Origin of the sequence: Amycolatopsis rubida (assembly GCF_900115345.1) — a bacterium.
In the GTDB taxonomy this organism is placed as follows: Bacteria; Actinomycetota; Actinomycetes; order Mycobacteriales; family Pseudonocardiaceae; genus Amycolatopsis; species Amycolatopsis rubida.
This window is the reverse complement of record NZ_FOWC01000001.1, coordinates 847,771-902,617: the sequence shown is the minus strand read 5'-3', so window position 1 is coordinate 902,617 and position 54,847 is coordinate 847,771. Positions and strand designations below refer to the sequence as shown.

Below are 54,847 nucleotides of genomic sequence, written 5' to 3'. Positions count from 1 at the left end.
CGGCGGCGGGCGGAGGAGAAGTCCGCGGCATCGGCCCGGACGGAATCTGTCCAGGGAACCCGCCGGGACCCGATTGCGGGGGCTGCCCGTAGGCGGCCTGTTGCTGCTGCCACTGCACCTGCTGGAGAGCCTCGCCCGGCTGCGGGAAACAGAACGTCAGCTTCGCGTTGATCGCGCCGTGCATCGCCGCGCCCCAGAGCTTCCCGCCGGTGAACGCGTAGGTCATGCCCGCGTGCGGATCCACCGCGACCATCCGGGTTTCGCCGCCGAACTGGTTGCTCGTCTTCGCGCTCGCCAGCTGCGCGGCGTCCGGGTGCACGCGGCCGACGAGCCCGCAGATCACCACCGACGCGGCGGTCCAGCCGATCGTGCCCTGCACGTTGGCGCGGGCGTGCTGGGTGGCCATGCCGGTGAACTGCCGCAGGGTCGCCGCGTCGACGTCGGAACAGGCGCCCGCGACCACGCAGTAGTTCATCGTGGACAGCATGATCGACTCGGCGAACAGGCCGACCGCGCACGTCACCGGTCCGATCTGGACGGTGTTGAGCCTGCCGCCACTGCGCACCACGCGTTCGGCGACCACCTGCAGGTACTGCTCGGGCGTGAGCACGTCCGCGACCTCCCCGGGCTGAGCGGAATCCGACGTCATCGTCGCACGCGCCGCCTTCGCACGGACTTCACCGGGCATGGTTGACTGTGCCCGCCATGCGCCGACTTCTCGCTCTCGCCCCAGCCCTGGTCCTGCTCGCCGGCTGCGCTCCGTCGAGCCCGGCGAAGGAGACTCCGTCTTCGGCACCGGCGAGTTCCGCGCCGACGTCGGCGGGGCTGCCGCCCGATCCGCAGCCCGTGCGCACCGCGGAGTGCCCGTACCTGTCGAACGAGACGGTGCAGGACGCGAACGGACAGCACGTCACCAAGGTGAGCGTGTCCGACGACGAGCCGCATCCGACGTGCTTTTTCTACCGTCCGGACGGCAGCCTTCAGCTGACCGTGCGGGTGTACGTGGGCAAGAGCGACGTCGCTACCGCGCTGGTCAACAAGGCCGCGCCGGTCGACACGTCGAATCCGGCCACGGAACCGGCGGGATGGAAGGGCGGCTATCAGCCTGTCGGTGACGGGGTGGTTTACGCCGTCGCCAAGGGCGAGGCCGCCGTCGTCGTGACGAGCAACCAGAAGCAGAGCATCAAAGCACGCACAGTGGCGAAAAAGGCTATCGCTGCCCTGAAGCTCTGAGTAACGGGCTCCGCACGGGTGAGTGAAGTTGATCTTGTATTACTCTAAGCAGCACGCGCGGTCCCCCCAACACTCGCGCGGCGGGTGCCCGTCCGGCACCGAATACTTGGTTACCCCTTTTGACGACAAGGACAGATTCGTGGCTGACACCCTCAAGGAAATCCTGCTCGACTCGAGCCGTCGCCCCAACGTGGTCACCGACCTCGGAGAGCTCGTGGACGCCGAGGTCTCCGACAAGGGCGGAGTCTCGGGCGCGGTCGTGAAGACCGGCTTCGCCGCCGTCAAGAAGATCAAGCCGGGCATCATCCCCTCCGCGGTCGACAGCCTGCTGGACGACTTCGCCGGTGCGCTTGAGCCGTTCTACGGCGACTACCGCGCCCAGGGCGGCAACGACTTCGGCGCCTACCTGACCAGCCGCTCGGACGAGGCCTCGGACGCGCTGCTCGGGGTCACCGACAGCCGCGCCGAGCGCAGCAGCCGCGACAGCATCAAGAAGGTCTACTCGAAGCTGCGCCCGAACGGCAAGAAGAACGTCGAGGAGGCGCTGCCGCGTCTCGGCCAGCTGATCGACAAGCACGCCGCCGCGGTCTGAACGGACTGAGCGACATACGAAAAAGGGCCCCGGGAAGCACTTCCCGGGGCCCTTTTCGCGCGTTCAGTTCTTCTTCTCGGCGGCCGACGTGCTCGGCGCCTTGCCGTTCGTCTTCGGTTCGCCCGGCTTGGCGTCCTTCGCGTCCTTGGCTTCCGGAGCCGGCTTCGCGGGAGGGGAGGGGGGAGCGGGCGGGGTGGCCTTCGGCGGAGCCGGCGCGACCGGCGGCTCCTGCTGCCGCGACTTCAGCGCGACGGCGGTGCCGACCGCGACCGCGCCGAGGCCGAGGATCCACGGCCAGCGGCGACGCTTGCGAGTGCCCTTGGCGGCGCTCTTCGCCTCCTCCAGCGCGGCGCGGAACTCCTTCTTCGCCGCCTTGAAGTCCTTCTTGCCGCGGCGCTTCGACTCGCCTGCCGACGCAGCGGCCTTGATCGCGGCCTTCTTGGCCTTGCGGCCCGGCTTCTTCATCTCGGCGATACGGGCGAGTGCTTCCTTGCGCGCCGCGGCGGAGCTCTTCTTCAGCTCCTTGCGGGTCAGCTCCGTCTTCTTCGCCAGCTTGCGCCGGGCCCGGCGGCTGCGCTTCCCCAGCTCCTCCGCGCCGGCCTCGGCGGCCTTCGCGCCCGCCTTGCCCGCCTCGACGACCAGCTTCCGCAGGTCCGCCGAGCCGGACTTGGCCGACTCACCGACCGATTCCACGGCCCGGGTCATGGTCTTCACCTCATCAATCGTTGTGAAACAGATCTGTTGCTTGACATCTATCCTGCCCTTTTTCCGCCCGTACCGCTGCGGCTTCCCGCTGCGGGCCTCGCGGAAACCTCGGGAAAGTGCCTTCTTCCTGGGCCGGTGTCCAGCGCGACGGGCCGGGGACGCCCCCTGAACCCCCCATTTGTGCGAAGGGGTGGCACGATGGCGGCGTGACTGAAAGCGCCCGCAAGGCCACCCTGCACACCAACCAGGGTGACATCCACGTGAACCTGCTGCCCGACCACGCGCCGAAGACCGTGGCGAACTTCGTGGGGCTGGCCACCGGCTCCAAGGAGTACACCCAGCCGAACGCGAAGGGCGGCAACTCCGGTCCGTTCTACGACGGCTCGATCTTCCACCGGGTCATCGACGGCTTCATGATCCAGGGCGGTGACCCGACGGGCACCGGCCGCGGCGGCCCCGGCTACAAGTTCGGCGACGAGTTCCACCCCGAGCTGCAGTTCTCCAAGCCGTACCTGCTGGCCATGGCGAACGCCGGGCCGGGCACCAACGGCTCGCAGTTCTTCATCACCGTCGCGCCGACCTCGCACCTGAACTTCCGGCACACGATCTTCGGCGAGGTCGCCGACCAGGAGTCCCGCGGCGTCGTCGACGCCATCGCGACGACCGCGACCGGACCGGCGGACCGCCCGCTGTCGGACGTGGTCATCGAGAAGATCACCGTCGAAGACTGACGCGCCGCAGGCAGGGATGGGGTTTCGGTAGGTTGGAGTCATCGTGAGCCAACCGCCGAACCCGTCCGCGCCGTCTCTCCCCGGTTGCTGGTGGCATCCGAACCGCCCGACCGGCCTCAGCTGTGCCCGCTGCGGGCGTCCGGCCTGCCCGGACTGCCTGCGCGAAGCCCCCGTGGGGTTTCAGTGCACGGACTGCGTCCAGACCGGGGCGCAACAGCAGAAACATCAGCACCGGCAGTACCGCGACGCCGGAATGGGCTCCCGCACGATCGCCGGGGCCCGGCTTTCGAACTCCTACACCGTCACCGCGACGCTGATCGCGGTGAACGTGGTGATCTTCCTGATCACCGTCATCCAGGCGAAGAGCCTGTTCGACAACAATCTGGCCCTCCTCCAGGTCCGGCTCTACCTGCAGCCGGTGCTCACCCTCGGCGCGGGTGAGTGGTGGCGGGTCTTCACGTCGGGCTTCCTGCACTACGGGCCCATCCACATCGCGGCGAACGCGTTCTCGCTCTGGATGATCGGCCGTGCGCTGGAGCAGGTCTTCGGAAAGATCCGGTACCTGGCGCTCTACTTCGTGTCGATGCTCGGCGCCTCCACCGCGGTGCTGCTTTTCGGCGACGGCACGCCGACCGTGGGCGCGTCCGGCGCGATCTTCGGGCTGCTCGGCAGCTACGCGGTGATCACCCTCAAACTGCGGCTGAACCCGACCGCGCTGCTCATCAACCTGGTGATCAACGCCTACATCACTTTCTCCATCCCCGGCATTTCGATCTGGGCGCACGTCGGCGGCCTTGTCACCGGGGCACTGGTGACGGCTGCGATGCTCTACGCCCCGGCCCGCAATCTGGTCCGGTGGCAGGCGATCGGCACCGCCGTCGTCGCGATCGCGCTCGTCGGGCTGATCGGGTGGCGAGCCACCGAGTTCCCCTCGCTGGATTGCTCTCCGCAGCTGGTCCAGGGGGACTACAAGTACTTCTGCAAGTCCTCAGGCTCCAGCTGAGCGAGCCCGCAGTTCGGCGAGCACGTCCAGCACGTCGCGAGGATCCTCGCCGAGGTCGGTCTGCCCGAAGATGAACAGCTGCTCGTCACGCTCCAGTTCGAGCGTCACACCGTCGCGGCCGAGGCGGCGGGTGCTGCGCAGCCGGACCGTCGTGCCGGTCCAGGGGAGCCGGTGCGTGCCGGTGAGCGTGCGGGCCCGCAGCCCCGCTGAGTCGGCGGACAGGCGGGGCCGCACGAGCGTCCAGTGGACCGCGAACGCGCCGACGGCCAGCGTCGCGAGGCCGGTGAGCACCGCGCCCTTGCCGTCGCCGAAGAGCGCGTCCAGGACGGTTCCGGCCAGCAGCAACGTGGCCAGGCCCCACGCCACTACCACGAGGTTCCGGCGCGGGGCCCATGAGGCCGAGTGGTTATCCACAGGGGTTATCCACACTGGGGATGAGTCACACCGGTGTGATTCGGTGTCAATCGGCCGACCGGAGCAAAGCTGATCCGGCGGATGGTCAGCGCCACCGCATCGTCATCAGCAGGCCGGCGATCATCGCGGCGAATCCGATCGCGAAATTCCAGTTTCCGAGCTCGCTGAGGAACGAAACTTTGTCGCCTGCGATGTAGTTCACGACCAGCCACACCAGCCCGAGGAGCATGAGGCCGAACATGACGATCTTGTAGAACAGGTTCGACGGTCCCGCGGCCTGGACCTTCACCGGGGTGCGGCGGTCGACAGGCGGGGTGTACGCGGTCTTCTTGCGGACCTTCGACTTCGGCATCGTTTCCTCGCGTGCTCTCGGGCATTCCTGGTGGCGGCATCCTGGACGAGGTCCCGCTGTCGGGGTGCGCAACCAGCGCCACGTGCACACGTTAACGTAAAGGACGGCTCCGCAGCACCGGGCGGGAGCGGTCGGGTTTCTCAGACTGTGACAACAGCGCCACCTGGAGTGCCGGGCAGGACTCCGGCCGGGCGCGGGAGGAGCTTGCGTGACGCCGCAAGATTGGCCGGGCGAGGACGACCGCGGCCCCGGCACGGGACCTGACCGCCCGGTCCGCCGCCAGGCGCCGCCGCCGAGAAGGCAGTCCGGGGAGACCCCGCCGCGGCGAAGAGTGGCCGGCGACCCGGGTCGGAGATCACCCGAACAGCGCACGCCGATCGACCGGGGCGGACCGCGCCGGGACGGCGGCGAAAACCGGCCCGGGCAGGGCCGGACGGGCGAAGGCAGGCCCCGCGAGGGTGACCCCCGCGGCGGTGATTTCGGCGGCCCGCGCGAGGCCGGACCTCGCCGTCCCGCCGAGTTCCGGGCCGAAGGAACCCCGCCGCGACGCCCCGCCGAATCGCGCCGTACCGCGGAATTCCGCGCCCAGTCCGGGGATCTCGGCGAACGTCCCCGCCGTCAGCCGGAAGAAGGACGGCAGATGCCTCGCCGGGTGGGGGCCGCGGCCCCGGATCCGTCCCGGCGGCGGATGACCGGCCCGGACTTCGCCGAGCAGCCGACCGAGGTGTTCTCCGCGGTCGCGGTTGAAGACAAGGACGACAAGAAGGCGAAAAAGACCCCGCCGCCGCTGGGCAAGGGCGGGCTCGCGATCCGCACCGCGGGCGAAATCTTCATCACGCTCGGCGTGGTCGTGCTGCTGTTCATGGTGTACGAGGTGTGGGTCACCGACCTGTTCTCCGCCGAGAAACAGCACACCGCGAGCGACCAGCTCGACGGCGACTGGGCGAAGGACCGCACGCTGCACCCCGAGCTGATCGACGGCAAGGCGTTCGCGCGCATCCACATCCCCTCGTTCGGGGCGGACTTCAACTTCACCATCCAGGAAGGCACCGGAGAGGATTCGCTGGCGGTCGGCCCCGGCCACTACAAGGGCACCGCGCTACCGGGCGAACCGGGCAACTTCGGCATCGCCGGGCACCGCGTCGGCAAGGGCGCGCCGTTCAACGACCTGGACAACCTGAGCTCCTGCGACCAGATCGTGATCGAAACGCACACCGATTTCTTCATCTACCAGGTGCTGCCCTACGACGACGAGATCAAGGGCTGGAGCAGCGGCAAGGGCGCGCAGCCGGAGTGCAAGGGCGTGTCGACGCTGCGCAACTCGAGCATCCCCGGCGGCGGCCCGTACGACGAGACGTTCGGCCGCAAGGTCGTCCAGCCGAGCCAGGGCGAAGCGGTGAACCCGGTGCCGTACAAGCCGGCCGGGGCGTTGCCGAAGGCGCAGCAGGCTTCGCTGCTCACGCTCACCACATGTCACCCGCAGTTCTCGGCGAAGGAACGGCTGATCATCACCTCGGTGCTGACCCGCCAGGTGCCGAAGACGCAGGTGCCGGATTACACGACGTTGCTGAAGAAGATCGGAGTCGCGTCCTGATGTACGGCTGGCTCTGGCGGCATCTGCCCGGTCCGTTCGCGGTGAAATTCGCGATCGCGCTCGTGCTGGTGCTCGGAATCGTGGCGCTGCTGATGTTCGTGGTGTTCCCGTGGCTGGACCCGCTGCTGTGGTTCAACAACGTGTCGGTGAACAACTGAGGTTCGGGGTCTTCCTGGTCTCGGGCCGCTTCCCGGGACAGGACGACGCCGCCGTACTGCGGCGCACCGTCCGCGCGGCCGGTGCGGCCGAAGCCGCCGGTTTCGACGACGTGTGGCTGGCTGAGCACCACTTCATGCCGTATGGCGTGTGCCCGTCGGCCATCACGCTCGCCGCGCACGTGCTCGGTCAGACGTCGCGAATCGGCGTCGGTACGGCGGTGAGCGTGCTGTCCACGACGCATCCGGTCGCGTTGGCCGAGCAGTGGTCCATGCTCGACGCCATCTCCGACGGCCGCCTGCGGTTGGGCATCGGCCGAGGTGGGCCATGGCAGGACCTGGAGGTCTTCGGCACCGGATTGCCGCGCTACGAAACGGGTTTCGCGGAGTCGCTGGATCTTCTGCTGACCGCCGCCGGTGGTCGAGTCTCGGCCCGGGGTTCGCATTTCTCCTTCCGCGAGGTACAGCTGCGCCCGGCTCCGCAGCGCGCTCCCCAAGTCGTGGTGGCCTGCGGCGGGCCGACTTCTTCCGCGGTCCGGCTGGCTGCGGAACGTGAGCTGCCGTTGTTGCTGGGCCTGCACGCGGATGATGCGGAGAAGGCGGCCACCGTTGCTGCTTACGGTGCGCCTGCGGACCATGTGTCGACAGTGCTGTGCCAGGTCGGCGACAATGCTTCGGCGGTGGTGCGCCGCGCTTTGCCGGGATGGCTGGCGGACGGCTTAGCCGCTCACGTGCCGGTGGACGACCGGCCTGGGCCGGCTCGGGATCCTTGGGAGTACACGGAAAAGCTGTGCGCGATCCATCCGGTTGGCCCGGTCGGCCACTGCGTCGAAACTGTGCGGACGAGTCTTGAGCGCACTGGGGTGTCCCACGTGATCATGTTCGTGGAAGCGTCCGGCACGGCGGAGGGGACGATGGCGAACATCGCGCGGATCGGTGCCGAGGTGTTGCCCGCGCTGCGGGGGCACGAGCCTTCTGGCCTCTAGGTCGCAGGTTCGAGTCCTGGGCGTCGAGTGCGCTGGCGTTGATCAATGCGAACCGGCACGAGGACATAGCCGACAATCCGGAGCCGCCATGAAGCCCTGAACATTCGTGATCGTTGGCACTCTGACTAACGCGATGATGGCCGACAAGGGATGCCCGAACGAGCTTGCGCCGATGCGTTATCGACGCGACGTACATGGGGTTCGGCTCGCTGGCAATCGGCGCATTCGCCCTCGTCGGCCATGCCGTTGCCGGTACGACGCCGCGGTCAGCGGCTGAATCCAGCTGAGGCTGGCGTGATTGCTGCTGAGATCAGCGCAGCCGAAGGACTGGCCTGCTCAGAGCAATCCCCTGAGCAGGCCAGTCCTCAAGCCTGAACCGGACTCAGCAGTCCCGCAGTTCGGGGCTCTGGTTCAGCAACTGCCCCCGGGGCGAAACGAACGCCTGGTACCGATCCCCGTCCGTGTCCCGGAAAACAGCCACCCGGTGGCAGTTCTGGAACGCCAGCTTCACCCCGAAATGCCGTTCCAGCCCGCCCCGGATCGCGTCCGAGGCCAGTGCCCGCAGCAGTTGCCCGCGGGCGGTCTCGTCCGGCGGCGGGGTTTCGTTGTCCGCGAATCCGTCCGCGGCGGTGTCTGCTTCCGCGATCACTCCGGTGATGACCTCCCACGCGTACGGCAGCGATTCCCGCACGCAGGCCACGAACTCGGCGTCGGAGACCTCCCCGCGTTCGGCCTTTTCCAGCAGCGCGGGCGATACGTCCAAGGACAAGACAACCTCCATGGTCAGCGGTACCCCTCAGAGCTACCGGCCCGCCGGACCCGGCCACAAGAGAAAACGAGTTTCATCACCACTTTGGTGGATCACTCCCACCGGAACAGCCGCACGGCGAGCACCGTTCCGCCGAGCGCGAAGGCGGCCAACGCGGCGAACTGCAGCGGCTGTCCGCCATCGCCGACCCAGGCGTCTTGCAACGGCTGGGTGCCGGGCGGCACGTAGGCACCGATTTTCTGGATCACCGCGGGCAACAGCGGTCGTGGCAGATAGACGCCGCCCAGGAACATGATGGGGAAGAAGGCGATCATCGCCAGTCCGCCGGCGGCTTTGCCGGTGCGGGCGAGGGAAGCGGCGATCAGGCCTAGCGCGAAGACCGAGACCAGGCCGAGCAGCAGGGCCAGCAGGAAGAGCCCGGGATGTTTCGGGATCGGCACGGCGAACGCGATTTTCGCGGTGCCGAGCATCAGCAGCACCCCGGCCAGTGCGACGGCGGCGTGGATCAGCACTTGCGCGAGCAGGAGGTGCGCTGGCGGCACGGGCGTCGTGGCGAGGCGGCGGAGGACGCCGTGCTCGCGGTAGGTCGCGACGGCCGCCGGGATCACTTGGAGGCCCAGCATCGCCAGCGCGATCACGACCAGCGACGGCACCCACAGGTCGACAAATCGGTAGCCGCCGGTGGCGGGGCTGGGTTCCCGCATTCCGGGGATCGAGCCGACGCCCAGCAGGACCCCGGTCGGCAGGAAGACGCCCAGGATCGCCCACAGCGGCGTGCGCAGGAACAGTTTCGCTTCGGTAATCAGCAAAGTACGCATCGGAAGATCTCCTTCAGCCGCGAGTGAGAGCGACGAACGCTTCGTGCAGGTTCGGCCGTCCGGTGTCGGCGAGCAGTTCGGCGGGGGTGCCGGTGGCGACGACCCGGCCTCGGTCCAGCAGCACTAGGCGGTCGCACAGCCGTTGCGCCTCGTCCATGAAGTGCGTGACCAGCACGACCGTCACCCCGGAAGCACGCACGTTCTCGACCAGTTGCCAGGTTTCCTGCCGGGCGTGCGGGTCGAGGCCGGTGGTCAGTTCGTCGAGAATGGCCAGTTCGGGGTTGCCGACCAGGGCGAGTGCGATGGACAACCGCTGCCGCAGACCGCCGGAGAGCTTGCCGAAGGCGATGTCGCGGTGGGCGTCGAGGCCGAGCCGGGTCAGCAGAGCGTCGATGTCGGCCGGGTCGGGATAAAACGACGCGAACAGTGACAGCGCCTCGCGGACCCGCAGTTTCTCCGGCAGGCGTGCGTCCTGCAGTTGGGTGCCGACGCGGCGGCGCAGTTCGGCGGTGTCGCGCGCGGGATCCAGGCCCAGTACGGAAATGGTGCCGGAGTCTGGCGCACGCAGGCCCTGGAGACATTCGACCGCGGTGGTCTTCCCGGCGCCGTTCGTGCCGAGAACGCCGAAGATCTCGCCGCGGTCGACGGAGAACGAGACGCCGTCGACCACGACCCGGCCCCCGTAGGCCTTGCGGAGTTCGGAAACTTCGATGAGTCGCATGCGAACGACGCTAGAAGCGCGCGCGGTCCGGCAGAATGAGCCGGAAACCCCGGTTGAGGTGGGGTTTTGCGGGCATCGGGGTGGGGCTGGGGCCACCCCGTACCGGGAGCTGGAGCCAGGGCCGGCGAAGGCCGCAGCGGCGAGACTGAGGAGCGAAAGGGGGTGCCATGACGTCGGTGCGGCGCGCGTGGGCACTCGCCGGTCTCGCGGTGGTGAGCTGGGTTGACGTCCTGCTCGAACTGATCGCGTTCGCGCTGTTGTGCGTCGGCCTCGTGCTCTTCTTCTCGCCGGTGGTCGAGCTCGCGCGCGTCCGGTCGCGGCACGCGCGGGAGCTGGTCGGCCGATGGACCGGACAGGAGATCCGGAGTCCGTACCGGCCTGCTCCGCCGGAGCCGGAACGCGAGCGCGACGGCTGGTATCGCGACGGCACCCAGCTCTACCGGCGGGCGTGGTGGATCCGCTGGAATCGACGTTTCACGTGGATCATGGAGGATCCGGCGACCGGCCGGGAGTTCGGCTGGCAGTTGCTGAACCCGCCGGTCGCGCTGGTTTTCGCGGTGTTTTCGCTGGTCGCCGGGCCCGTCGCGCTGCGCGGGTATGCCCGGTGGACCGGGTTCTGGCTCGGTCCGCACGCACCGCGTGGGAAGAGCTGGCTCAGCCGCCGGTTCGACGCGTTCGGATATCAGCTCGGGCTGTGGGCGATTTCCCTGGCGCAGCTGGGCATGACGGTCGCCCAGGTTGTCGTGCTGTCCGGCGCGGTGGTGGTGTTTCCGACTGTCACGCTGGCCAGCCGCGCGGTCGCCGACACCTTCCGCCGCGAAGCGGAGCGCTGGACCGGGGTGCGGATCGCCCAGCCGTACCTGCCGCCGCCCGCGTTGCCGGTGCCGCGCGGCGACGGGCTGTACCAGTTCGGCAAGCAGTTGCACGAGGAACCGTGGTGGCCGATGCTGCGCGCCCGGATCCATTGGGTGCTCCACGACCGCGCGACCTGGCGGGACATGGCAGCCGCGGTGGTGTTGCCGGTGGCGACTCCGGTGTTGTGGGTGCCGTCGGCGGCGCTGGTTTTCTGGGGGAGCTACGGCCTGGTCGCGCTGTGGATCACCGGTACGCACGGCTGGTTCGGGATGGTCGGGCTGCCCGAGGTGACGAGCACCGGCGGAGCGTTCGCGATGACGCCGGTGGCGTTGGCGGCGGTGTTCGCCGGACTGCTGCCGACGCCATGGCTCGCCAGGTACCAGGCGAAACTCGGCCGATGGCTGCTCGGTCCGACCGAGGCGTCCCGGCTCGCGCAGCGCGTGCGCCGGCTGGACCAGACCCGGGTCGAGGTCAACGTCGCGCAGGCCGCTGAACTGCGCAGGATCGAACGCGACCTGCATGACGGCATCCAATCGCGGCTGGTCGCGATGGGGATGAAGCTCGGCGCGGTGGAAGCGTTGATCGAGCACGACCCGGACAAGGCGAAACAGCTGGCTGCCGAGCTGCGGGAAGCGTCGTCGGAGGCGCTCACCGAGTTGCGGTCGCTGGTGCGCGGCATCCATCCGCCGGTGTTGTCAGAGCGCGGACTGGTGGACGCGGTGCGGGCGGCGGCGCTGGACAGTCCGCTGAAAGTCGAGGTCACGGCGTCGGTGCCGGGTCGGCTCGAACAGCCGGCGGAGGCTTGTGCGTACTTCGCGGTGTGCGAATTGCTTGGCAACGCGGCAAAACATGGCGGGGCCCGGCGCGCGTCGGTGGTGCTGGAGTACTTCGAGGGGCTCCTGCGCGCGACTGTGACCGACGACGGCAAAGGCGGCGCGGACGCCGCGCGCGGCACGGGTTTGCGCGGGATCGAGCGGAGGCTGTCCGGATTCGCCGGTAGGTTAGCGCTGACCAGCCCGCCGGGCGGCCCGACGGCGGCGATTGTGGAGGTGCCGTGCCAGCTCGACCCCGGACCGTCGTCGCCGAGGACCAGTACCTCCTCCGAGACGGCCTGACCCACCTTCTCGTCGCGCACGGCTTCGACGTCGTCGCGGCGGTCGGTTCCGGGCCGGAACTGGCTGCCGCGCTTCGCGAACACCAGCCGGACGTGTCCATTGTGGACGTCCGGATGCCGCCGACCAACACCGACGAGGGCCTGCAGGTCGCGCTTGCTGCTCGCCGGGAGACACCCGGGCTGCCGATTCTCGTGCTGTCGCAACACGTCGAGCAGCTGTACGCGCGCGAGCTTCTGGCGGACGGCACCGGCGCGGTCGGTTATCTGCTGAAGGATCGCGTATTCAACGCGGAGCAGTTCATCGACGCGGTTCGCCGGGTCGCCGCGGGCGGTACGGCGATGGATCCGGAAGTGATCGCGAAACTGGTGGCTGGCAACGCTTCGGACCCATTGGCGGTCTTGACGCCACGGGAACGCGAGGTGCTCGGCCTGATGGCGGAAGGCTGTTCGAACGCCGCGATCGCCGGCCGGTTGCACTTCAGCGAGGGCGCGGTCGGCAAACACACCGCGAATATCTTCGCCAAGCTGGGCATTTCCGCCTCGGACGACACGAATCGCCGGGTGTCGGCCGTGCTGAAGTTCCTCGGTTCTAGCTGAACGGCACCCGCACCGCGGGCGGCAGCGGTTCGGCGTCCGGGCGAGCCTGGAAAGACTGGATCAGAAGCGCCGACGCACCGCTGCGATCCGCGTGGAAGCCCTGCTCACGGGCGTGCGCCGCGGTGAGCTTCTCCAGCACCAGTACGAAACCCTGCCACGGCGCAACCGCCGCCATGCCCTCCTCGACGATTGATGAGCACAGCGCCAGCTCCTCGGCGAACGCTTCGGTGATGAGCGCGTCTTTGGTCGGAGAACGCCGATAAACCGTCGCGACGCTCGCCTCGGCCTGCCGCGCGATCTCCCGCATCGGCACGCCGTATCCGCTGGAAAGTTCGCATTTCCGGGTTTTCCGCGGGCGAAACCGCCATCCGGTCCGGGGCGCGCGCAATGCCGGTGACCCTCCCGTTCCGGACCGGGTACGACGCTGCGGGAGTGGTGGACGAGCCCGGTGCCCACGTCTTCGGGATGACCGCCGCGAATCGTCGTGGTGCCAACGCCGAATACGCCGTCTGGCGCACTGGGCAGCCAAACCGGACGCATGGAGCTGGGCTGAGGCAGGCGGTGCCGCGGAACGATCCTGGTGCACGGCGCGGCGGGTGGGGTCGGCACGGTGGCGGTCCAGTTGGCGATCGCCCGCGGTGCCACCGTGATCGGCACGGCGAGCCCGCACAACCACGATTTCCTGCGTTTCCTCGGCGCCGAGCCGACGACTTACAGTCCGGGGCTGGTCGAGCGAGTCCGCTCGTGACGATCGCCGACATCACCACACTGCGCCACGGCGTGCACTTCTCGCACAGCGCCGCGATCCCCGGTGCGGATCCGCTGGCAGTACACGGCCTTGCCACGGCAGTAAAGCTCGCTGAGGAAGGACGCTTAAGCATCCCCGTCGCAGCGACCTTCCCGCTGAGCGAAGCCGCGGCCGCGCACGGATTGAGCGAAACAGGCACGCTCGCGGGAAGATCGTCTACGTGACCTGAATTCAGGCGCGCGAAACCCGCACCATCTCGTCGCGTTCCACGACCTTCACCCGCTCGCGTCCTTCACCCTCGCCGAGCGACTTCTCGTGCGCGTCGAGCTTGCCCCAGCCTTCCCAGGTGGTGAACGAAATCCCGCGCGTGGCGAGGAATTCCAGGATCGCGTCCGGCGACGAATGCCGAGGCGGGGCGAGAGTGTCCGCGTCCGCGAGCAGGTTCGCGACGGTCTCGGCCGCGTCGCCCTTCGTGTGGCCGATCAGGCCGACCGGGCCGCGTTTGATCCAGCCGGTCACGTACACGCCGGGGACCTGGTTCTCGTCCAGGTCCAGCACGCGGCCGCCCTGGTTCGGGATCACGCCCGCGGTGTGGTCGAACGGGATTTCCGGCAGGTGCGAAGACAGGTACCCGACCGCGCGGTATACCGCCTGCACGTCCCAGTCGTGGAACTCGCCGGTGCCGACGACCTTGCCGTCGCGGTACTCGGTGCGTTCGGTGCGCAGGCCGACGACCTTGCCGTCCTCGCCGAGCACCTCGGCGGGCGAGTGGAAGAAGTGCAGGTGCAGCCGGCGCGGACGGGTGCCTTCGTCGCGAATCGCCCATTCCTGCAGCGTCTTCACGACCATGTCGGTCTGCTTCGAAGCCCGCAGTTCGGCGACGCTGGCCTCGTCGAACTCCATGTCCTCGGGGTCCACGATCACCTCGACGTTCGGCGAATGGTCCAGTTCGCGCAGTTCCAGCGGCGAGAACTTCGCCTGCGCCGGGCCGCGGCGGCCGAACACGTGCACGTCGGTGACCGGGCTGGCCTTCAGGCCCTCGTAGACGTTCGCCGGGATGTCGGTGGGCAGCAGTTCGTCGGCGGTCTTGGCGAGCACGCGCGCCACGTCGAGCGCGACGTTGCCGACGCCCAGCACCGCGACCGAGGACGCGGTGAGCGGCCAGGTACGCGGCACGTCCGGGTGGCCGTCGTACCAGGACACGAAGTCGGCGGCACCGTGGCTGCCTTCGAGGTCGATGCCGGGAAGGTCGAGCGCGCGGTCAGCCATCGCGCCGGTCGCGAAAATGACCGCGTCGTAGAACTCGCGCAGATCGTCCAGCTTCAGGTCGGTGCCGTAGTCGATGTTGCCGAGCAGCCGGATGTTCGGCCGGTCCAGCACCTTGTGCAGGGCGCTGACGATGCCCTTGATGCGCGGGTGGTCGGGTGCGACGCCGTAGCGGATCAGCCCGAACGGCGCGGGCATGCGCTCGAACAGGTCGATCTCGACGTCCGCGTCGGACTTGTCCAGCAGGTCGGCGGCGTAGATGCCGGCGGGGCCGGCGCCCACGACGGCGACACGAAGGATTCGGCTCACCGGTCCACGGTAAGTTAGGTGATCCTAACTTTCACTGTGATCTGGCGTACGGTCCACCTGGTGGGAGCCGCTAAGCTGGCGGCATGCGCGTTCTCGTCGTCGACAACTACGACAGCTTCGTCTACAACCTCGTTCAGTACCTGGCGCAGCTCGGCGCCGACTGCACGGTGTGGCGCAACGACGTCGTCGACCTCGACCGCGTGCCGGACTTCGACGCGGTGCTCGTCTCCCCGGGGCCCGGCACACCAGAACGTGCGGGTCAGAGCATTGAAGTGATCGCGAAATGCGCCGAGACGCACACGCCGATGCTGGGCGTCTGCCTCGGCCATCAGGCGCTGGGCGTGCACTTCGGAGCCACCGTCGACCGCGCGGACGAGCTGCTGCACGGCAAGACCAGCCAGGTGCGGCACACCGGCTCCGGCATCCTCGCCGGGCTGCCGGAGGAGTTCACCGCCACTCGCTACCACTCGCTCACCGTGCTGCCGGACACCATCGATCCGGACATTTTCGAGGTCACCGGCACCACCGAAAGCGGCATCGTGATGGGCATGCGGCACCGTGCGCTGCCGCTGGAGGGCGTGCAGTTCCACCCCGAATCCGTGCTCACCGAATGCGGCCACCGGATGCTGGCGAACTGGATGGCCTCGGCGGGGCACCCGGTCGCGCCGACCGTCGTCGACAACCTGGAGCGGGCCACCCGCACCCTGCAGAAGGCCGCGACTGCGTGACCCCGCCGACCCCGCTGATCCGGCTCAGCGGAGTCGGAAAACGGTACGGCAGCGGCGAACCCGTCCTGACGCACATCGATTTCGAGGTGGCCGCCGGGCGGGTGGTCGGCATTCTCGGCGCCAACGGGTCGGGCAAATCGACGCTGCTGCGGGTCCTCGCCGGGGTGTCGCGGGCGTCGTACGGCGACATCACCGGGAGCCCGGCGGTCGGTTACCTGCCGGACCGGTTTCCCGGCGGCCAGCGGCTGAGCGCGCGGGCCTACCTGCGGCATCTCGCACGGATCCGCGGACTGGCTGATCTGTCCGGGATCGATCCGCTGCTGAAGCGGCTCGCGCTGGTCGGCAGCCCGGACGCGCAGCTGCGCACACTGTCGAAAGGCAACGCGCAGAAGGTCGGTCTCGCCCAAGCCGTGCTGGTGCGGCCGGACCTGCTGATCCTCGACGAACCCTGGTCCGGCCTCGACGTCGGCACGCACACGGTGCTCGGCGAACTGGTCGCGGAAACCCGCGCTCGCGGCGCGAGCGTCGTGTTCACCGACCACCGGCCGGACGTCGTGGGCGAACACGCGGACGAGGTGTACCGGCTCGAATCCGGCCGGGTCGCACCGCTGGAACCGCATCCGGAACGCAAGCGGATCACGTTGCTGCCGGTGTCGTCGAGCGTCGACAACTGGTCCGCCGAACCAGGGGTGCACGCGGTCGCCGACCAAGCAGGCGGCGTGGTCCTGACGGTCGACGCCGAACACGCCGACGCCGTTCTGCTGCGCGCTTTGTCCGGCGGCTGGTCGGTGCGGGAGGTGGCGCCGTGCTCGCAGTGAGCCGCTATTACCTGGCGCTGCTCGGCCATTCGCAACGCTATTTGCCAGCCGGGCTGGCATACCTCGCGTTGTGCTCAATCCTTTACGCGGACCCGAGTTCGCCAGTGCTTCCGCTGTTTGGCGTGAGCGGCGCGGGGGTTCTCGTACTCGGCTGCTGGCTCACGATCGCGTTGCTGGACATCGAAGATCCGGTGCAGCGCCTGATCACGCTCAACCACGCCGGGGGCACCCGCAAAACCATTGGCGGCGCGGTGCTGGCGGTGTTCGGCTGCACCTTGGTGTGCACGTTGGCGACCGTCGCGTGGGCCGCGACGCATCGGAATCAGCTGCATGGACAGATCGTCAGTGCCGGGCTGGCGACGCATCTCGCGTGCGCTTTGGTGGGCATCGCGATCGGCCTGCCGTGCTCGCGGTTGCTGGTGTCGCGCATCGGCTGGACGGTGCTCGCCGCGGTTCTCGTGCTTGGCGTGGTGCTGCTGGGAAAGTGGGTTCCGCTAGTGCATCCGCTGCTGGAAGCGCTGATGAGCGGCTCCCCGTACGGCGGTCCGCTCGGGTTGGCGGCAGGCACGTCGGTGGTGCTGCTGGCGGCGAGCATGACGGTGGTGGGCGCGGTTTCCACTCGCCGCTCCTGACCCCTTATGCAAATTGCATTCGGCAAATGCCGATTTGGGGGTTCCGGGTCAGGCAGCGAGTCGGTTACCCTCGCGCCGTCTGTTGGGCCCGGGAGGGGAGCATCCGTGACGGCTGGGATCGCCGCGATCACCGTGGACGGCTCCGCGGACGAGGTGCGGCACCTCGTTTCCTGGCTCGGCGCCGAGGACGAACTGGCCGGGCGGGTGCGGCTCGCCGGGCCGGGCAGCGGAGTGGTGGTGATGGTGAGCAGCCGGTCGGCAGGCACCTTCTGCCGGTCGCTTTTCGGCTGGCTGCGCGGACAGCGCGACGGACGCCAGGTGTCGCTTACCGTGAAGCGCTCCGGGGCCGTCGAAGAGCTGGACGTCGACTGCGGCGGCGGTCATGACGTAGACGAGGTGCTCGCCAGCGTGCGGAGTTTCCTCGACCAAGACTGATCGGCCGGCGCGAAAAAGGGCCCGCACGGTGCGCACCGTGCGGGCCCTCCTGACGAATGACGAGCGGGTCAGCCGCCGTTGTTGTTGCGGATCCCGCCCGGCGGGAAGATCCCGCCGCCGGAGCTCGACGTCGGCGGGCCGCTGCCGTCGTCCTCCTTGATGGTCAGCGTGATCGCGTCGGTCGGGCTGATCTGACTGCCTGCCTGGGGGCTCTGCTTCACCACGGTGTAGGGCTTGCCGCTGCCGGACGAGGTCGACTGCGTCTGGACGCTGCCCGACCAGCCCAGGCTCTGCAGCTTCTGCGTCGCCTGCTCCTCGGTCATCCCGGTCAGGTCCGGCATCTTGATCTGCTGCGGGCCGGACGACACGGTCAGCTTCACCGTGCTGTTCGGGGGCAGGTTGCCGCCGTTCGGCTGCTGGTTGATGACCTGGTCCTTCGGCTGGTCCGAGGCCTGGTCGAGACGCTTGACCTGGAAACCGGCGTTCTCCAGCGTCTGCTTCGCCGACTCGTAGTCCTGGCCGACCGTGTTCGGCACCGACTTCTGGTTGACGCCCGACCCGACGACGATGTCCACCGGTGTTCCCTCAGGGCTTGAGGAGTTCGCGGTCGGGTTCTGCGACACGACCTTGCCGACGTCGCTCTGGTTGTCGACGGGCTGCGAGGTCGTGTTGCCGAGCTTCAGCTTGGCCTGCTCGAGCGCCGACTTCGCGTCGTCCGGCGACTTGCCGCGCAGGTCCGGCACGGTGGCGTTGCCCGGCTTCATGCCAACGGTGAGGGTGATCGTGGACGAGGTCGACACCATCGCGCCGACCTGCGGATCGATCGCGATGACCTTGCCGATCTGGTCCTCGGAGCACGTCTGGCCGCCGGGGTTGCTCGCCTCGGGTCCGCACACCACCGTCTTGTTGTCCGCGAACGACGAGAAGCCCGCCTGCTGCAGCTGCGCCTTCGCCGTCGGCACCGGCGTGTTGACCACCGGCGGGATCTGCGCCTCCTTGTTGGCGTCGCGGAACGATCCGGACAGCCACACGATCAACAGCACCACGCCCGCCACCAGCAGCGCGGCGATCGCCGCGAAGATGATCCGGCGGCGGCGCTTGGCCCGCGGGTCCTCATCCGGCTCGTCGGCGTAGTCGTCGTAGGCCTGCGGCTGGCGCCGGTCGGCGTTCATCACCTGGGTGCGCTCGTCGTCCGACATCACCATCGGGGCCGACGGACGCTGCCCGGACAGCGTCCGGACCAGGTCCGAACGCATCTCGGCGGCCGACTGGTACCGGTTCGCCGGGCCCTTGGCCAGCGCCTTCAGCACGACCGCGTCCAGCTCCGGGGACACCGCCGGGTTCACCGACGACGGCGGGTTCGGGTCCTCCCGCACGTGCTGATACGCGACCGCGACCGGGGAATCGCCGGTGAACGGCGGCTCGCCGGTGACCAGTTCGTACAGCACGCAGCCCGCCGCGTAGACGTCCGACCGGGCGTCCACCGACTCGCCGCGCGCCTGCTCCGGCGAGAGGTACTGCGCGGTGCCGATGACGGCCGCGGTCTGCGTCATCGCCGACTGGCCGTCGTGCATGGCGCGCGCGATGCCGAAGTCCATCACCTTGACCGCGCCGTTCTTCGTGATCATCACGTTCGCGGGCTTCACGTCGCGGTGCACGATGCCGTGCCGGTGGGAGAAGTCGAGCGCGGCGCAGACGTCGGCCATGACCTCCATCGCACGCTTCTGCGACAGCGGGCCCTCGGTCTTGACGATGTCCCGCAGCGTCCGGCCTTCGACGTACTCCATCACGATGTAGGGCAGCGGCCCGACGTCGGTGTTCGCCTCGCCGGTGTCGTACACGGCGACGATCGCGGGATGGTTCAGTGCGGCCGCGTTCTGGGCCTCGCGCCGGAACCGCTCCTGGAACTGCGGATCGCGGGCGAGGTCCGCGCGCAGGACCTTGATCGCGACTTCCCGGCCCAGCCGCACGTCGTGCCCGTGGTGGACCTCGGACATACCGCCGTACCCGAGCGTGTCGCCCAGCTCGTACCGATTGGAGAGCAGTCTGGGTGTCGTCATCGCTTCGTGCCGTTCCATTCCGTCCAAGGTGTGGTCATCATGCCTTGCAGGCCCTGGGCCTCGCTCGTACCGGCCGGGGTGGCTGAGGTCGGTCCGCTCCCGCTGTCCACGCTTCGCGGCGGTCCGCCGTTGCCGCCCGACACCACTCTCGCGATCAAGAACGCCAGGGCCACCAGGACCACGACGATGACCACCGCGAGCAGCACCCACCAGCCCCACTGGTTCCGTTTCGGCGGCGGACCCGGCGGACCCGGCGGAGCCTGCAGCGGCCGGAACGCCGGGTTGGAACTGGGTCCGACCGGTGCGCCGGCCGCCTGCGGCACTGCGGGCGGAACCGGTGGCACCGGAGGTGCCTGGCCCGCCGCGTAGGCGGCGTTGACCAGGCCGAGCGGGGTGGGCAGCGGGCGGCCAGCGCGGACCGCGGCGATCGCGCCGGCGAACTCGCCGCCGCTGGCGTAGCGCTGCCGGGGGTCCTTCACGAGCGTCGCCTCGATCACCGCCCGCGCGCCCGGCGGGACGTCCGGCGGCAGCGGCGGCGGGACGTCGCGGATGTGCATCATCGCGACCGTCACCGCGTTCTCGGACAGGAACGGCCGGTGCCCGGCGAGGCATTCGTACCCGCACACCGCGAGCGAATAGACGTCGCTGGCCGGTTCCGCGTCCTGGCCGAGCGCCTGCTCCGGCGCGATGTAGTGCGCGGTGCCCATGACCATGCCGGACCGGGTGACCGGCGCGGCGTCGGCGGCCTTGGCCACGCCGAAGTCGGTGATCTTCACCTTGCCCGCGGGAGTGACCAGGATGTTGCCCGGTTTCACGTCGCGGTGCACCAAGCCCTGCTCGTGCGCGGCCTGCAGCGCGGTGCCCGCCTGCTCAAGCAGATCAAGTGTGTAGTCCGCGGTGAGCCGCCCGTGCTTGGCGAGGATGCCCGCCAGCGGATCGCCCTCCACGTACTCCATCACCAGGTACGCGATGGACAGGTCCTCGTCGACCGTCTCGCCGTAGTCGTGCACCGCGGCGATCCCGGCGTGGTTGAGCGAGGCGGTCATCCGCGCCTCGGTCCGGAACCGGTGCAGGAATTCGGCGTCGCCGGACAGCTCGGCCTTCAGCACCTTCACCGCGACGATCCGGTCGAGCCGGGTGTCGCTCGCCTGCCAGACCTCGCCCATCCCGCCGACGGCGATCCGGTTCGTCAGCTTGTAGCGCTCGGCCAGCAGCTGACCCGAGGACAGCATCGGCTATCCACCCCCGAGCCGGGCGGCGATGGCGGCACGGCCGATCTCGGCGGCCACCGAGCCGCCGGTCGCGGCGAGACCGCGGTTGCCGCCGTTCTCGACGATGACCGACACGGCGATCTGCGGGTTGTCCGACGGCGCGAACGCGGTGTACCACGCGTGCGGCGCGGTGTTCTTCGAGTCGACGCCGTGCTCGGCGGTACCGGTCTTCGACGCGATCTTCAGCGCGTCGTTCTTGCCGCCGCCCTTGGTGAAGGACTCCGACGCGATCATCATGTCGGTGAGGATCTTGTCGTTCTCCGGCGACAGCGCGGGCTTGCCGGTGAGCTGCTCCGGGTCGACGTTCTCGACCGTCGACAGGTCCGGGGCCAGGATCGACTGGATCAGCTGCGGCTTCATCGCGTAGCCGTTGTTCGCGACGGTCGCCGAGAGCAGGCAGTCCTGCAGCGGGGTGAGCCGGACGTCGCGCTGGCCGATGCCGCTCTGGTAGAGCGCACCCGGCGAGTCGAGCGCGCCGACGGTCGAGCCGACGACCCGCATCGGCACGGTCAGGTCGGTTTGCCCGATCCCGAAGTTGGTCGCGGCCGCCTTCATTTTGTCCGCGCCGAGCTGGCCCGCGAAGGTCGCGAACGGGACGTTGCACGAATGCGCCAGCGCGTCCTTGAACGTGTTGCCAGGGCAGGTTTCGCCGCCGTAGTTCTCCAGCGTCCGGTTCGTGCCCGGCAGCTGGACGTTCGGTGCGGTGTTGATCTGGGTGTCCGGGCCGATCCCGCTCTCCAGCGCCGCGGTGGCGGTGACGATCTTGAACGTCGACCCCGGCGGATAGTTCTCCGAGATCGCCCGGTTCAGCATCGGGTTCTTCGGGTCCTTGGAGTAGGCGTCCCACGCCTTGTTCTGGTCGGTGCCGTGCGTCGCGAGCTGGTTCGGGTCGTACGAGGGGGTCGAGACCATCGCCAGGATCCGGCCGGTCTTCGGCTCCATCGCGACCACCGCGCCGGTGTAGCCGCGCTGCGTCATCAGGTCGTAGGCGGCCTTCTGCACCTTCGGGTCGATGGTGAGCTTCACGTTGCCGCCGCGCGGATCGCGGCCGGTGACCATGTCCGAGAGCCTGCGCACGAACAGCCGAGGGTCCGACCCGTTCAGCACGTCGTCCTCGGCGCGCTCCAGCCCGCCCGCGCCGTAGTTGATCGAGTAGTACCCGGTCACCGGGGCGTACATCGGGCCGTCGGCGTAGGTGCGGAAGAACTTGAACTTGTCGGTCGAGGGCTTCACGCCGGCGAGCACGGTGCCGTCCGGGGTGACGATCTGGCCGCGCTGACGGGAGTACTCGTCGTAGAGCACGCGCTGGTTGCGCGGATCGGTGCGGTAGGTGTCGGCCTTGATGACCTGGACGTAGGTGATGTTGGCCAGCAGCAGCACGATCATCGCGAGCATCGCCATGCCGACCTTGCGCAGGGGGGCGTTCACGCGGTCCTCCCGTTCGGGTCGCCTTCGGCTGGCGGACGCCGCACCATGACGGTGTGCGCCTCGGCGATCGGAGCCTGCGGCTGCTGCGGCTTCGGCCGGGAGGCCGGCCTGCGCGCCGCGTCCGAAATGCGCAGCATCAGGGCGACCAGGATGTAGTTCGCCAGCAGCGAAGAGCCGCCGTAGGACAGGAACGGCGCGGTGACGCCGGTTTCTGGAATGAGCGCGGTGACGCCGCCGACGACTACGAAGATCTGGATCACGATGGTGAAGGCGAGCCCGCCGCCGAGCAGTTTGCCGAACGTGTCGCGCACGGCCAGCGCGCTGCGCATGCCGCGCATCGCCAGCAGCATGTACAGCACCAGCACCGCGGCCAGCCCGATGAAACCGAGTTCCTCGCCGATCGCGGCGGTGATGAAGTCGGTGCTCGCGGCGGGCGGGATGTCCGGACGGCCCGCGCCGAGCCCGGTGCCGCCGACGCCGCCGGTGCCGAGGCCGAACAGGCCCTGCGCGAGCTGGTAGCTGCCGCCCAGCACGTCGTAGCGCGGGCCGGTGGGGTTGAGCCAGTTCTCCACGCGCTGCTGGACGTGGCCGAAGAGGTTGTAGGCGATGAGGCAGCCGCCGACGAAGAAGGTCAGCCCGACCACGACCCAGATCGCACGCTCGGTCGCGACGTAGAGCATCACCAGGATGATGCTGAAATACAGCAGCGACGTGCCGAGGTCCTTCTCGAACACCAGCACGCCGATCGCGACGGCGGCGGCGATCAGGATCGGGCCCAGATCACGAGCGCGCGGCAGTTCCACGCCGAGGAATTTCTTGCCCGCCACCATGAACAAGTCGCGTTTGGACACCAGGAACGACGCGAAGAAGACCATCAGCAGCAGCTTCGCGAACTCGCCCGGCTGGATCGAGAGGAACGGCAGCTTCAGCCACACCTTCGCGCCGCCCGCCTCGGACAGGCTGGCGGGCAGCACCGCGGGCAGCGCGAGCGCGCCGAGCCCGACCAGGCCGCAGATGTAGCTGTAGCGGGTCAGCGTGCGGTGGTCGTTGACCACCACCAGCACGATCACGAACAGCACCAGCGAGACCGCGGTGAACAGCAGCTGCTTGGTGATTTCCGGGGTGTAGTCGTAGCCCCGCTGCGCTTGCGACTCGGCCTTCGCCAGGTCGAGGCGGTGAATCATCACCAGCCCGATCCCGTTCAGCAGCGCGACGCACGGCAGCAGTACCGGGTCGGCGTACGGGGCCCACCGGCGCACGGCGAGGTGCGTCGTGGCGAGTACGCCGAGGTAAGCGAGACCCACCCACAGGATCGAGAGCGTCAGCTCCTGCTCCTGGTTGGCCTCGACGATGACCAGCGCGAGCGTGACGATGCCCGCCGCGAACGCCAGCAACGCCAGCTCCGTGCCCCTGCGCTTGGGGAGGTCTCGCGGCGGATTCGTGGCGAACTGGGCGGACGTCGGGTCGGCCAGTGGCTGGCCCATCAGTTACCGCCCCCCGTCGGCGGCGTACCCGCCGTCGAGCAGTCCCTCCCCGCAGGCTGGTTCGCCGACGAAGGCGTGCCGCCCGGCGGCGCCACGCTGGACGAGGGCGCGCCCGACTGCGGGGTGCCCGGAGGATTGGCCGGTTTGCAGTCCGACAGCTTCTTCTTGAGGCGCAGGAAATCGTCGATGTACTTGCGCGCGTCGTCGAGGCTTTCGCGCTTCACGCCGTTCTGCACGGCGATCCGCGCGTCCTCCTGCAACGCGGAGACGCGGAGCTTGTCGGTGCACAGCTGGCCCGGCGGGCACGAGCCCTGCTCGAGCGAGTGCAGGTCGATGCCGAGGATGCTGCCCGGGACGCCGCGGTAGATCACGACCTCCTGATCGGGGCCTTCTCCGACGTAGTACTGGCTGAGCACGAAGTATCGAGTCGCGATCGCGGCGGCGCCCAGCACGATCAGCACCACGACCGCCCCCACGAGCCAGCGGAACCGTTTCCGCCGTTTCGCTTTCGGGTCCTCCGGTGGAGCCTGCTGCTCCGGTCGCGGCTGCGGCGACGGCTGAGTCAGCGCGCGCGCCCTCGCCGCGGGGGAGTCCCCCTGATGCATCTCGTCGCTGCCGTCGCCCGCGGCTCCGCCCACGATCGGGGCGTCGTCGCCGAAATCGACGTCGACCACGTCGGCGATGATGACGGTCACGTTGTCCGTGCCGCCGCCCTTGAGCGCCAGCTCGATCATCCGGTCGGCGCAATCCTGCGGATCCGGGATCTGCACGGCCTCGGCGAGCGTTTCGTCGCTGACCATTCCGGACAAACCGTCGGAGCAAATCAGGTACCGGTCACCGGGACGCGCCTCGCGCACGGTCAGGCTCGGCTCGACCTCGTGTCCGGTGAGCGCCTTGAGCAGCAGCGACCGCTGCGGGTGCACGGCGGCTTCTTCCGGCGTGATGCGGCCCTGTTCGAGCAGTTCGTTGACGAAGCTGTCGTCGCGGGTGATTTGGGCGAACTGCCCGCCGCGCATCAGATACGCGCGCGAATCGCCCACGTGGACCAGACCAAGTCTGCTTCCCGCGAACAAGACAGCGGTGAGCGTGGTGCCCATCCCGTCCAGATCCGGGTCCTGGGACACCAGCTCGGCGATCGCCGCGTTGCCGTTCTGGACGGCTTCGCGAAGCTGGGCGAGCAGGTCGTCGCCCGGCTCGTCGTCGTCGAGCGGGGCGAGCGAGGCGATGACGACCTTGCTGGCCACCTCACCTGCGGCGTGCCCGCCCATGCCGTCGGCGAGCGCGAGGAGACGCGGGCCGGCGTACACGGAGTCCTGGTTGTTGGAACGCACCAGGCCCCGGTCGCTGCGGGCCGCGTAGCGGAGGACGAGAGTCATGGGCGAAGCTCGATCACCGTCTTGCCGATCCGGATGGGGACTCCGAGCGGGACCCGGAGGGGTGCAGTGACCTTAGCCCGGTCGAGATAGGTCCCGTTCGTCGAGCCCAGATCTTCCACGTACCAGTCCTCCCCGCGCAGCGCGATCCGGGCGTGCCGGGTCGATGCGTAGTCGTCGTCGAGCACCAGCGTCGAGTCGTCGGCCCGGCCGATGAGGATCGGCCGCCCGTCGAGCGCGATGCGGGTGCCGGCGAGGGCCCCGTGTGTGACGAGGAGTTGCTGCGGGGCCTTGCTGCCCCGCGGCTTCTTCTCTTTGTTCCGGCGGAAGGAGGGCACCTGGACCCGGAGGCCCGACGCGGCGTAGAGGTCCGAGCGCACGACTCGGAGCGCGGCGAACACGAAGAGCCAGAGCAGCACGAGAAAGCCCACTCTGGTGAGTTGAACGACCAGCTCTGGCACTTGTTGTGTCCGCTCCCGCCTGTGCCTGCAAGCCGCGGCGCCACGCGCGCCGCGGTTCCCCCCGCATGACAATTCTGCGGGAACCCTGTGGACGGTCTGCGATCAGCCCTGGGTTCGGAACACCAGAGACGAATGACCCACCCGGATCACGTCGCCGTCCGCCAGCTGCCACGTCTGCACCGGAGTGCCGTTGACCGTGGTCCCGTTGGTCGACCCGATGTCGGCGAGCGTCGCGCTCTGCCCGTCCCAGGTGATCTCCAGGTGCCGCCGCGAAACGCCGGTGTCCGGGAGCCGGAAGTCCGCGTCCTGCCCGCGGCCGACGACGTTGCCGCCCTGCTTCAGCGAGTAGGTGCGGTTGGAGCCGTCGTCCAGCTGGAGGCTCGCCTGAAGCTGGCGGCCCGGGGCCGGAGCGCCCTGCTGCGCGTACGGGTCCTGCCCGTAGGCCGCCTGCGGCTGGCCGCCGTACTGGTCGTACCCGCCCTGCTGCCCGTAACCCTGGTCGTAGCCCTGCGCGGGCGGCTGCCCGTAACCCTGGTCATAGCCCTGCTGCGGCTGCCCGTAGCCCTGGTCGTACCCGCCCTGCGGAGCCTGGCCGCCGTAACCCTGGTCGTAGCCCTGCGCGGGCGGCTGCCCGTAACCCTGGTCGTAACCCTGCTGCGGCTGCCCGCCGTAGCCCTGGTCGTACCCGGGCTGACCCTGGCCGCCGTACTGGTCGTAGCCCTGCGCGGGGGGCTGGCCGCCGTAGCCCTGGTCGTAGCCCTGCTGCGGCTGACCGCCATAACCCTGGTCGTACCCGGGCTGCTGGCCACCCTGCTGTCCGTAGCCGTACTGGCCCTGCTGGCCGTACGGGTCACCCTGGTCGTATTGGCCGTAGCCGGGGGGCTGGCTCATTGGTGGGTCTCCTGCGTTGCTGGGTCGTGCCGACCGCGACGGCCCTTCCCCCGCAGTGTCGCGGGCGTCGGGATCGACGGACGAACGGGTCTTGAACTGTCCAGTATGCAGCGCCTCGTTGCGCTCGAGTGATACGACGACGTCACCATAGGTGTCCCAGCCCTGCGCGGCGAGGTGTTCCGCCACCGCCCTCGCGAGAACCCCGGTGACCCGCTGCTCATCGCCGGCCATGCGATCGTGGTCAGCCGCCCCCAACGACACGATGTAGTGATTCGGGGCGAGCTGCCGACCGCCTGCCAGCTCACGAACGTTCTCCTCGCCTTCCCTCTCGAGCGCAACCGCCACTTCCTGCGTGACGACGTTGCCGCCGAACATGCGCGCGAAAGTATTCCCCACCAGGTTCTCGAGTCGCCTGTCAAAGCGCTCAACGCGACCCACCGGGGACAACCTCCTCACACGTGTGCTTCCGCATCGATCCTATCCGGGGGAGGAAGGGTTGGGCATGCCCCCGGTGAAACCTGTCAGAAGGCCCTGCTAAGCTTTGCTGGCTGCCGCAAGGAAGCAACTCGGGCGAGTGGCGGAATGGCAGACGCGCACGGTTCAGGTCCGTGTGTCCGAAAGGACGTGAGGGTTCAACTCCCTCCTCGCCCACCGTGGGATCTTCACAGAAGGTCTGCAGGTAGGTTTACAGAACTCCCGCTCGGCTCTGGCCGGGCGGGAGTTTTGCGTTGCGGGGCTGTCTGGCTGCGGCTCACCCGGTCGACGGGAGTGGTCCAGGACACATTTTCCTGGGTGGGGTGTCCTGCGGGAGGCGTCGAACCGGGCCAGCGGCTGATGTGGACCGGATTCCGGGCAGGGGTTACTGCCTGACCGACCGTGTGTGATTCGGGTTCGCGGGAGTGGGATAGAAGGTCAGCCGGGTGGGTCGCCGAGGAGGTTGGCACGGCGTCGGGCTCGGATCCGTGTCGGTTTCGGCGGCGCGGGGGTTGTGTCTGGTTCGTGGAGGAATTGGGCCCAGGGGTCGGGCAGGTAGCGCAGGGCGTGCCAGTGGCGGAGCTTGACGAGGTTGTAGCCGAGCATCGCGAAGACCAGCAGGAGATTGTTCTTGACGGTGCCGAAGACTCGGGTGAAGCCGAGTTCGAGGTGCATGCGGTGGGTTTTGAGTTCGGCGTTGGTGGATTCGATGGCGTTGCGGCGGTGGTAGTCCTGTGCCCAGACGGTGCGTTGGCGTTCGCGGGGGGTGGTCGGTGGGTGCGACTGTGACGGTCAGGCCGCAGGGTTTGCCCGGTGTGCATGCGGTGGTCGGTCGGGCGTGTGACAGTCGCATGGACCGTGGAACGTTCGGGCAGCGGACTTTGCCTGCGAGGGCGGGGCCTTTGAGCCGCTGGTAGCCGTCCTTGTCGCGGGCGCTGTGCGACGTAAAGACGTAGGACACGTTTGTCGTATCTGACGCGGAGTCTTGCTTGCGTTTGAAGCCGGGGAGGTCGCGGAGTCCGGCAGGGAGGGCTTCGGAGTAGGTGCCGCCGTCGAGCCAGATCATGCCGGGTTTCGGCCCGGGGGCGGTTCCGCGCTGATTGGGGTGCAGGTCGCCGATGACGTCGATGTCGCGTTGCCACAGTGGCCAGACGAAGCTTTCCGGTTTGCAGGGGTGTAGCCGCCGGTCTGCGGCGCTCTCCCGGATTTCGCGGCCACGGACGGAAGCCATCATGCAGTACATGGGGACGGCTCACAGTTCGGTCCAGAGTGACCCACGATGCTAACAGCCCGCGTCGGCTCGGATTCCTCATTTTGCGAAGGCCATCGCAAAACGTGTCGTCCAGCCCCCGCCTTGCCGCCGTCGGAGGTAGCGGCAAATCACATTGATGCGGTGACGGGTGAAAATATTCCCGAGGGCTTGGCTGTCAAGCTCTCGTGCGGCCTCTCGACACGGCTCCAGGAGGACACGCTGATCGCCCGGTTCGTCGTACCCGGTTTCATCGAACTTGCGTTTCAGATATTCAACGAACCCCTTCTCCTGCTCGGTGCGCGCAGATGCAGCTCCGAGCTGGAAGCGGTACGTATCAAGCGTCAACCAACGAGTCACGCCTATCTTCATCGCCTCCGCGATAACCGGCTGCATCAAGCGTTCGGCGGACCAAGCCAAACCCGCCGTCCTCACCTCCTTGAGGACAACGGCGACGCGATCGAATGCATCGTCGACCTCCTTCTCCGCTGCGCGCGGCTGGCGTTCACCGAGAAACCGGGCGGGAATCACGGGCCTGCGCCGGTAGTCCAGGCGGCCCGTCCGCTCGTCCCAGGAAACGGTGTACCGGCTGGCTTCGGCCACCCATCGAGCGATCCGATTTTCCCGGTTAATCGTGTCGACAACGGCATCTCGGGCAGCGTAGGCAGCCTGGGCGAGGTCAGACAATGCACCGCAGAGTCCGTTCAGGTGGCGAATCGCTCCGCGGGTGCTCTCCTCCCTTTACCGTAGTCGATCCAGCAGCCCGCCTCGACTCGCGACTACCACAACGGCGACCACCGCCGTGATCGCTCCTAGGACTGAGGGCAGAGGCCGGTTCGTCGTCCACACGTACATCTCGACGATCTGTCGCCATGCCTCGGGAACGGAGACCCAAGGCGGGCGAAGCCACATCGCTGCGGCCATTGCGGTCGCGAGGGACACCATCGTGTTCCACCGGCCAGCCAGGAACAGAAGTCTCGCGCCCCATGCGAGTACTCGATTCACTGCGACCGCACGGAAAGCATGGCGCTCCAACCGCGCCAGAGGGATGTGCGGGGGCGCAAGCGCTTGCCCGGCCCTCCAACACGCCCGCATTGTGCGGGAACTGTCCGGGACAGCATCGATTTGGCCGGGCCGCGCTCCGCCCACCCGCAGCAACCGGCCACCGAGCCGAACAGTCCACCACAGGGAGACCCGGTGACTGCTCACCCGCCACTGCACCCGGAACAGCACCTTCCATGCCCTGCGCGCAAGGAACGACACCAGAGCCGCTGTGGCCACCACATATGCCGTGTACCGAACCGGCCACCACGGCACGGCGAGGTCGATACCGTTGTAGAGCTGCGCCAGCAGCCAATGCACGATCTCGTCCATTGCCAATCCTTTCCGCCGCGCTGCTGGACGGAACGCGGCTGTAGCACGGCGAAACATTTCGGGCTGCGCGGCGACGCTCCAGCGTCATGCCGTGCTCGGGGGGAGTCGTTCAAGCGCGAACCAGGTCGGCTATGTGACTGGCTCTATCGGCAATGACGCACTGGGCTTTCGCGGCAGGTGGTCGCGTTCGTCGGCCTTGCCCGCCACTATGAGCTTCCTCGGCTCGCGAGTCAGAACACGTCGTTGACGTCGGGCCGAGGGACGTTGAGGTCGCAGTACGAGTACAGCTCCGTCCGTTTGTCGTCGGTGTTCTGCGGGATGTGCTGGAGCGGCACGATCCAGGTGCTGCGCTCACCAGGCGAGCATGACGGACTTGCCGGAGGCTGCTGAGGACTTCCCACCGGGTTGCCTTTGCCGTCGGGCGGGACCAGGTCCCCTCCCACGATCTTGCCGCTCGCGTCGCGGAACACGACGGCGGTGCGGCGGCTGGACAATGCTCGGCAGTTGGTCGATTTTTCGGTGTAGCGGATGGCGTCGGCCGGAGGGGATGCCGGTACTCGGCTGGTGGATTCGTAGATGGTTGTCGCCGGGGAGAACGAGCCGAGCGCGACGTTCGGCAGCCAGGTCGTGGTCTGGACGTCGATATCGGCCGAGTCGACCTTGTCGTTCCCGCCGACGTTGATGAGCGTCCTCCCGATGCCGATGCGTTCGCCCGGACGCATCACAGGGATCTCCATGGTCATCGGGGCACCTTGGATAGGACCGGGCGGAAGACCGTTGACCGAGACGACTACTTTGAGCGCGACTTTGGTTCGGTAGGCGATGCGGTCGCTGGTGTTGCGCAGCACCGCTCCCATGCTCGCCAGACCGGACGACGACACGCCTTTTTCCACGACTTCGATCCCGCCCCCGGTGGGCCCGGTCTTCGCCGACACCGGTTGTTCCCGCACCGAATTCGGGATGTCGCAGGGCTGTGCCGCCGATCCGCCGCCTCGGGTGGTCAGCACCACCGCGACAACGCCAGCAGCTACTACCAGCAGCGCGACGACCGTGACCAGGAGGAGTTTGCGTTTGGTCATTCGTAGTACCGCTTCTTCAGCTCGTCCACCTGGGACTGGAAGTCCTGGATCAGCTTCGCGGCTGCTTCGGATGCGCCTGCGGCGAACTGCTCCTCCGGCACGTCCCGCATGGTGCCGGGCTTGACGTGCACCGAGAAGTTCTCCATGCCTATTGCGGAGATCGTGATCCGCTCGTCGCTCGACTTCCCGATCGCCTCGACCTGGGCCCGGTCGGCGAAGAAGTTCGAATCACGAAGATCATCGGCATCGATGTTCAGGTCCGTCTCGTCGATCGCTGCCCGGTACTGTCGCTGCCATCCGGCCCACAGGAGTCGTGCGATGCTGGCCAGTGCGTTCTCCAGCGCGGATTCGTCGATGAATTCGTAGACGCTTTCCCCGAACGACACGGTGATGTCCGTGCGCCGGCGCAGCTCCGCTTCGATCTCGGTCCCGGGCGCGTGTACGCGGACTCGAATGCCGTCGAGCCTCTCGGCCAAATCCATCACGTTCCCCTCCTGTCGTCAGTCCGACCGGCCCATGCCGGTGTCGCTGGCCAGGTCGTGTTCGTTCATCCCGGCGAGCTTCGGGCGGGCGGAGACGAGCTTGTCCTTGTTCGCGCGCACGGCATCGGTCAGCGCTCGCACCTTGTCGGCGATTTGCTGCGTCTCGACCTCCTGGATGTGCCGGGTGAGGTCGTCTGCCGCCTGCTTCATCGAGTTGATGATCGTGTCGACCGAGTCGCCGGATGCGGTGATGTTGGCTATGCCCGCACTGCCTATTGAGGCGGCTGCTCCGATGGCGGCGAGCGGCACGACGCCCCCAGTTGCGATAGCGACGACGACGCCGCCGATCGCGCCGACCGCGGAGAGCACCGAGAACCCGAAAGTCCACTGGTTCTTGCCGCAACCGCCAGCGTTGTCCAGTGCGTTCTTCGTGTTCTCCGCGATCTTGTCGATATCGTCACGAGCTTTGGCCCACATCGCCTGGTGCGCTTGGAGCACGCCTTTGAGGGTGGACAGCACGGTGAACTGGTTCCCGGCGACCGTTTTGAAGGTGTCGATGAAGTTTGCTTTGAACGCCATGGCGGCCTCGCCGGTCCAGCCTTGCAGGTAGCCGCCGTCGGTGGTCATCTTGTCCAGATTCGGGTTGGCCAGGGTGACGTTGCTGGTGAGTTCGGTCGTGTGGACCGACCCGGTGTTCAGCTTGGCCATGGCCGCGTTCAGATCGGCGATCAGCGGATCGTAGCCTGCGGGGTCGGGCATTCTGGAGAACGGCTCGAACATCGATTCGATAAATGCGTAGTGCTGTCTGAACGGTTCAGGGTCACGAATGACCCCGGATTGGGTCGCGTACCTCTGATCGTGGTCCTTGATGGCCAGCTCGACAGCTTTGTCCTTGATGTCTTTCGCGTGTTGCATCAGCTGGTCGAAGGTCACAGCTTGCCGTCCAGGGCCTGGTCGAGTCGCGCGCGGCGATGCAGTTCGTCGCTTGCGGATTGGTCAGTTCCCGCGTAGTGCTGGGCTGCTGTGCCCAGCGCTGCGGCGGTGTCGTCCAGGTTCGTTTTGGTTTCCTTGAGGAACCCGGTCATGGTCTCGTGGAGATCGAGATATGCCTGGTGCACCGGACCGAGTGCACCGCCGCCGAACTGCTCCGGGCGACGCATGGCGCGATCGGCCCCGCCGAGGACGCGATCGCAGCTGCCGATCGCGTCGCCGTAGTCGGCTGAGACCACCGGGAAGTCGACCTTGGCCACTTTTTCCAGTTCATACAGGTCGACGCCGAATTCTTTGCCTTGATGAACCATTTCCCGCCCCCTCAATCGTCTTTTGCCTTCAATTTGGCTAGTGCTGACTGTTCGGCTGCACCTGCGCACGGGCCCGCCCTCTCCACGAGCGTGTTAGCCGCGGAGCAAGCGGAGAGTGTTTTCGAGTGTTCCGGTGATGTATTCGGGGTTGCCGGGTCCGCAGGCGATGTCGACCTCGCCGTGGGCGTTGTCCCGGAGGTAGGTGAGGACGCGGCCGTGGTCGAGGCTGTCCACTGCGGTCAGCGGCATGCTGGCGGACCGCCCGCTGCCGGTGCGAGCAGCGACGAACAGCTGGTGGCTGGCTTCCCGCCGCGACGTCATCAGAGCACGGAGTTGGTCGACCGGGCTGGTGACGGTGTAGTCGCTGCTGGTGTCCAATGTGTACGAGTCGTTGCTCTGGCCCCGGTCGTACTCGGCTTTCGGGACGGTGATCTCGTTGATGTTCGCGGCCGGGAAGTCCGGCAGCCCGTCGACGACGGCGCGGACCAGCTGATTCGCGCCGATCGCTGTCAGGGTGAGCTGCTCGTCCTCGACGGTGGCCAGCACGGCGCTGCGGCCGGTCAGGACCGCGAGCAGGGCGCGGTCGCGGCCGTGCCGGTCGGCCGACCAGCCGTAGCATTCGGCGTCGGCGTTCGCGATCGCCAGCATCAGGTCGCGGAACTCCCCGGTGACCCGGCCGGTCCGCAGGTTGTAGAACCCGGGCTCGGCCAGCACCTGCCGGGTGAGGTCGTCCAGGCGCGCGGCGGCGCCGTCCTCGACCCAGACGTCGACAATGCCCAGCACCGGATGCGTCGGGCCGATCCGTTCCCATTCCCAGGCTTTCGCGACCGCCAGGCGCGGCAGTGCCACTGGTCCGTCGAGCAGCATCACGTTGTCTCCCCTCGATACAGCTGATGCTGCTTACTTGCCGATGACCGGCGGCGTGGCCTTGCCGTCGTAGCCGAACAAGGAATTCGGGTCGGCTTCCTGCAAGTAGGACGCGGCCTTCTTTTCCTTGTCCTCTTCGCCTTTGCCGCCCTTGCCCGCGCCTCCGGCCATCGGCATGCCGTTCGCGCCCTTGGCTCCGGGAACACCGGTGCCCGCTGCTCCGCCGCGCGCACCGGGCTCCGGTTCGCCGAACCGGCCCGCGCCGCTTGACCCGCCCTGACCGGCCGCTCCTCCCGAGCCGCCGCGAACGAATGAGCCAGGGCCACCTGGTCCGCTGCCGCCCGAACCGGGTGCTCCGGTTCCACCGACGGGCCCGAAGGACGCGGGCACGCCGCCGAGGTAACCGGGGCTGTTGTAGCTGCTGGAACCGCCCGGCGCGGTGCTGGGCACATAGGCGGTGCCGCCAGGGCCGAACTGAAGGGGCGCGTTGCCGACGCCGGTCGAGCTGGGAGGGACGTAGCCGGACGTGCGGGTGCCGTCGTCGTACGCGGCCGCGGGCGCGTAGGGCTGAGACGGTTGCTGGCCGCCGGGCACCCCGCCGTGCCCAGGCTGCGGCGCATACGACCCTGGCTGCGGCGCGGTCCCCGTGCCGGACCGGTCGGCCGGGCCGTAGGAATGGCTGGGCGGGTAGGGGGTGAAGCTGTTCTTCTTGTGCGGGTCCACCGGGTGCTCGACCGGTCCCTGTCCCGGGGCGAGGCCGTAGGTGCCGTCGGAGGAATCGGGGACTTGCCCGTAGTCGACCGGCATCTTTTGCGCGTGGCCGTCGCTGGTGCTGGTGTACTCCTGGTACCGGGAGTTGTTCTGCTGGACGGCGGCATTCCGCTGGTTGATCTTGTCTTCGTTGTCGGTGTCCCACGGAGTCGCCACGTCCCACCCGGACCGGGACGGCGGATCGTCGGACACGTCCTGCATCGAATCCCGGGTCGAGGTGAACGCATGCCCTTGGTCGGCGAGGGTGTTCTGACTGTCGTGCAATGCCAGCGACGCAGAGGTCGCCACGTCCGCCAACGGCTTCAACGATCCCCGTGCCGCGTCGCCGCTCTGCCCTGACCAGGCTGCCTCCAGCCGGCCGACCGCCGTCAGGGTGTCGGACTCGATGCCCTGCTGCTCAGTCGATTGCTGCAACGCGGCGTGCTGAGCCTGCCCGAGACTGTCTGGCCCAGGCCCGGCTTTCACTCGACGCACCAGCTCGCCCGGAAGGACGATGTTCCCCTCGGCCTGCATCTGCTTCAGGAACTCGTTGAACCTGTCCGCGATGAAGCTCATCGTCACGCACCGCCCTTCAGCGTGGTGACGGCGAGGTCGGCGACGTGCTGGGCGTCTTGGCAGGGATCGGCCGACGATCCGACCTGGTCGTTGGCCAGCTTGACGTCGATCTCGAATGCGGCGTCGTCTGCGATGCCGATGGCGACGCTGCACCGCCCGGTCGAGCGGTCGTCACTCGGCCCGTAGGCGACAACCGGGTAGCCCTGGACGGGAGCCAGCTCTTTGAAGAATCCCTCGTTTTTCTTCGCGTAGACGTGGCCGAGGCCGTCTTTCCACGCGTACACGAGCTGCACGCCGATGCCCGAACCCCGGCTCGGATTGGACCAGCGGCATTGCTTGGCGACGCCCGTGTCCTCGGACGGTTGCACCGCAGGCGACGCACCGGAGAACAGGGCTTTCACTTGCGCATCCGTCAGCACCTTGCAGGGATCGCCCTGGACGACCGATGCGGGCAGCGGGTTCGCGATCTTCGGGGCTGCTGAGGAAGGCTGCTGAGCATCGCCGCTTGATGATCCGGAACTGGGCAGCGGCTGCCCCGGAGGGTCGGCTTTCCCGCCGCTTCCGCTGCACGCCACCAGCCCGGCGGTCAGCGCCAACGCCAGCAACGAAATCCGGAAACCGGTCGAACGCATCAGAAGTGTCCTTCGCCCTGTTTGGTGATGTCCTTGCCTGCTTGCTGGTCGTGCGCGTCGTGGATGCCAAGGGCGTCTTTCATCTTCTGAATGACGGAGCCGAGGTAGGCGCTTTGCCGCATCAGGTGGCCGCGGTAGTAGTTCCCCGAGTTGTTGCTGGCGTCGGTGTTCCGCAGCGAAGCCGGGTCTTTCCCGGGCGGCACGATGCTCCACATTGGGACGGCCTTTTCGATTTGAGAATCGATGCGCGTCTGCAGGTTCTGGAGGTTCGTGAGTTCGGCGGTCATGGCGTCCTTGCTCAGATAGAAGCCGGGTGCACCGCCTCCGCCGGACGCGCCGCCACCGCCTCCGGACGGGCCGTCGGCGACGAAAAAGCTCGCTCCGGTGAGCATTCCGATCGCACCGGTATCGCCTGGTGGTGTCGCCTGTCCAGCCATCTGCATCCTCCCCTTGCGGCTAGCCCCGCCCATAGCTTCACTGAGCCGAACCGATGGTAGCCAAACCGCCACCCTGTGTCCCGTGAACTGCGGAGATCGGGGTGCGACCGGAGTGGTGCCTGCGATTCGGGCGGCTTCGGCTGGCGGCACAGGGCTGTTTTGCAGTCAGCGGGCGTCTGGTTCCGTGCGCGGCGGCTTGTGGCCGTTGCACATCGGGGAGAACAACTGGTCGTAGGAGAGCCCGGTCGCCAGGGTCCAGACGGGTTTGCTGTGCTCGATGTCCATCACGGTCTGCCGGGACAGTCCCGTCCGTTCGGCCAGTGCGGTGAACGACCTGCGGCGGTCGTGGCGAAGCCGGGTTCGGGCGGCAAGATCACCCGAACGACTCAGATCGCAACCGATAGTCAAGTCATCCTGGAGGTCTTTGCTTTTTGTCCGGATCTGCTGCATAAAGAGAGGCAACGGGCTGTCGGGAGGGATGTCGGCCCGGCGATGGATTACGCCCGAACACGTTGGCAAGCGGGGAGAGCGACGCGGGATGGCGCACCGTTTCAGGCGAACGACCTCCGCGTTCTCCGCGGCGATGCCCTTGTTGGCCAGCTGACGGTCCTGTACGGAGTCAACGAACGGAGGCATGCCCGGGAACAAGGTCTCGGGGAGGTGGGACCCGGACGACGTGCGCGTCCGGTGCTGGCCCGACCGCCTCGCCTTGACCGCCGCCAAACACCTGGCAGCTCCGGGCTTCCGGTCGTTGCGATGCTCCTCAATCCAATTAACCTGATCATTGTATTTCGGCTCTTCTTCCCATCACCGCACGTTGAGCAAGTACACGGCCAGGGGCTGATGGAGAATCGGGTCAGGTCGTACTTTCGAAGCTGGCTGGGGCGAGCCGGTGCGGGGCAGCCGGGCGGGGCAAGGTTCGGCTGGCCAGGGGGCATCAGGCTCGCGGGACCGGTCGCTGGGGTGCGTCGCGGAGGTCGTGCTTGAGGTGCTGGCCCAGCTTGTCTTGCCGGTGGTGGCAGCGTGGGATTTCGTCGGCGTTCGCAACCGGCGGGGCAAGGTGATTGCGATGGCTGGCGGGCCGCGCGGCGGGCAGGCGTTTTCGGTGGCGGAGCGGTTGACGCGGTACAGCGGCGAGATCGCGGTGGAGGTGTGGCTTGGGCAGGGGAAGAACTGCCCGCAATGGAGTCCGTCGCCGGCTTGTCTGTACTGGGAAAGACGGGGCGATGGCGCTGTTCTCGGCGGGCTGAGTCGCCGAGGCAGGCCGGGGTGAAGTTCTGGACACGGACTGTGACATTTCCGGTAGCCTTGGACTGGACCAGCTGGGCGGGGGAAACGGTGCGCGACGGGAACTACTTCGACGGCCAGGCGGACACGGTCCTCCAGGCGCGGAACATCTACGGCAACGTGTATTTCAGCGAACCGCGGGAACCCGCAGTGCCGTCGTTGCAGGCGGCGGCACCTCCGGAGCACTACCGGAACAACGAGAGCCAACTGGCCGCGCTCACCCGGATCCACGACGAGGCGCTCGATCGAGTCACGATCGCGATCGTGCGGGGCGCGCCGGGCAGTGGGCGCACCACCCTGTGCGAAACCTGGTTTCACCAGCACCTGGACGGCTTCGACCGGTTCTTCTCGGTGCGACTGGGGCATCGGGCGGGCACCGATGTGCTGGCCGAACTGCTGTCCATGGTGGGGTATCAGCCGGACGAGATGCCGGCGAGCCTCGAAGCACGATCGGCGATGTGGCGTGCCCAGACCGCGAAGTTCCGGGTCGGGCTGCTGGTCGACGACGCGTTGAGCGCGGCCGAGGTGAAGCCGCTGCTGCCGACGCGCGCCGGGTCCTACGTGCTCGTGGTCGGCTCGGGGCTCGCGGCGTTGCAGAGCCGGTACTCCGCGCGGGAAGTTGATCTCGAACCGTTGAGCCGCGAGGCGGCGCTCGGCGTGCTGAGCGCGTTGGTCGGAGAGGAACGATTCACCGCGGAGCCGGAGAGCAGGGACGAACTGATCCGGATCTGCGCCGGGTCCGCCGCCGAATTGAACGTCGCGGGCTCTCTGTTGCGGAGGTTCCCGAACTGGCCGCTGGGGCGGCTGATCGCACGGATTCGGCAAAAGGGTGCGCTGGCCAGCCCGGTGTTCGACGCTGCCTACGAGTCGTTGTCCCAGGACGCGCGTGCGGTGTACCGGTTCTTCGGTGCGCACCCGGGCGACGGCGACGTGCGGCCGGAGACCGTTGCCGCGGTGCTCAGCCTGGACGAGTTCGACGCCGAGGAAGTGTTGCAAGACCTGGTCGAGGTCAAGCTGATCGAAGACGTCGGCGGTCGCTACCGGATCTCCGCACTGGCCCGATTGCACGCTGCGACGCTGGCTGGCGAGCTGTCCGCCGCAGTGATCGGGTACTACGCCAGACAGAGCCTGGCTGTCGCGGAGAATGCGTTGCCGCGTAACTGGGCGGCAAAGGTGTGGCCTGGCTTTACCGCGGGTTCCTTCGACCGGGCCGACGCTCGTGCCTGGCTGCTCGACGAGCAAGCGAACCTCGCGGCCGCGACCGAGGCGGCGCTGCTGGAGGGGGCGCACGAGGACGTCATCCGGCTGGCGATGGCGTTGTGGCCGGTCTATAAGGACGGCAGTTACCCGATCGAATTGGCTGCGGTGAGCCAGGCCGCCGCACAAGCCGCGCAGGCGGCTTCGATGCCGCTTGCGGAAGGGCTTGCGCGAACTCAACTGGGGTTCGCTCGGATGCAGCGCCGGGAATGGTCCGCGGCGCAAGAGGAGTTCGCCAAGGTGGCGGAGTTGGCGGCGACTCCTGGAGAACACGCTTCAGCGGTGGAATCGCTCGGCCTGGCTTGCTTCGAGCCCGGTCTGCTCGCCCGGCAGCAGGGGCGATTCGAGGAGGCCGCGCGGTTGTTGGAGCAGGCGGAGGTGCACCTTCGGCGCAGCCTTGAACTCGCGGAGGAAATTCAAGACGAGCGTCGGCTCGCGCTCGCGCGGATGCACCTGGCCAAGGTCGCGGCTCCGGAGGAAGCAGCTGTGCTGCTGGCTCGCGCGGAGCGGGAGTTGGGGAAGGAGCCCGACAACCTGGTCAAGATCCGCCTGTGGCGGGGCCGGAAGCTGATCGAAGCCGGTTCGTTCGAGGACGGTGCGGCCGAGCTGGCGGAACTCGACTCGGCGGCCGAACAGCTCGGTATGCACCGAGAGCGGATCGCGGCGCTACGTTCCAGGGCGGAGGCAGCACTTGCCCGTGGTTTCCGCGAGCAAGCGAAAGCACACGCGGAGGACGCGCTGAGCATTGCGCAGCTGCGCGGGTTCACCGCCGAGGCGACCGATCTGCTGATCTGGCTCGACCAGTTCTGACTATCCATAGTGGACAGTGAGCTCGGCCTCGTATTTGCGGCCGCCCGCGGTGAAGGGCAGCTGTTCGGGGAAATCGAGGCCTAGCCGAGCGCGCGTGCAGAGCAGCGACGGCACGGCTTGCGGCAGGCCGGTGGCGGTGAAGGAGACGACCAGGCCGTCTCGGCTGCCGGCCAGCCAGCCTGGTCCGGCTGGGCAGGCGGCCCATTCGCAGCCGGGGAATTCGGCGAGCGTGATGGCGATCCAGCGGGCTGGGTCGGGGAAACGGTCGCCGAGCACGATGTCGGCTCGGCGCAGCAGGCGTGGGTCGGGGCCGTCGACGTGGACGACTAGGTGTGCGTCGGGGGAGGAGGCGGCGAATCTGGTGACTTCGTCGCCTTGGACCTGGACCCACTGTGCGCCGGGTTCTGGGCGCTGGACGCGCGGCAGCGGGAACGCGGTGAATCCGGCTGGTTCGGCCGGTGGCGGCAGTCGGAGCGTGCGGTAGCCGAGGTCGGTCAGCAACGCCGCGGATTGGCCGGGGACGCTGGTGGCCAGTTCGGTCGCGGCGATCAGGGCTGCTGGCTGGGTCGCGGTGCGCAGCTGGTCGGCCAGGTTTTCGCCGGTGAGCGCGGGGGCGGTGCGCAGCAGGGCGGCTACTGGGGAATCAGGATCGACGGCGTCGTGTGGTGCGGCAGCCAGCAGAACTGGAGTGCCCAGGCAGGCGGAGTAGTAGGTGACGGAGCCGTGGTCGCCGATGGTGACGTCAGCGGCTACTGCGGCCGATTGCCACAGATCTTCTTCCGGGAGGATGATTACGCCCGCGCGTTCGCATTTTCGCAGCCACATTGTCAGCTGCCACGGGTAATGGCCCTGGCCGATGTTCGGGTGCAGGGCCAGGACGATGGCGAATTCGTCCAGCGGCAGTTGCCGGGCGATCCGTTCGGGGAGGTCTGGGCCGGATCCGTAGGACGAGAGCTGGCCCCACGTGGACGAGATCAGCACCAAGGTCTGCTCGCCGGTTACGCCGAGAGCTTGGCGGTAGGACTCGCGTAGTTCACGCGCGTCGCGCAGGCGGTCCAGACAGGAGTCTCCGGCGATGACGGCGTGGTCAGCGGCTTCCGGACAGTACTGGCGCAGCCGGATGAGCTGTTCGGGGTGGGACAGAACGTGATGTTCGGCGATCACCTCGCCGTCGCGCATCAGCCATTGCTCGGACAACCCGAAAACCGGTTTCCGGTTTCCGGTTTCCGGTTTCCGGTTTCCGGTTTCCGGTTTCCGGTTTCCGGTTTCCGGTTTCCAAGAACTTATTGTACCCCATTCCGTGCGGCAAAACCGTCAACGGAGCGCGCAATTTATGCAGATCCCCGCCGTAACTGGCCGCCAGTGCCCAGTCGAAGTCCTCCGTCACGACGTCGTCCCACGGTTCCAGCGGGATCCCGCGCGCGGCGAGGTACTCCTCGGTCCCCCGGGTGAACGCGCTCGAATCCGGGCAGGTGAACACCACCTGCACCCGGGGGTCCCCGGCGAACAACGGCAGCACGTCCAAGAGCCGGGTCGCCGCGGTGACGTTGTGCACTACCGCCAGCAGCGTCCGTTCCGTGGGCACAGTGCGCCATCGGCGCGGCACGGGGTAGGACGACGACGGCACGGAGAGCGATCCTACCGATCGCGCTCCGTGCCGGTCGCCGGAAAAGGCTCAGAGGCTGATATTGCCTTGTACGTCACGCAGCTGAACGACTTTGGCCCCTTCGGCCACGGTGCCCACGTGGTTCGTCACCCCGCCGCTGCGTGCTTCCTGGTGCACCTCGAACTCGGTGCGCAGCGCCGCGCCGAATTCCGGGTCCTGGCGGCTGGCCTCGTCGAGGCGTTCGGCCAGTGCGGTGACGGTGGCCGGGTTGTCGGGGGTGGCCGCCTCCAGTTCCGCGGTTGCCTTGCTGTTGCCGGAGAACTTGCGCTTGACCAGGTCATACAGCCCGGTCGCGGCCTTCGTGGCCAGCGCGGTGGCGACAGCGGTCAGGATCGGCTCGGGCATGCGACTCTCCTCAGGTCGACGGCCCCTCCACCGTACTCACTTCGCGTGCTCGTCGATCCACTCGGCGAGCACATCGATGCGGGACGTCGTTTCCGCGCCGGTGTGCGGGCAGTCCGGGCCGTTGTTCTCGATCGAGATCAGTTTGCCGTCGGTGAAGTACGGCGCGCCCGTGTCGTAGGTGCACGCGCTGGTGGACGCTTGCGGGGCGACGCCGTGAATGCCGACCGTCGTGCCGCCGACTGACGAGATCTTCATCGTGCCCCGCTGCAACTGTTTGGACGGCACCGGATTCTGCGCCGTCCGGCTGCCCCAGCCTGCCAGCGTCACCTGCTGTCCGACGCCTGGCACCAGGTGGTTCACCGTGAGCGGCTTGACCTCGGAGACCGGACTGTCGAGCTGGGCCAGCGCGACGTCGTTCGGGCCGGCTTGCAGCACCTGGGTGACCTTGCGCTGGACGCCTTTTTCCTTGGTCTCGTCGACGAGGCCGAGAGACACCGTCGTCGGGTATGGCACCGGGCCGGACACCCGGTTCTTGTTCGCGTCGTGGAAGCAGTGGCCGGTGGTGACGATCCACTGCGGTGCGACGAGCGCTGCCGAACAGAAGCTTGAGTACGTGCTTCCGTTCGGCAGCGGGATTCCGGTCATGCTCAGCTTCGCGGCGAAGCCGAATTGGCCTGCTGGGACGTCAGAACCGTTGGCGACGGCCAAGGCCGGGCTCGCGGTGAGGATGGGCAGGAGAACTGCTGCGGAGATCGCGGCGCGGACGCGCATTCTGTCCCTTCGTCCGGGTCACCAGCGGACGCCGATGAACTCGGCCTTCCACGCTAACGACACCGTCCGCGATGCGGAATTCCCTTGATGGGCGACGAAAACCGACCGATCTCGCGACTTGCCCTCACTGGGTGTGCGAGGCGATCCACTCCTTGAGGATGTCGACGCGCGCGGTCGTCTCCGGCGTGGAGTGGGGGCAGTCCGGGCCGGTCGACTCGACCGAGATGAGGCGGCCGGTGTTGTCGCCGTCGTCGACGAAGTACGGCGCGCCCGAGTCGTAGCTGCAGGCACTGGTGTCCTTCTTCGGCGAGACGCCGATGATGCTCGCGGTGGTGGCGTCGGAGCTGACCACCTGCATCTCGCCCTGCTGCAGCTTGTCCGACGGCTTCGGCGAAACCTCGGTCAGGCTGCCCCAGCCGGCGAGCAGCACCTTCTGGCCGTTGGCCGGCGCGGCGGGCGAAACAGTCAGCGGCTTGATGTCGGTGACCGGCTGGTCGAGCTTGGCGAGCGCGACGTCGTTGATGCCCGCCTGCTGTACCTCGGTGACCTGCCGACGCTCGCCCCTGCCCGGCTCGTCGGTGGTCGCGCCGAGCAGCACCGAAGTCTCGTAGGGCACCGGGCCGGAAACCGGCTTGCGATTGACGTCGTGGAAACAGTGCCCGGCGGTGATGATCCACTGCGGCGCGATCAGGGAACCCGAGCATGCGCTCGAATAGGTGGTGCCGTCCGCCTTCGGGATGACGGGCATGGACAGCTTGGCCGCGAACGGATACTCGCCGGGCGCCACATCGTTGCCGTTCGCGACCGCGGACGCGGGAGCCGCGACGGCTAGCGCGGCGCCGGCGGCGAGGAAGGCAGCGGAAAGGGCAGCACGCAAACGCATAGAATATCCTCCGAAAGACGACTACTCAATGCGAACGTTAGGCGCCTTCCGGTTCCCCCGAAAGGGGGATCAGCCGGGGCTGCCCGTTCGGGCTTTCCCGGCTGCCCCCGTTTCTTTCCGATCAGCTCACGCCGACGAGATCGACCACGAAAATCAGCGTTTCGTTCGGGGCGATCACGTCGCCCGCGCCGCGCTCGCCGTAAGCCAGGTGCGGCGGGATGACCAGCTGGCGGCGGCCGCCGACCTTCATGCCGGTCACGCCCTGGTCCCAGCCCGGGATGACCTGGCCGGCGCCGAGCTGGAAATCGAGCGGCGCGCCGCGGTCGTAGGAGGCGTCGAATTGCGCGCCGGTGGAGTGCGAGACCCCGACGTAGTGCACGCTGACCGCATTGCCCGACTTGGCTTCGGGGCCGTCGCCGACAGTGATGTCGTCGATCTGCAGCTCGGCGGGCGGCGGTCCGTCCGGGCGCTCGACTTGGGGCTTTTCCACGCTCATGGGGCTCACCGTACCTATCGGGCACATGCTGCGCCGGATGGAGTACCGCCAGTCGGACTACTCCCAACGAGGGGATAAACGCGAAAACTCTTCACATGTGCACTACCCGTCGGTAGCGTGCGCTGGGTCACCCTGGGGCATCCTTCGTGGACGGAGCTGTGGCATGCGACGACGCATTCCCATCCTGGCCGCGGGCGCGGTAGCCGTGCTCACGGCCGGGCTAGTGCAGATCGGGACCGCGGCACCGGCTTCCGCCGCGTTGCCCGGCAACGACTACTGCGCTGGCCAGTGCAACGACATCCTCCCGCCAGGCGAGAACGGCAGCGCGACGCTCGCCGAAATCCTCGCCAACAAGGCGTTCGGCACCCAGCCCGGGCACGCCGACGACCAGCTCGGCAAATACGCCGATCTCGCGGGCGGCTACAAGACGCTGACGACCGGCGCCATCGGCAAATTCTTCAACGACTCGTCCTTCGGCGTGCCCGCCGACCAGGTCGCGAGCACGCTGAAACCGCGCGACGACGTGACGATCACGCGTGACAAGGCGACCGGCGTCCCGCACATCCAGGGCACGACGCGGTCCGGCACCGAATACGGCGCGGGATACGCCGCGGCGCAGGATCGCTTGTGGCTCATGGACATCATGCGCCGGGTCGGCCGCGGCCAGCTGACGTCGTACGCCGGCGGGGCGGAAGCGAACCGCGAGCTGGAACAGTCGTTCTTCGCCTCCGCGCCTTATACCGAGGACGAACTGCGGCAGCAGATCGACGCGGTGGCGGCGAGCGGCCCGCGCGGCAAGCAGGGCCTCGAAGACGCGCAGGACTACATCGAAGGCATCAACAAATACATCACCGATTCGCACAACGGCCGGTACTTCCCCGGCGAGTACGTGCTGACCGGGCATGTCGACGCGATCACCAATGCGGGCACCATCGAACCGTTCAAGCTCACGGACCTCGTCGTGCTCGCCTCAGTGGTGGGCGCGCAGTTCGGCGCCGGCGGTGGCGGCGAGGTGCAGAACGCGGTCGCGAAGCTGGCGTTGCAAGAGAAGTACGGCGTCGAGCAGGGCGAAAAGGTGTGGCAGAGCCTGCGTGCCGCGGACGATCCCGAGGCCGTGAAGACCCTGCACGACGGGCAGAATTTCCCGTACGGCACCACTCCGGCGAACCCGCAGGGCGCGGCGTTGCCGGACAAGGGCTCGGTGACCAACCAGCAGCTCGTGTTCGACCAGACCGGCTCGGCCGCCGCCGCGCAAGCGAAGGTCAAGGTTCCGGCTCCGAAGGACCAGGAGTCCGCGCGCGGCATGTTCGACAACGGCGTGCTGCCGGGCAACCTGCTCAAGGAAAAGCACGGCATGTCCAACGCGCTGCTGGTGTCCGGCGCGAAGACCGCCAGCGGGCATCCGGTCGCCGTGTTCGGTCCGCAGACCGGGTATTTCGCTCCGCAGCTGTTGCTGTTGCAGGAAATCCAGGGTCCGGGCATCAGCGCGCGCGGCGCGTCGTTCGCCGGGCTCAGCATGTACGTGCTGCTCGGGCGCGGCCAGGACTACTCGTGGAGCGCGACGACCGCGGCGCAGGACATGATCGACACCTACGCGCTGCCGCTGTGCGACCCGAGCGGCAAACCGGCCACCAAGGACTCGAACTACTACCTCTACCAGGGCAAATGCCTCCCGATGGACACCGTGGAGCGCAAGAACGCCTGGTCGCCGACGGTCGCGGACGGCACCGCCGCCGGGTCCTACACACTGCGCAGCTACCGCACGAAGTACGGCCCGGTGACCTCGCGGGCGACGGTGGACGGGAAGCCGGTGGCGTACTCGTCGCTGCGGTCCTCGTACTTCCACGAGGTGGATTCGCTGATCGGGTTCCAGGAGTTCAACGACCCGGGCTTCGTCAAATCGGCCGCGGACTTCCAGCGCGCCGCGAACGACGTCAACTTCACCTTCAACTGGTTCTACGCGGATTCGAAGGACATCGCGTACTTCAACTCGGGTGCGAATCCGGTGCGCAATTCCACTGTGGACCCGATGATGCCCGTGTGGGGCGATCGCGGGTTCGACTGGAGGGGCTGGAACCCGGCGGGCAACAGGGCCGACTACACGCCCGCGTCGCAGCATCCGCAATCGGTGAACCAGGACTACTACATCAGCTGGAACAACGCGCAGGCAGACGGCTACGCGTCCGGCGGCGCGGACAAGTCCGCCGTGCACCGCGGCGATCTGCTCGATGCACGGGTCAAGGCGCTGCTTTCCAGCGGCACCAAGGTGACCCGGGTGAACCTGACCCAGGCGATGGAGGACGCGGCGCTGGCTGACCTGCGCGCGGAGAAGGTGCTGCCGCTGCTGTTGCAGGTGCTGGACAAGGCCCCGCTCACCGGTGCCGCGGCGGACGCCGAAGCGAAGCTGAAGACGTGGATGGAGCACGGACACCAGCGCGTCGAGTCCGGCCAGGGAAGCAAGACCTACAACGACGCCGACGCGATCCGGATCATGGACGCGTGGTGGCCGCTGCTGGTCACCGGCGAGTTCAAACCGGCGATGGGCGACGACGCGTTCGGCGCGATGACGAACGTGCTGCAGATCAACGAAAGCCCGTCCGGCTTCCAGAACGAGACGCCGGGCAAGCACGTCGGGCAGCCGCACCAGGGTTCGGCCTATCAGCACGGCTGGTGGGGTTACGTCAGCAAGGACATCCGCACTGCTCTCGGACAGCCGGTCGCAGGCCCGCTTGGCGCGAAGTTCTGCGGCGGCGGCGACCTGACCGCGTGCCGGCAGACCCTGGTCGACTCGCTGACCACGGCCGCCGGGCAGCCCGCGAACACCGTGTATCCCGGCGACGGCGACTGCTCGGCGGGTGACCAGTGGTGCGCCGACACGGTGATCCAGCGTCCGCTGGGCGGGATCGCGCACGGCAAGATCAGCACCCAGAACCGGCCGACGTTCCAGCAGGTCGTGGAGTACCCCGCCCACCGCGGCGACAACGTCTCGAACCTCGCGGCGGGCAAACCGGTGAACGCTTCCAGCGCGGAAACCGGCTTCTACAACTCCCCGGCTTCGAACGCGGTCGACGGCAACCCGGGCACCCGCTGGGCGAGCGACTGGAGCGACAACCAGTCGATCACCGTGGATCTCGGCTCGGTGCAGCAGGTTTCGCGAGCGGTGCTGTCGTGGGAGAAGGCGTACGGGAAGGGATACAAGATCCAGCTGTCCACGGACGGCACCGACTGGCACGACGCGGCTGTGGTGACGGACGGGGACGGCGGGTCGGACAACGTCTCGTTCGCGCCTTCGGACGCGCGGTTCGTTCGGATGCAGGGCGTTACGCGCGGGACCAAGTACGGGTATTCGCTGTACGAGTTCGAGGTTTACGCGCACTGAGTTCGGTTGCCACGGACCGCCCCGGCCAGCAGGATCGGCCGGGGCGGTTCTTTTCGCGCCGGTGTCGTCCACTTTGTGGAACGGCTGACCACCTGGTGATATTCGTCGCCTGCCGTTCCGACAGCCGCGAAGTTACCGTGTCCGCATGGACGACTGGACTCCGCGGACCCGCGCGATCGCGGCGGGCCGGCCGCACGGCCCTGGCGAGCCGCTGAACACGCCGATCGTGGCCACGAGCACTTTCGAGGCCGGCGGCGACGCGGTGTATTCCCGCTCAGACGGCACGGCTACCTGGGCTGCTTTCGAGGAAGTCGTCGGGTCGCTTGAGGGCGGCACTGCGGTCTCCTTCGCGTCTGGCGTCGCGACGTTGTCCGCGGTGCTGGATTCGTTGCCGGTCGGGTCGACGGTTGCGGTTCCCTCGTTCAGTTACGCAGTCACGCGCGGAGCGTTGAAGCACGCGCAGCAACTCGGCCGCCTCACGGTCACCGAATTGGAGCCGACGGACACGCGGGCTTGGCTCGATTGCGACGCCGATCTGTTGTGGCTCGAATCGCCGACTAACCCGACGCTCGACGTGATGGAGATCGAGACAATCGCGCGCGGCACGAAGGGACGCGTCGTCGTCGACAACACCTTCGCGACTTCGCTGCATCAGCAACCGCTGTCGCTCGGCGCGGACATTGTCGTGCACAGCGCGACGAAGCTCATTGGCGGACACAGCGACCTTCTGCTCGGCGTCGCGGTCGCAGTCGATCAGGACATTGTGGACGAACTTCGCGCGGCGCGGACTCGGGTCGGCGCGACGCCGGGTGCGCTCGAAGCGTGGCTCGCGTTGCGTGGTTTGCGGACGCTTCCGGTGCGGCTCGCCGAGCAAACTCGTACCGCGGAACTGCTGGTGTCCCGGTTGGCGGAACACCCGGCGGTAACAAAGGTCCGCTATCCCGGTTTCGGGATGATGGCGGCGTTCGAGGTCGCCGGCGCCGACGCTGCGGACAAGGTGTGCGCGAACGTCCGGTTGATCCGGCCCGCGACGAGCCTCGGCGGGGTGGAAAGCCTGGTGGAACGACGTGCGTGGCTGCCCGGCGAGGAGCGCGTGCCGCCAGGGCTCATCCGGTTTTCCATCGGTTTGGAAGACCCGGAAGACCTGTGGCGGGATTTGCTGACCGCGCTCGGCTGATTTCCGCCATTCTTTAACGGGGCTGTGCGGGTTGCCCGGAAACTGTTACGGTATGGGCACGACGGGTCGGATTACCGGCAATCGGGAGAAATCATCGCCGTCGGGAAGGCATTCGTTACCGCTTTCTCTGGTGTCGTTAATCACCAGCTAAAGGGTTACCCCTATGGGCTGAATCTTGGGCAGGATCAGCGGGCGCGGTGGGGGTCATCGCGCTTTTCCTCAGAGGGGTAATCATCTTGAAGAAGACTCTGGGCAGACTCGCGGGCGCTGTGCTCGCGGGCGCCCTGATCAGTCTTGCCGTCGTGCCCGCCGCGAACGCGGAGGAGACCTCGCCGGAAACCTCCGCCTCGGCTCCGGCCACCACGGGCGAGACGGCTCCCGCCTCGGAGGCCCCGGCCAGCGAGACCGGCCAGCCGACCGAGACCAGTCAGCCGACCGAGACCGGTGCGCCGACGGAGACCGGCAAGCCGACCGAAACCGGTAAGCCGACGGAGACGGGCAAGCCCACCGAGACCGGCAAGCCGACCGACACCAGCAAGCCGACCACGCCGACCTCCTCGACCTCGGAGACCTCCACTCCGGAGGAGCCGCCGTACGTCGACGACACCGGCTACGGCGTCGACCTCGACGAGAACCTCGGCGTCGTCGTGATCGCGTGCGCGGCGGGCGAGCCGACCGGCCTGCACTCCAACGACTTCGACCTCGTCGAGGGCCCGCACCAGGACGAGACCGATGGTCGCTACTGGGCGTGGCTGGTCAAGCGCCACGACGGCGTCTCCTTCGAGAGCGGCAGTGTGCGCGCGGTCTGGACCTGCGGCGGCAAGCCGACCGACGGCGGCAAGCTTCCCCCGGCGGGCGGCGCGGGCGCTGGTTCGGCCGGCACCACCGGCGGCCACGGCGGCTCGCAGGTGAAGTACGCGCCGAAGCACGGCATCGAGACCGGCTTCGGGGGCATGGCCGCCTGATGACCAGGAAGTACGGGCAGGGCGTCGCTCTCGCGGGCGCTCTGCTCCTCTCCCTCTCGCTGAGCGCGTGCGGTTCGGACGCCCCGGCGGCACCCGCCGCGCAGGCTCCGGCCAGTGCGGCGGTCCCGGTGACCAAGCCGTTCACCGGGCTGCGGCCGACGTCGGTCGAGATCCCGAAGATCGGCGCGAAATCGTCGCTGATCACCGTCCTGCCGAACAAGGACGGGCAGATTTCGGTGCCGTCGGTGAAGAACCCGATGCAGGCCGCGTGGTACCGGCTTTCGCCGGTGCCGGGCGACGTGGGCCCGGCGATCGTGCTCGGGCACGTCGACGGCAACCACAAGCCGGGCATCTTCTTCAAGCTCAAGGACGTGAACCCGGGCGACGAGGTCGACATCGAACGCAGCGACGGCAAGAAGCTGAAGTTCGTCGTGGACCACAAGGACCAGGTCCCCAAGGACACGTTCCCGACGCAGGCCGTCTTCGGCAACACGGACAAGCCGCAGCTGCGCCTCATCACCTGCGGCGGCGTGTTCGACCACGCCGAGCACAGTTACCAGGACAACATCGTGGTGTACGCGAACCTGGTCTCCTGACTCAGGTCAGCAACGGGGTGAGCAGCGTTCGCTGTTCCTTCGGCACGTACTCCGCATAGTTGTCGTACAGCGCTTGACGCGCCAGCCGCGCCGCCGACTCCCCGTCGGCGGCGCGGATCGCGTTCAGCACCTCTTCGTGGTGCCGCAGCCAGGAATGCATCAGCGCGGCGCGGTCATTGGCATGGCTGAGTTTGTCCTCGATCAATTCCAGCACCACGCCGCGGACCACTTCGCCGCTCACCACCAGGAGCGGATTTCGGGACACTCGGGCAATGACGTCATGGAATGCGACGTCCGCGCGGCTGAATTCGGCGTATCCGTCCGCCGCTGCCATTCCTTCCAACGCGACGTCGAGCGCGGTCACATCCTCGGCGGTGCGCAGTTCCGCGGCCAGCAGGTGCGACGAACCGTCGAGCACCATCCGGAATTGCAGCAGGTCCGCCAGCCCGACGTGGTCCGCCCGGGCCAGCCGGTGCATCGACCGGTGCAGCGCGCCCGGGGAAGCGGCCAGCACCTCGGGTCCGCGCGGATCGCCCGGCCGCGACCGGATCAGCTCGGCGGCCTGGAGCACCCGCAGCGCCTCGCGCACCGTCGAGCGGCCGACGCCGAACTGCGTCATCAGCTCCCGTTCGCCGGGCAGCCGCTCGCCGGGTTTGAGGCGGCCGCTGACCACAGCCTCCTCGATCTGCTCGACGATCCGCTCGTAGGCGCGGACCGGAGCCACCGGTTCGAACTTCATCTTGACCTCGGTGTCTGCCGGATGCGAGTCTGCCTAGGGTTTACTGGTCAGACCAGTGTACTGAGCAGGAGGCGGAATGAAAGCCCGGAGCCTGGCCGCGGCGCTGGCGCTGCTGCTCGTGACGGCCGGCTGCTCGGCAGGCTCCAGCGCGAGCGTTTCCCCAGGTCCGGACACGCTTTCCGTGGGATACACGGCGGAGCCGGCCAACTTCGACTTCACCCGTTCCGACGGCGCGGCCATCCCGCAGGCGCTGCTCTACAACGTCTACGAGGGCTTGGTGAAGCTCGATCCGCAGGGCCGGATCGTGCCGCTGCTCGCGAAGTCCTGGACGATCAGCCCGGACCGCAAGACCTATGACTTCCAGTTGCGGCAGGCCGTCAAGTTCAGCAATGGAGCGCCGTTCACCGCCTCCGACGTCCAGTTCTCGCTGATGCGAGTGAAAACCGACTGGACGATCTCGCTCAAGTCGGCGATGGACGTCGTGGACCACGTCGAGGTCGTCGCGCCGGATCACGCTCGCGTCGTGCTGTCGAAACCCAGCAACGGCTGGCTGTTCAGCCTCACCAGCAGGCTCGGCGCGATGTTCAGCCCGACCGGCGTCGCGGATCTGGCGAACCATCCGGTCGGCACCGGACCGTACGAGGTGGCCTCGCGCCGCCGCGGCGATTCCATTGTCTTACGGGAGAATCCGCGGTACTGGGGACGGAAACCGGCGTATCGCACGGTCGTGCTCAAGTACTTCGCCGATCCGACCGCGCTCAACAACGCCTTGCTGTCCAACGGAATCGACGTGATCTCCAACCTCACGTCGGCCGATTCGATCCCGCAGTTCCAGGGCGACGACCGGTTCACCGTGCTGCAGGGCACCACGAACAGCGAGGTCACGCTGGCGTTCAACGGCCGCCGCGCACCGTTGAACGACGTGCGCGTCCGCCGCGCGCTCACCTACGCCGTCGATCGAAAAGCCGTGCTGGACCTGGTCTTCAACGGACGCGGCACGCTCATCGGCAGTATGGTCCCGCCCACTGACCCGTGGTACGAGGACCTGTCGAAGGTCTATTCCTACGACCCGGCGAAGGCGAAGCAACTGCTCGCCGAGGCGGGCGTGCATGATCTCAAGCTGCGGCTGCGGATTCCGAACCTGCCGTACGCGGTGTCGGCGGCGCAGGTGGTGCAGTCGCAGCTGGCGGACGTCGGGGTCACCACGACGATCGAGCCGCTCGACTTCCCGGCAGTGTGGCTCAAGCAGGTCTTCACCGATCACGACTACGACCTGTCGATTATCCAGCACGTCGAAGCCCGCGACATCTCGACGTTCGGAAAACCCAAGTACTACTGGGGTTACGACAGCAAACGGGTGCAGCAGCTGCTCGCCGCGGCGGACAGCGGCACCTCGCAGGAGCAGGTGCGCGACATGAAGGCGGTCGCGCGGCAGCTGAACACCGATGCGGCCGCGGACTGGCTGTTCCTGTTCCCGAACGTCGTGGTCGCCAAGAAGAAGGTGACCGGGCTCGCGCGCAACCAAGTAAGCGAGTCCTTCGATCTGACCGGGGTGAGGCCGGCATGACCGCGCGTGTGCTGCGGCGGGTGGCCGTGTTCGCGGTGAGCCTGTTCGTGGCGTCCATTGTGGTGTTCCTGTTCATGGCCGTGCTGCCGGGCGATCCCGCGCAGGTCGCGCTCGGCGTGAATGCGACGCCGGAGCTGCTCGCGAAGACCCGCGCCGAGTTCGGCATCGACCGGCCGCTGGTCGAGCAGTACCTGAGCTGGATGGGCGGGGTCGCCCGCGGCGACTTCGGCCGGTCGTACGTCACGCGCGAGGCGATCAGCCCGCAGCTGGTGGACCGGCTCGGCGTCACGTTGTGGCTGGTCGGCGCGGGGATGATCGTCGCGCTGGTGATCGCCTTGCCCGCTGGCGCGTTCGCCGCGGTGCGGCACCGGAAGGCCAGCGGCGTCGCGGTTTCCGGGCTGTCGCAGGTCGGCGTGGCGATTCCGGCGTTCCTCGCGGGCATCATCCTGGTGCAGATTTTCGCCGTTCAGCTGCGCTGGCTGCCGAGCGGGGGATGGACGCCGCCAGACCAGGACGCGGGTGAGTTCCTGCGCGGGCTGATCCTTCCGGCGTTGTCGCTCGGCCTCGTACAGGGCGCGGTGCTCACGCGCTACGTCCGCTCGGCGGTGCTCGACACGCTCGGCCAAGACTACCTCCGCACTGCCCGCTCCAAGGGACTCTTGCCTGGTCAGGCACTGTTCCGGCACGGGTTGCGCAACGCGTCCGTCCCGGTGGTCACCGTGCTCGGCCTGCAGTTGACGACGCTGCTGATCGGCGCGGTCGTCGTGGAGCGAGTGTTCGTGCTGCCCGGGCTCGGCAGCATGCTGCTGGACGCGGTCGCGCAGCGCGATTTGCTGACTGTGCAAGGGATCGTGCTGGTGCTGGTGGCCGGGGTGCTGTTGGTGAACTTCGTGGTCGACGTGCTGTATTCGGTGCTCGACCCGAGACTGCGGGGGTCCTGATGCGCCGCAACGGAAATCTCCTGCTCGGCGGGATACTGGTCGCGCTCGTCGTGGTGGCCGCGCTGGTGTCGTTCGTCTGGACGCCGTACAACCCGGTGCAGGTCAACGCGGCGGACCGGCTGCTGGGCTTTTCGGCCGGGCACCTGTTCGGCACGGACAAATTCGGTCGCGACGTCTTCAGCCAGATCCTCGTCGGCGCGCGAACGACGCTGTACGTCGGCGTGGTCGCGGTTGGCATCGCGGCGGTGATCGGCACGCCGCTGGGCGTGCTGGCGGCGATGTCCCCGCGCTGGCTCGGCGAGTTCGTGATGCGGGTGAACGACCTGGTGCTCGCGTTTCCCGCGCTGCTGCTGGCGATCATGTTCGGCGCGGTGTTCGGCGCGGACACGCTCACCGCGATGGTGGCCATCGGCATCGCGACCATCCCGTCGTTCGCCCGGATCGCCCGGTCGGGCTCGTTGCAGGTCATGGCCAGCGAATACGTGCTGGCCGCGCGGGCAGGCGGCCGGTCACGGACGCGGATCGCCTGGTCGCACGTGCTGCCGAACATCGGCGGGCTGCTGATCGTGCAGGCCTCGGTGTCGTTCGCGATCGCGGTGCTGGCCGAAGCGGCGTTGTCGTTCCTCGGCTTCGGCACGCGGCCGCCGACACCGTCATGGGGCCGGATGCTGCAGGAATCGCAGGAGCTGCTCACCGCGCATCCGCGGCTGGCGCTCGTGCCCGGCGTCGCGATCGCGGTGGCGGTGCTCGGATTCAACCTTCTCGGCGACGGTCTGCGCGACCGTCTCGACCCCCGATTGGCGGCGCGGGTATGACGCTGACGGTGGAAAACTTGCAGGTCGCGGACCTGGTGCGGGGGGTTTCGTTCGAGCTGGGCGCGGGCGAGCGGGTCGGGCTGATCGGCGAATCCGGGTCCGGGAAATCGCTCACCGCGCTGTCCGTGCTGGGCCTGCTGCCGGAAGGACTGTCGGCCACCGGCTCGGTGCGGCTGGACGATCGGGAGCTGCTCGGTGCGTCCGAAAAGGAGCTGTCCCGGTTGCGCGGCAACGGAATGGCGATGGTGTTCCAGGAGCCGATGACGGCGCTGAACCCGGCGATGCGGATCGGGCGGCAGGTTACCGAGCCGTTCCGGGTGCACCGCCGCCGCGGGCGTCCGGCGGGGGAACTGCTGGCCGCGGTCGGATTGCCGGACGTCGCGCGGGCATATCCGCATCAGCTGTCCGGCGGACAGCGGCAGCGGGTGGTGCTGGCGATCGCGCTGGCCAACGACCCGGCGCTGCTGATCTGCGACGAACCGACCACCGCGCTGGACGTCACCGTGCAGGCGCAGATTCTGTCGCTGATCAAGGAGCGGCTGTCGGCGGAGAGTTCGCTGCTGTTCATCACGCACGATCTGGCGGTGGTGGCGCAGATGTGCGACCGGGTGCTGGTGATGCTCGACGGGTCCATTGTGGAGCACGGCTCGACGCGTGAGGTGCTGACCGCGCCGAAGCACGCCTACACGCAGCGATTGCTGGCAGCCTCCGATCTGGAGGGCGCGCGATGATCTCCGTACAGGATCTGGAACGGCGGTACACCCGGCGGGACGTGCACGCGTTGCGCGGGGTGAGTTTCGATGTTTCCGCTGGTGAGCGGTTCGGGATCGTCGGCGAATCCGGGTCAGGGAAGTCCACGCTGGTGCGGCTGCTGGCCGCGTTGGATCGGCCGACCGCGGGCACGGTGTCGTTCCAGGGGAAGCGGATCGACTCGCTGCCCGAACGGAAACTGCGGTTCCTGCGAAGCGAAATGCAGATCGTTTTCCAGGATCCGATGGGCTCGCTCGACCCGCGGATGCGCGTGCGGGACATCGTGTCCGAACCGCTCGGCCGCCGGTCGCCGGAGCGCGTGGCCGAGCTGCTGGCCGCCGTCGGACTGCCCGAGGACGCGGCGATGCGATACCCGCACCAGTTCTCCGGCGGGCAACGGCAGCGGATCTCGATCGCCCGCGCGCTCGCGCCGAACCCGAGCGTGCTGATCGCGGACGAACCGGTGAGCGCGCTGGACGTTTCGGTGCGCGCGCAGATCCTGGACCTGCTGGCCCGGCTGGTCGAAGAGTTCTCGCTGACGTTGATTTTCGTCTCGCACGACCTCGGCGTGGTGCGGCACGTGTGCGATCGCGTCGCGGTGATGCGGCGCGGGGAGATCGTGGAAATCGGTGCGGTCGA

General features: G+C 68.1%; 57 protein-coding genes, 1 tRNA gene and 2 pseudogenes (2 of these 60 running past the window's edge). 26 read left to right on the top strand and 34 right to left on the bottom strand.

Features of this window, described 5'->3' with window-relative positions; translation table 11 throughout:
* Positions 1–610, bottom strand: the 5' portion of a protein-coding gene (locus tag BM362_RS04490; protein WP_167545242.1) for a hypothetical protein. The gene continues 62 nt to the left of window position 1, outside the view; 610 of the gene's 672 nt are visible here — the first part of the coding sequence; the start codon lies at positions 608–610; its stop codon lies beyond the left edge, outside the window.
* Positions 611–705: 95 nt separating this feature from the next.
* Here BM362_RS04490 and BM362_RS04485 point away from each other — a divergent pair, with 95 nt between their 5' ends.
* Together BM362_RS04485 and BM362_RS04480 are read left to right on the top strand one after the other, a co-directional pair.
* Positions 706–1,233, top strand: coding sequence for a DUF2020 domain-containing protein (locus BM362_RS04485; protein WP_208865102.1), 528 nt, complete (start codon positions 706–708; stop codon positions 1,231–1,233).
* A 139-nt stretch (positions 1,234–1,372) separates the two neighbouring features.
* Positions 1,373–1,825 carry a DUF6918 family protein gene (locus BM362_RS04480; protein WP_067578357.1) on the top strand — a complete coding sequence of 151 codons (453 nt, stop codon included), beginning with the start codon at positions 1,373–1,375 and terminating at the stop codon, positions 1,823–1,825.
* A gap of 63 nt (positions 1,826–1,888) precedes the next feature.
* On the opposite strand, the gene BM362_RS04475 is transcribed toward BM362_RS04480, so the two are convergent.
* Entirely contained in the window at positions 1,889–2,530 is a 642-nt protein-coding gene (locus tag BM362_RS04475) for a hypothetical protein (RefSeq protein WP_208865101.1), read from the bottom strand.
* Positions 2,531–2,736: 206 nt separating this feature from the next.
* Here BM362_RS04475 and BM362_RS04470 point away from each other — a divergent pair, with 206 nt between their 5' ends.
* Both BM362_RS04470 and BM362_RS04465 read left to right on the top strand, forming a co-directional pair.
* Complete coding sequence (locus tag BM362_RS04470) at positions 2,737–3,261, top strand: peptidylprolyl isomerase (RefSeq protein WP_037809177.1); 525 nt, start codon at positions 2,737–2,739, stop codon at positions 3,259–3,261.
* Positions 3,262–3,304: 43 nt separating this feature from the next.
* On the top strand, positions 3,305–4,264 hold the full coding sequence (locus BM362_RS04465; RefSeq protein WP_067578359.1) for a rhomboid family intramembrane serine protease: 960 nt from the start codon (positions 3,305–3,307) through the stop codon (positions 4,262–4,264).
* Here the strand turns inward: BM362_RS04465 and BM362_RS04460 are convergent.
* Positions 4,250–4,630 (bottom strand): PH domain-containing protein, encoded by a 381-nt coding sequence (locus BM362_RS04460; RefSeq protein ID WP_232791547.1) that lies wholly within the window; start codon positions 4,628–4,630, stop codon positions 4,250–4,252. The two genes, BM362_RS04465 and BM362_RS04460, sit on opposite strands and share 15 nt — an antisense overlap.
* 133 nt (positions 4,631–4,763) lie before the next feature.
* Positions 4,764–5,030 carry a cell division protein CrgA gene (gene crgA / locus BM362_RS04455; protein ID WP_037809181.1) on the bottom strand — a complete coding sequence of 89 codons (267 nt, stop codon included), beginning with the start codon at positions 5,028–5,030 and terminating at the stop codon, positions 4,764–4,766.
* A 640-nt stretch (positions 5,031–5,670) separates the two neighbouring features.
* On the opposite strand from crgA, the gene BM362_RS04450 reads away from it, so the two are divergent.
* From BM362_RS04450 to BM362_RS04440, 3 genes are read left to right on the top strand one after another with little or no spacing between them, the layout of a single operon-like run.
* On the top strand, positions 5,671–6,624 hold the full coding sequence (locus BM362_RS04450) for a class E sortase (RefSeq protein WP_167545202.1): 954 nt from the start codon (positions 5,671–5,673) through the stop codon (positions 6,622–6,624).
* Positions 6,624–6,782, top strand: a complete 159-nt coding sequence (locus BM362_RS47275; protein WP_093572273.1) for a hypothetical protein — start codon at positions 6,624–6,626, stop codon at positions 6,780–6,782. Before BM362_RS04450 ends, BM362_RS47275 begins: the two co-directional genes overlap by 1 nt.
* Positions 6,752–7,765, top strand: coding sequence for an LLM class flavin-dependent oxidoreductase (locus tag BM362_RS04440; RefSeq protein ID WP_232791548.1), 1,014 nt, complete (start codon positions 6,752–6,754; stop codon positions 7,763–7,765). Before BM362_RS47275 ends, BM362_RS04440 begins: the two co-directional genes overlap by 31 nt.
* 382 nt (positions 7,766–8,147) lie before the next feature.
* Here BM362_RS04440 and BM362_RS04435 read toward each other — a convergent pair whose 3' ends face one another.
* The 3 genes from BM362_RS04435 to BM362_RS04425 form a co-directional block, all read right to left on the bottom strand.
* The gene (locus BM362_RS04435) at positions 8,148–8,534 is read right to left on the bottom strand and encodes an SCO5389 family protein (RefSeq protein ID WP_067578735.1); all 387 of its coding nucleotides are present in this window, start codon (positions 8,532–8,534) and stop codon (positions 8,148–8,150) included.
* Between the two features lie 92 nt (positions 8,535–8,626).
* Positions 8,627–9,352, bottom strand: coding sequence for an ABC transporter permease (locus BM362_RS04430; protein WP_067578363.1), 726 nt, complete (start codon positions 9,350–9,352; stop codon positions 8,627–8,629).
* A 13-nt stretch (positions 9,353–9,365) separates the two neighbouring features.
* Entirely contained in the window at positions 9,366–10,073 is a 708-nt protein-coding gene (locus tag BM362_RS04425; RefSeq protein ID WP_067578365.1) for an ABC transporter ATP-binding protein, read from the bottom strand.
* Between the two features lie 167 nt (positions 10,074–10,240).
* On the opposite strand from BM362_RS04425, the gene BM362_RS04420 reads away from it, so the two are divergent.
* Both BM362_RS04420 and BM362_RS04415 read left to right on the top strand, forming a co-directional pair.
* Complete coding sequence (locus BM362_RS04420; protein ID WP_093572272.1) at positions 10,241–12,043, top strand: sensor histidine kinase; 1,803 nt, start codon at positions 10,241–10,243, stop codon at positions 12,041–12,043.
* The gene (locus BM362_RS04415) at positions 11,983–12,639 is read left to right on the top strand and encodes a response regulator (protein WP_067578369.1); all 657 of its coding nucleotides are present in this window, start codon (positions 11,983–11,985) and stop codon (positions 12,637–12,639) included. Before BM362_RS04420 ends, BM362_RS04415 begins: the two co-directional genes overlap by 61 nt.
* Here BM362_RS04415 and BM362_RS04410 read toward each other — a convergent pair.
* A complete protein-coding gene (locus BM362_RS04410) occupies positions 12,632–12,946 on the bottom strand; it encodes a TetR family transcriptional regulator (RefSeq protein ID WP_107309525.1) in 315 nt (104 codons plus the stop codon). The genes BM362_RS04415 and BM362_RS04410 overlap by 8 nt on opposite strands.
* 11 nt (positions 12,947–12,957) lie before the next feature.
* On the opposite strand from BM362_RS04410, the pseudogene BM362_RS50215 reads away from it, so the two are divergent.
* A pseudogene (locus BM362_RS50215) lies at positions 12,958–13,616 on the top strand (zinc-binding dehydrogenase).
* Positions 13,617–13,618: 2 nt separating this feature from the next.
* On the opposite strand, the gene BM362_RS04400 reads toward BM362_RS50215, so the two are convergent.
* On the bottom strand, positions 13,619–14,935 hold the full coding sequence (locus BM362_RS04400) for an FAD-dependent oxidoreductase (RefSeq protein ID WP_093572271.1): 1,317 nt from the start codon (positions 14,933–14,935) through the stop codon (positions 13,619–13,621).
* A gap of 110 nt (positions 14,936–15,045) precedes the next feature.
* Between BM362_RS04400 and BM362_RS04395 the strand changes: the two genes are divergently transcribed.
* From BM362_RS04395 to BM362_RS04380, 4 genes are all read left to right on the top strand, one after another.
* A complete protein-coding gene (locus BM362_RS04395) occupies positions 15,046–15,690 on the top strand; it encodes an aminodeoxychorismate/anthranilate synthase component II (protein WP_093572270.1) in 645 nt (214 codons plus the stop codon).
* 14 nt (positions 15,691–15,704) lie between these two features.
* Entirely contained in the window at positions 15,705–16,508 is an 804-nt protein-coding gene (locus BM362_RS04390; protein WP_167545241.1) for an ATP-binding cassette domain-containing protein, read from the top strand.
* Entirely contained in the window at positions 16,496–17,140 is a 645-nt protein-coding gene (locus BM362_RS04385) for a hypothetical protein (RefSeq protein ID WP_067578377.1), read from the top strand. Before BM362_RS04390 ends, BM362_RS04385 begins: the two co-directional genes overlap by 13 nt.
* A 105-nt stretch (positions 17,141–17,245) precedes the next feature.
* Positions 17,246–17,575, top strand: a complete 330-nt coding sequence (locus BM362_RS04380) for an effector-associated constant component EACC1 (RefSeq protein ID WP_067578379.1) — start codon at positions 17,246–17,248, stop codon at positions 17,573–17,575.
* 68 nt (positions 17,576–17,643) lie between these two features.
* On the opposite strand, the gene pknB is transcribed toward BM362_RS04380, so the two are convergent.
* The 7 genes from pknB to BM362_RS04345 form a co-directional block, all read right to left on the bottom strand.
* A complete protein-coding gene (gene pknB / locus BM362_RS04375) occupies positions 17,644–19,635 on the bottom strand; it encodes a Stk1 family PASTA domain-containing Ser/Thr kinase (protein ID WP_067578739.1) in 1,992 nt (663 codons plus the stop codon).
* Positions 19,632–20,867, bottom strand: coding sequence for a serine/threonine-protein kinase (locus BM362_RS04370; protein ID WP_067578381.1), 1,236 nt, complete (start codon positions 20,865–20,867; stop codon positions 19,632–19,634). Before BM362_RS04370 ends, pknB begins: the two co-directional genes overlap by 4 nt.
* Before the next feature lie 3 nt (positions 20,868–20,870).
* Positions 20,871–22,334 (bottom strand): peptidoglycan D,D-transpeptidase FtsI family protein, encoded by a 1,464-nt coding sequence (locus tag BM362_RS04365; protein ID WP_067578383.1) that lies wholly within the window; start codon positions 22,332–22,334, stop codon positions 20,871–20,873.
* Positions 22,331–23,818: an FtsW/RodA/SpoVE family cell cycle protein gene (locus BM362_RS04360; RefSeq protein ID WP_093572268.1), complete on the bottom strand. Its 1,488-nt coding sequence runs from the start codon at positions 23,816–23,818 to the stop codon at positions 22,331–22,333. The genes BM362_RS04365 and BM362_RS04360 overlap by 4 nt, the downstream gene beginning before the upstream one ends.
* A complete protein-coding gene (locus BM362_RS04355; RefSeq protein WP_067578386.1) occupies positions 23,818–25,194 on the bottom strand; it encodes a PP2C family protein-serine/threonine phosphatase in 1,377 nt (458 codons plus the stop codon). Before BM362_RS04355 ends, BM362_RS04360 begins: the two co-directional genes overlap by 1 nt.
* Positions 25,191–25,652, bottom strand: a complete 462-nt coding sequence (locus BM362_RS04350; RefSeq protein WP_037718919.1) for an FHA domain-containing protein FhaB/FipA — start codon at positions 25,650–25,652, stop codon at positions 25,191–25,193. The genes BM362_RS04355 and BM362_RS04350 overlap by 4 nt, the downstream gene beginning before the upstream one ends.
* A gap of 102 nt (positions 25,653–25,754) precedes the next feature.
* A complete protein-coding gene (locus BM362_RS04345) occupies positions 25,755–26,981 on the bottom strand; it encodes an FHA domain-containing protein (RefSeq protein WP_067578740.1) in 1,227 nt (408 codons plus the stop codon).
* Positions 26,982–27,111: 130 nt separating this feature from the next.
* Here BM362_RS04345 and BM362_RS04340 point away from each other — a divergent pair.
* Positions 27,112–27,194: transfer RNA gene (locus BM362_RS04340), tRNA-Leu, on the top strand.
* 261 nt (positions 27,195–27,455) lie between these two features.
* Here the strand turns inward: BM362_RS04340 and BM362_RS04335 are convergent.
* From BM362_RS04335 to BM362_RS46780, 12 genes and pseudogenes are all read right to left on the bottom strand, one after another.
* A pseudogene (locus BM362_RS04335) lies at positions 27,456–27,767 on the bottom strand (hypothetical protein); the annotation flags it as partial.
* A gap of 559 nt (positions 27,768–28,326) precedes the next feature.
* A complete protein-coding gene (locus BM362_RS04330; RefSeq protein ID WP_143132381.1) occupies positions 28,327–28,953 on the bottom strand; it encodes a hypothetical protein in 627 nt (208 codons plus the stop codon).
* A gap of 54 nt (positions 28,954–29,007) precedes the next feature.
* Complete coding sequence (locus tag BM362_RS04325) at positions 29,008–29,640, bottom strand: hypothetical protein (RefSeq protein ID WP_093572265.1); 633 nt, start codon at positions 29,638–29,640, stop codon at positions 29,008–29,010.
* Positions 29,641–29,870: 230 nt separating this feature from the next.
* Positions 29,871–30,719 carry a hypothetical protein gene (locus tag BM362_RS04320; RefSeq protein WP_093572264.1) on the bottom strand — a complete coding sequence of 283 codons (849 nt, stop codon included), beginning with the start codon at positions 30,717–30,719 and terminating at the stop codon, positions 29,871–29,873.
* Entirely contained in the window at positions 30,716–31,201 is a 486-nt protein-coding gene (locus tag BM362_RS04315; RefSeq protein ID WP_244287037.1) for a hypothetical protein, read from the bottom strand. The genes BM362_RS04320 and BM362_RS04315 overlap by 4 nt, the downstream gene beginning before the upstream one ends.
* A gap of 18 nt (positions 31,202–31,219) precedes the next feature.
* A complete protein-coding gene (locus BM362_RS04310; protein ID WP_093572262.1) occupies positions 31,220–32,134 on the bottom strand; it encodes a hypothetical protein in 915 nt (304 codons plus the stop codon).
* Complete coding sequence (locus tag BM362_RS04305) at positions 32,131–32,502, bottom strand: hypothetical protein (protein ID WP_093572261.1); 372 nt, start codon at positions 32,500–32,502, stop codon at positions 32,131–32,133. The genes BM362_RS04310 and BM362_RS04305 overlap by 4 nt, the downstream gene beginning before the upstream one ends.
* Before the next feature lie 93 nt (positions 32,503–32,595).
* Positions 32,596–33,369, bottom strand: a complete 774-nt coding sequence (locus BM362_RS04300) for an ESX secretion-associated protein EspG (RefSeq protein WP_093572260.1) — start codon at positions 33,367–33,369, stop codon at positions 32,596–32,598.
* Between the two features lie 33 nt (positions 33,370–33,402).
* Positions 33,403–34,695: a hypothetical protein gene (locus BM362_RS04295; protein WP_093572259.1), complete on the bottom strand. Its 1,293-nt coding sequence runs from the start codon at positions 34,693–34,695 to the stop codon at positions 33,403–33,405.
* A gap of 2 nt (positions 34,696–34,697) precedes the next feature.
* Positions 34,698–35,327 carry a DUF3558 domain-containing protein gene (locus BM362_RS04290; RefSeq protein WP_067578396.1) on the bottom strand — a complete coding sequence of 210 codons (630 nt, stop codon included), beginning with the start codon at positions 35,325–35,327 and terminating at the stop codon, positions 34,698–34,700.
* On the bottom strand, positions 35,327–35,764 hold the full coding sequence (locus BM362_RS04285) for a hypothetical protein (protein WP_143132379.1): 438 nt from the start codon (positions 35,762–35,764) through the stop codon (positions 35,327–35,329). The genes BM362_RS04290 and BM362_RS04285 overlap by 1 nt, the downstream gene beginning before the upstream one ends.
* 165 nt (positions 35,765–35,929) lie before the next feature.
* On the bottom strand, positions 35,930–36,214 hold the full coding sequence (locus BM362_RS46780) for a hypothetical protein (protein WP_143132378.1): 285 nt from the start codon (positions 36,212–36,214) through the stop codon (positions 35,930–35,932).
* Positions 36,215–36,743: 529 nt separating this feature from the next.
* On the opposite strand from BM362_RS46780, the gene BM362_RS46775 reads away from it, so the two are divergent.
* Together BM362_RS46775 and BM362_RS04275 are read left to right on the top strand one after the other, a co-directional pair.
* Positions 36,744–37,037 (top strand): hypothetical protein, encoded by a 294-nt coding sequence (locus BM362_RS46775; RefSeq protein WP_143132377.1) that lies wholly within the window; start codon positions 36,744–36,746, stop codon positions 37,035–37,037.
* Between the two features lie 17 nt (positions 37,038–37,054).
* On the top strand, positions 37,055–39,118 hold the full coding sequence (locus BM362_RS04275) for an ATP-binding protein (protein ID WP_143132376.1): 2,064 nt from the start codon (positions 37,055–37,057) through the stop codon (positions 39,116–39,118).
* Here BM362_RS04275 and BM362_RS04270 read toward each other — a convergent pair whose 3' ends face one another.
* The 5 genes from BM362_RS04270 to BM362_RS04250 all read right to left on the bottom strand — a co-directional run bounded on the left by BM362_RS04270 (position 39,119) and on the right by BM362_RS04250 (position 43,279).
* Positions 39,119–40,297 (bottom strand): hypothetical protein, encoded by a 1,179-nt coding sequence (locus tag BM362_RS04270; RefSeq protein ID WP_167545201.1) that lies wholly within the window; start codon positions 40,295–40,297, stop codon positions 39,119–39,121.
* A gap of 496 nt (positions 40,298–40,793) precedes the next feature.
* Positions 40,794–41,129: a hypothetical protein gene (locus BM362_RS04265; RefSeq protein ID WP_093572255.1), complete on the bottom strand. Its 336-nt coding sequence runs from the start codon at positions 41,127–41,129 to the stop codon at positions 40,794–40,796.
* A 36-nt stretch (positions 41,130–41,165) separates the two neighbouring features.
* On the bottom strand, positions 41,166–41,900 hold the full coding sequence (locus BM362_RS04260; RefSeq protein WP_093572254.1) for a S1 family peptidase: 735 nt from the start codon (positions 41,898–41,900) through the stop codon (positions 41,166–41,168).
* A gap of 124 nt (positions 41,901–42,024) precedes the next feature.
* Positions 42,025–42,783: a S1 family peptidase gene (locus BM362_RS04255; protein WP_093572253.1), complete on the bottom strand. Its 759-nt coding sequence runs from the start codon at positions 42,781–42,783 to the stop codon at positions 42,025–42,027.
* A gap of 121 nt (positions 42,784–42,904) precedes the next feature.
* On the bottom strand, positions 42,905–43,279 hold the full coding sequence (locus tag BM362_RS04250) for an FKBP-type peptidyl-prolyl cis-trans isomerase (protein ID WP_067578409.1): 375 nt from the start codon (positions 43,277–43,279) through the stop codon (positions 42,905–42,907).
* A 163-nt stretch (positions 43,280–43,442) separates the two neighbouring features.
* On the opposite strand from BM362_RS04250, the gene BM362_RS04245 reads away from it, so the two are divergent.
* The 4 genes from BM362_RS04245 (at position 43,443) to BM362_RS04225 (ending at position 49,396) form a co-directional block, all read left to right on the top strand.
* Positions 43,443–46,658: a penicillin acylase family protein gene (locus BM362_RS04245; RefSeq protein WP_093572252.1), complete on the top strand. Its 3,216-nt coding sequence runs from the start codon at positions 43,443–43,445 to the stop codon at positions 46,656–46,658.
* Between the two features lie 145 nt (positions 46,659–46,803).
* The gene (locus BM362_RS04240; RefSeq protein WP_093572251.1) at positions 46,804–47,835 is read left to right on the top strand and encodes a trans-sulfuration enzyme family protein; all 1,032 of its coding nucleotides are present in this window, start codon (positions 46,804–46,806) and stop codon (positions 47,833–47,835) included.
* 236 nt (positions 47,836–48,071) lie between these two features.
* Positions 48,072–48,800, top strand: coding sequence for a hypothetical protein (locus tag BM362_RS47270; RefSeq protein WP_167545200.1), 729 nt, complete (start codon positions 48,072–48,074; stop codon positions 48,798–48,800).
* Complete coding sequence (locus BM362_RS04225) at positions 48,800–49,396, top strand: class F sortase (RefSeq protein ID WP_093572248.1); 597 nt, start codon at positions 48,800–48,802, stop codon at positions 49,394–49,396. Before BM362_RS47270 ends, BM362_RS04225 begins: the two co-directional genes overlap by 1 nt.
* 1 nt (position 49,397) lies before the next feature.
* Here BM362_RS04225 and BM362_RS04220 read toward each other — a convergent pair whose 3' ends face one another.
* Positions 49,398–50,135: a FadR/GntR family transcriptional regulator gene (locus BM362_RS04220; protein WP_067578417.1), complete on the bottom strand. Its 738-nt coding sequence runs from the start codon at positions 50,133–50,135 to the stop codon at positions 49,398–49,400.
* Positions 50,136–50,211: 76 nt separating this feature from the next.
* On the opposite strand from BM362_RS04220, the gene BM362_RS04215 reads away from it, so the two are divergent.
* The 5 genes in view from BM362_RS04215 to BM362_RS04195 are tightly spaced (each overlapping or abutting the next) and all read left to right on the top strand, a layout consistent with a single transcriptional unit that may run on beyond the window.
* Positions 50,212–51,702, top strand: a complete 1,491-nt coding sequence (locus BM362_RS04215) for an ABC transporter substrate-binding protein (RefSeq protein WP_093572247.1) — start codon at positions 50,212–50,214, stop codon at positions 51,700–51,702.
* Entirely contained in the window at positions 51,699–52,643 is a 945-nt protein-coding gene (locus BM362_RS04210; protein ID WP_067578420.1) for an ABC transporter permease, read from the top strand. Before BM362_RS04215 ends, BM362_RS04210 begins: the two co-directional genes overlap by 4 nt.
* A complete protein-coding gene (locus BM362_RS04205; protein WP_167545199.1) occupies positions 52,643–53,458 on the top strand; it encodes an ABC transporter permease in 816 nt (271 codons plus the stop codon). The genes BM362_RS04210 and BM362_RS04205 overlap by 1 nt, the downstream gene beginning before the upstream one ends.
* The gene (locus tag BM362_RS04200; RefSeq protein WP_067578425.1) at positions 53,455–54,189 is read left to right on the top strand and encodes an ATP-binding cassette domain-containing protein; all 735 of its coding nucleotides are present in this window, start codon (positions 53,455–53,457) and stop codon (positions 54,187–54,189) included. Before BM362_RS04205 ends, BM362_RS04200 begins: the two co-directional genes overlap by 4 nt.
* Positions 54,186–54,847: the 5' portion of an ATP-binding cassette domain-containing protein gene (locus BM362_RS04195; RefSeq protein ID WP_093572245.1), read on the top strand. The gene runs 106 nt beyond the window's last position; the window shows 662 of its 768 coding nt (coding positions 1–662); it begins with the start codon at positions 54,186–54,188; its stop codon lies off the right edge, out of view. The genes BM362_RS04200 and BM362_RS04195 overlap by 4 nt, the downstream gene beginning before the upstream one ends.

Excerpts from the sequence above, each read along its gene's own strand:
- BM362_RS04485 (WP_208865102.1), top strand. The coding sequence starts at position 706 with ATGCGCCGACTTCTCGCTCTCGCCCCAGCCCTGGTCCTGCTCGCCGGC.
- BM362_RS04475 (WP_208865101.1), bottom strand. The coding sequence starts at position 2,530 with ATGACCCGGGCCGTGGAATCGGTCGGTGAGTCGGCCAAGTCCGGCTCG.
- crgA (WP_037809181.1), bottom strand. The coding sequence starts at position 5,030 with ATGCCGAAGTCGAAGGTCCGCAAGAAGACCGCGTACACCCCGCCTGTC.
- BM362_RS04450 (WP_167545202.1), top strand. The coding sequence starts at position 5,671 with ATGCCTCGCCGGGTGGGGGCCGCGGCCCCGGATCCGTCCCGGCGGCGG.
- BM362_RS47275 (WP_093572273.1), top strand. The coding sequence starts at position 6,624 with ATGTACGGCTGGCTCTGGCGGCATCTGCCCGGTCCGTTCGCGGTGAAA.
- BM362_RS04430 (WP_067578363.1), bottom strand. The coding sequence starts at position 9,352 with ATGCGTACTTTGCTGATTACCGAAGCGAAACTGTTCCTGCGCACGCCG.
- BM362_RS04425 (WP_067578365.1), bottom strand. The coding sequence starts at position 10,073 with ATGCGACTCATCGAAGTTTCCGAACTCCGCAAGGCCTACGGGGGCCGG.
- BM362_RS04420 (WP_093572272.1), top strand. The coding sequence starts at position 10,241 with ATGACGTCGGTGCGGCGCGCGTGGGCACTCGCCGGTCTCGCGGTGGTG.
- BM362_RS04410 (WP_107309525.1), bottom strand. The coding sequence starts at position 12,946 with ATGCGGGAGATCGCGCGGCAGGCCGAGGCGAGCGTCGCGACGGTTTAT.
- BM362_RS04395 (WP_093572270.1), top strand. The coding sequence starts at position 15,046 with ATGCGCGTTCTCGTCGTCGACAACTACGACAGCTTCGTCTACAACCTC.
- pknB (WP_067578739.1), bottom strand. The coding sequence starts at position 19,635 with ATGACGACACCCAGACTGCTCTCCAATCGGTACGAGCTGGGCGACACG.
- BM362_RS04370 (WP_067578381.1), bottom strand. The coding sequence starts at position 20,867 with ATGCTGTCCTCGGGTCAGCTGCTGGCCGAGCGCTACAAGCTGACGAAC.
- BM362_RS04360 (WP_093572268.1), bottom strand. The coding sequence starts at position 23,818 with ATGGGCCAGCCACTGGCCGACCCGACGTCCGCCCAGTTCGCCACGAAT.
- BM362_RS04355 (WP_067578386.1), bottom strand. The coding sequence starts at position 25,194 with ATGACTCTCGTCCTCCGCTACGCGGCCCGCAGCGACCGGGGCCTGGTG.
- BM362_RS04325 (WP_093572265.1), bottom strand. The coding sequence starts at position 29,640 with ATGGACGAGATCGTGCATTGGCTGCTGGCGCAGCTCTACAACGGTATC.
- BM362_RS04320 (WP_093572264.1), bottom strand. The coding sequence starts at position 30,719 with ATGACCAAACGCAAACTCCTCCTGGTCACGGTCGTCGCGCTGCTGGTA.
- BM362_RS04315 (WP_244287037.1), bottom strand. The coding sequence starts at position 31,201 with ATGGATTTGGCCGAGAGGCTCGACGGCATTCGAGTCCGCGTACACGCG.
- BM362_RS04305 (WP_093572261.1), bottom strand. The coding sequence starts at position 32,502 with ATGGTTCATCAAGGCAAAGAATTCGGCGTCGACCTGTATGAACTGGAA.
- BM362_RS04300 (WP_093572260.1), bottom strand. The coding sequence starts at position 33,369 with ATGCTGCTCGACGGACCAGTGGCACTGCCGCGCCTGGCGGTCGCGAAA.
- BM362_RS04295 (WP_093572259.1), bottom strand. The coding sequence starts at position 34,695 with ATGAGCTTCATCGCGGACAGGTTCAACGAGTTCCTGAAGCAGATGCAG.
- BM362_RS04290 (WP_067578396.1), bottom strand. The coding sequence starts at position 35,327 with ATGCGTTCGACCGGTTTCCGGATTTCGTTGCTGGCGTTGGCGCTGACC.
- BM362_RS04285 (WP_143132379.1), bottom strand. The coding sequence starts at position 35,764 with ATGGCTGGACAGGCGACACCACCAGGCGATACCGGTGCGATCGGAATG.
- BM362_RS46780 (WP_143132378.1), bottom strand. The coding sequence starts at position 36,214 with ATGCAGCAGATCCGGACAAAAAGCAAAGACCTCCAGGATGACTTGACT.
- BM362_RS04270 (WP_167545201.1), bottom strand. The coding sequence starts at position 40,297 with ATGCGCGACGGCGAGGTGATCGCCGAACATCACGTTCTGTCCCACCCC.
- BM362_RS04265 (WP_093572255.1), bottom strand. The coding sequence starts at position 41,129 with ATGCCCGAGCCGATCCTGACCGCTGTCGCCACCGCGCTGGCCACGAAG.
- BM362_RS04260 (WP_093572254.1), bottom strand. The coding sequence starts at position 41,900 with ATGCGCGTCCGCGCCGCGATCTCCGCAGCAGTTCTCCTGCCCATCCTC.
- BM362_RS04255 (WP_093572253.1), bottom strand. The coding sequence starts at position 42,783 with ATGCGTTTGCGTGCTGCCCTTTCCGCTGCCTTCCTCGCCGCCGGCGCC.
- BM362_RS04250 (WP_067578409.1), bottom strand. The coding sequence starts at position 43,279 with ATGAGCGTGGAAAAGCCCCAAGTCGAGCGCCCGGACGGACCGCCGCCC.
- BM362_RS04245 (WP_093572252.1), top strand. The coding sequence starts at position 43,443 with ATGCGACGACGCATTCCCATCCTGGCCGCGGGCGCGGTAGCCGTGCTC.
- BM362_RS04240 (WP_093572251.1), top strand. The coding sequence starts at position 46,804 with ATGGACGACTGGACTCCGCGGACCCGCGCGATCGCGGCGGGCCGGCCG.
- BM362_RS04225 (WP_093572248.1), top strand. The coding sequence starts at position 48,800 with ATGACCAGGAAGTACGGGCAGGGCGTCGCTCTCGCGGGCGCTCTGCTC.
- BM362_RS04220 (WP_067578417.1), bottom strand. The coding sequence starts at position 50,135 with ATGAAGTTCGAACCGGTGGCTCCGGTCCGCGCCTACGAGCGGATCGTC.
- BM362_RS04215 (WP_093572247.1), top strand. The coding sequence starts at position 50,212 with ATGAAAGCCCGGAGCCTGGCCGCGGCGCTGGCGCTGCTGCTCGTGACG.
- BM362_RS04210 (WP_067578420.1), top strand. The coding sequence starts at position 51,699 with ATGACCGCGCGTGTGCTGCGGCGGGTGGCCGTGTTCGCGGTGAGCCTG.
- BM362_RS04205 (WP_167545199.1), top strand. The coding sequence starts at position 52,643 with ATGCGCCGCAACGGAAATCTCCTGCTCGGCGGGATACTGGTCGCGCTC.
- BM362_RS04200 (WP_067578425.1), top strand. The coding sequence starts at position 53,455 with ATGACGCTGACGGTGGAAAACTTGCAGGTCGCGGACCTGGTGCGGGGG.